Origin of the sequence: Klebsiella sp. 18074, assembly GCF_902705905.1 — a bacterium.
GTDB lineage: Bacteria > Pseudomonadota > Gammaproteobacteria > Enterobacterales > Enterobacteriaceae > Klebsiella > Klebsiella terrigena.
Genome location: NZ_CACSIS010000031.1, coordinates 1 through 57,083 on the forward strand (window position 1 = coordinate 1; position 57,083 = coordinate 57,083).

Genomic DNA, 57,083 nt, shown 5'->3' on the forward strand with positions numbered 1-57,083 from the left:
CACCCCCGCCCTCCCGACATCGTCTTCTATACTTACTGGTTTGAGACGCAACGGAGGTGCTCGTGCCGTGGATCCTGTTACTGCTTGCCGCACTCTTTACCGCCCCGCTGTCGGCTGCAGCCCTGCCCGGCGTCCCGACCGCCGCCCCGCAGCACTCCGCCAGCAATGAACCCGACCTTGAGAAGAAAAAGGCCGCCTACGCGGCGCTGGCCGACGTGCTGGATAACGACGCCGCTCGCCAGGAGCTCATCGACCAGCTGCGCACCGCCGCCGCCACGCCGCCGCCGGCCAGCGCGCCAACGCTGACGCCGCCGAAAGAGGAAGAGCAGCCGACGGTGCTGGAAAACGTCACCCACATCAGCCGCGAATACGGCGAGCGCTTCTCGTCGCGTTTCTCGCAGCTGTGGCGCAATATTACCGGCGCGCCGCATAAGCCTTTCCATGCCGATACCTTCCGCCACGCTGCGAGCACCTTCCTGATGCTGGCGGCGCTGGTCTTTGCCTTCTGGTGGCTGGTGCGGCTGGCCGCGCTGCCGCTGTATCGCAAAATGGGCCAGTGGGGGCGGCATAAAAACCACGATCGCAGCAACTGGCTGCAGCTGCCGGCCACGATTGCCGGCGCCTTTATCTTCGACCTGATCCTGCTGGCGCTCACGCTGTTCGTTGGCCAACTGCTCAGCGACAGGCTCAACGGTGGCAACCGCACCATCGCCTTCCAGCAAAGCCTGTTCCTCAACGCCTTCGCGCTGATCGAGTTCTTCAAAGCTATTCTGCGGCTGATTTTCTGCCCACGGGTGGCGGACCTGCGGCCGTTTAACCTCAGCGACGACAGTGCGAAATACTGGAACATGCGCCTGAGCGCGCTCAGCAGCCTGATTGGCTACGGCCTGATCGTCGCCGTGCCGATTATCTCCAACCAGGTCAACGTCCAGGTCGGCGCGCTAGCCAACGTGGCCATTATGCTGTGCATCACCCTGTGGGCGCTGTACCTGATTTTTCATAACAAGCACGTGATTACCGAAGGGTTGATTCATCTGGCGGACCGCTCGCTGGCCTTCTTCAGCCTGTTTATCCGCGCCTTTGCGCTGGTCTGGCACTGGCTGGCCTGCGCCTATTTCATCGTACTGTTTTTCTTTTCGCTTTTCGACCCGGGCAACAGCCTGAAGTTTATGATGGGCGCCACGGTGCGCAGCCTGGCGATCGTCGGCGCCGCGGCGCTGATCTCCGGCATTTTGTCGCGCTGGATAGCCAAAACCATCACCCTGTCGCCGCAAACCCAGCGCAGCTATCCTGAGCTGCAGAAGCGGCTCAACGGCTGGATCTCCGTGGCGCTGAAGGTGGCGCGCATTTTGGTGGTCGCCGTCGCCATTATGCTGCTGCTCAGCGCCTGGGGGCTGTTCGATTTCTGGAACTGGATGCATAACGGCGCCGGGCAGAAGGCGGTGGATGTGATGATCCGCATCGCGCTGATCCTCTTCTTCTCCGCCATCGGCTGGACGCTACTCGCCAGCCTGATAGAAAACCGCCTCGCCTCGGATATTCACGGCCGTCCGCTGCCCGGCGCCCGGGCGAGAACGCTGCTGACGCTGTTTCGCAACGCGCTGGCGGTGATCATCAGCACCATCACCGTGATGATCCTGCTCTCGGAAGTGGGGGTCAATATCGCCCCGCTGCTGGCAGGCGCGGGGGCGCTGGGGCTGGCAATCTCCTTCGGCGCGCAAACGCTGGTGAAAGATATTATCACCGGCATTTTTATTCAGTTTGAAAATGGGATGAACACCGGCGATCTGGTGACGATCGGGCCGCTAACCGGCACGGTGGAGCGGATGTCGATTCGCTCGGTCGGGGTGCGCCAGGATACCGGCGCCTACCACATTATTCCGTGGTCTTCGATCACCACCTTCGCCAACTTCGTGCGCGGGATCGGCTCGGTGGTGGCTAACTACGACGTCGACCGCCATGAGGACCTGGATAAGGCCTGCCGGGCGCTGAAGGATGCGGTGGCGGACGTGATGGCCCAGGAGGAGGTGCGTGGGCTGGTGATTGGCGAGCCGTCGTTTGCCGGGCTTGTCGGCCTGAGCAATACCGCCTTTACCCTACGGGTGACCTTTACCACGCTGCCGCTGAAGCAGTGGACTGTGCGTTTTGCGCTGGATACGCAGGTTAAAAGGCATTTCGATCTTGCCGGCGTGCGCGCGCCGGTGCAAACCTACCAGGTGCTGCCGATGACGCCCGCCGCCGTTGACGGGCCGCCGGCCCCGGCGGAGCCAACGCTATAGCGCCCCGGCTGCACGGAGCAGACCGGGGCGCTAACAACGCTAAGCTGAGCGAACGGCTTAAAACGCGCGTCGGCGCTTTGCTTCATCCATAAAGGTCCAGGCGATAAAGCGGCTCTGCTTCTGCCCCTGCGCCATCTCTTTTTTCACCACCTTCACCGCGCCGACTTCTGTCAGGGCGCGATACAGCGGCGGCAGGTTGTCACCGCGGGAGACCAGCGACGTAAACCATTTAACCTGACGGCCAAACTGCTGGCTCTCCTCAATCATCCTGGTGATGAAGGCCACTTCGCCGCCTTCGCACCACAGCTCCTGCTGCTGGCCGCCAAAGTTCATCACGCTATCGGCTCCCAGGCCCAGGTTGCGGCGTTTGCGCTCGCCGCCCGCCTGCGCGCTGGCGGCAGAATCGTGGAACGGCGGGTTGCAAAGCGTCGCGTCAAAGCATTCGTTTTTATGGATCACGCCGGTAAAGATCGCCGTGGCGTCTTTTTGACGACGCAGGCGAATCTGGCGACTCATGCCCGGGTTGCCGCTGATAATGGCCAGCGCGCTGGAGAGCGCCTCCTGGCTGGTTTCGCTGCCGGTAAAGCGCCAGCCGTATTCATGCGTGCCGATCAGCGGATAGATGCAGTTTGCGCCGGTACCGATATCCAGAATGCTCGCACTCTCGGGGATCGTGCCGGTATCCAGCGCCAGCAGGTCGGCGAGATGGTGGATATAATCCGCCCTTCCCGGTACCGGCGGACACAGGAAGCCATCCGGAATATCCCAGTGTTTCACCGCGTAAAAGTGCGCCAGCAGCGCCTTATTCAGCGCCTTCACCGCGAGTGGGTTGGCAAAGTCAACGGTCTGCTCGCCCGCCGGATTCAGGGTGATAAAACCCTCGAGCTCGGGGTGAGCCAGGCAGAGCTCGGGCAAATCATAACGTTGATGGTGACGGTTACGCGGGTGTAACCCCGGTTTCTGGGCTTTCATGGCAATCTCCTTTGAACAGCCGCGTAAGATACCCGTTGACGGCGGCGCGGTAAATAAGGGAGTCTGGATATCTCCTCTTCGGTTACGGGTATTCTATGTATTTCTATCAACCTTCGCAGGGACACGGTCTGCCGCACGACCCGCTTAACGCTATTATCGGGCCGCGTCCTATCGGCTGGATCGCCTCGCTGGATACGGCAGGACAGCGCAATCTCGCACCCTACAGTTTCTTTAACTGCTTTAACTATCGGCCACCGATTATCGGCTTTGCCAGCAGCGGTTGGAAGGATAGCGTACAGAATATTGTCGAAACGAAAGAATTTGTCTGGAATCTGGCAACCCGCCCGCTGGCCGAAGCCATGAACGAGACCTCTGCCAGCCTCCCGCGCCACGAAGATGAATTCACCCGCGCCGGGCTGACCGCCGCCGCCAGCCGGATCGTCGCCGCTCCGCGGGTTGCACAAAGCCCGGTGAACTTTGAGTGTCGCCTCTCGCAGTGCATCCGCCTGACCACTGCCGACGGCACCCCCGTTGACAGCTGGCTGGTGCTTGGCGAGGTTGTCGCGGTCCATATCGACAAGTCGCTGCTGGAAGAGGGCATCTATCAGACCGCCAAAGCCCAGCCGATCCTGCGCGCCGGTGGCCCGAGCGCCTACTACGGTATTGATGAAAGCCAGCGTTTTGACCTGATCCGCCCCGACGCCCGCTAGCGCCATCCCGGCGCCGACTCGCCGTCCGTCCGACGCGACCTCATTCGCACGGGCGGGCGAGCGGCATTAGCCAAAAAAAATCGTTGTTTAGCCTCAATTTTTTATCCTGATTATCCTGCGGCAAAGGCCTAAACTTAGAGTATGTCCCATGCCGTTAATGAGGATATGCTCATGAGAAGATCTTTGCTGTTACTCGCGACTGTCGCCCTTGCCGCCGCCTCTTTTACTGCCCAGCCCGCAGCTCCCCTCTCTGCTCCCGCCGACACCGGCCCGCTGCGGCCTTCAGGCACTGTCTCCGCTTCCGGCGCCAGCAATCTTGACGATCTGCAGGCACAGCTGGCGCAAAAAGCGCATCAGCAGGGGGCGATAGCCTGGCGTATCAACGCTGCTGGCGGCACAAACAGGATGGCAGGCACCGCCATCATCTATAAATAACGCCCCGACGGCCCGGTTGGAAGCGGACTTCCAGCAGCCTTCGCCCTCGTTTGCCCTGCTCTCTGCTGACAAAGTCGGTTTATGTAGAAAAAATGCAGTATATGTAAAGAAATGCATTTATTTTTTTATCAATGAGTGATAAAAATTTGCCCTTATTTGATAATGCTTATCAAAATCATTATCAAACGCATTGTTATTTTAACAAATCACCTGCAGTGGTCGGGGTACGGCATCGCCGCGCCTGCGGTCGTAATGGCTTAAATTAAAACTATAAGTTGCTCATTGAAAATGGATAAAAAACATAATTTACCGTTCAGCAGTTTTGGCTCGCTGACGATTTTTACCGGCCTGTGTCTGAGCCTGTCGCCGACAGGCCAGGTGCTGGCAGCGGATGGCACTGAAAAAAATGGCGGCGAAACGCTGGTGGTAGAGGCGCAGGCGCCCTCGCTGTATGCCCCAACCCAATCCGCCGATCCCAAGTTTTCCCGCCCGCTGGTCGATACGACCCGTACGGTAACCGTGGTTTCCGATCAGGTGATGAAAGATCAGGGCGTCACCAACCTCACCGATGCGTTGAAAAACGTCCCGGGCGTGGGGGCCTTTTATGCCGGTGAAAACGGCAGTTCATCGACCGGCGACTCCGTTTATATGCGCGGTGTCGATACGTCAAACAGCATCTATATCGACGGCGTTCGCGATATCGGCAGCGTGACCCGCGACACCTTTAACACCGAGCAGGTGGAAGTCATCAAGGGACCATCGGGTTCTGACTACGGCCGCAGCGCACCCAGCGGCTCGATCAATATGATCAGCAAGCAGCCGCGCCTGGACTCCGGCATTGATGCCTCCGCCAGCGTCGGCAGCGCCTGGTTCCGCCGCGGCACGCTCGACATCAACCAGGCTGTCGGCGAAACCAGCGCGGTGCGTCTGAACCTGATGGGGGAGAAGACCCACGACGCCGGTCGCGATAACGTTAAAAATGAACGCTACGGGATTGCGCCATCGGCCGCCTTCGGCCTCGGCACTGAGAACCGTCTCTATCTCAACTATCTGCACGTCACCCAGCACAACACGCCGGACGGCGGTATTCCGACCATCGGCCTGCCGGGATACTCCGCGCCGAGCGCGGGAACCGCGGCCCTGAACCACTCCGGTAAAGTCGCGACCAGCAACTTCTACGGCACCGAGTCGGATTACGACGATTCCACCACCGATACGGTGACCATGCGCTTTGAGCACGACCTGAGCGATACCACGACCATCCGCAACACCACCCGCTGGTCGCGCGTGAAGCAGGATTATTTGCTCACCGCGGTGATGGGCGGCGCATCGAACATTACCCAGCCGGACCCAAACGACGTCGGCACCTGGACCTGGTCGCGCCAGGCTAATACCAAGGACGTCAGCAACAAAATCCTGACCAACCAGACTAACCTGACCACAAAGTTCTATACCGGATCGATCGGTCATGACATCAGCACTGGCTTCGAGCTAACCCGGGAAACGCAGACCAACTACGGCGTCTATCCAATCGCGCCTCCGGCGGTGAATATTTACCACCCGAACAGCGCGATCTCCATCGGCGGCCTGGATCGCAGCGGCGCCAACGCCAACGGCCAGACCGACACCTTCGGGGTATACGCCTTTGATACCCTGCAGATTACCCGGGACTTTGAGATCAACGGCGGCATTCGTCTGGATAACTACCAGACTAAATACGATAGCGCGAGCCTGTGCGGCGGCACCGGTCGTGGCGCAGTGGCCTGCCCGGACGGCGTGGCGAAAAACTCGCCGGTAACCACCGTTGATACCTCAACCAGCGGCAACCTGGTTAACTGGAAAGCCGGCGCGCTGTATCACCTGACCGATAACGGCAACGTCTACGTCAACTACGCCATCTCTCAGCAGCCTCCGGGCGGCAACAACTTTGCCCTCGCGCAGAGCGGAACGGGAAATAGCGCTAACCGCACCGATTTCCAGCCGCAGAAAGCGAAAACCAGCGAAGTGGGCACCAAGTGGGAGCTGATGGACAAGCGCCTGCTGCTGACGGCGGCCCTGTTCCGTACCGATATTGAAAACGAAGTCGAGCAAAACGACGACGGCACCTACTCGCAGTACGGTAAAAAACGCGTCGAAGGCTACGAGCTGTCGCTGGCCGGCAACATCACGCCGGACTGGCAGGTTATCGGCGGATATACCCAGCAGCACGCCAGCATCAGAGAAGGCAACAACGTCGCCCAGGATGGCACCAGCGCGCTGCCGTACACGCCTGAGCACGCCTTTACCGTCTGGAGCCAGTACCAGGCCACCGATGCCCTTGCCCTTGGCGCCGGAGCGCGCTATATCGGCAGTATGCACCGCGGCAGCGATGGCGCCGTCGGTACGCCGTCCTACACCGAAGGCTACTGGGTGGCAGATGCGAAGGTCGGCTATCGCATTAACCGTAACCTCGATCTGCAGCTGAACGTCTATAACCTGTTTGATACCAACTATGTCGCCTCAATCAACAAGAGCGGCTACCGTTATCATCCGGGCGAGCCGCGTACGTTCCTGCTGACCGCCAATATGCACTTCTAATCCGCAGCGGGGCGCTTGCGCCCCGCTTGTTCAGGAGAAATAACCATGATGTACCATATTCCCGCCGTCCTCAGCCTACAGGAAGTTGACTATTTTAGCGGGCGGCTGCAGCAGGCCGAGTGGGTTGACGGACGCGCAACCACCGGCGATCAGGGCGCGCAGGTAAAAAATAATCAGCAGGTAGATACCCGCAGCGCGCTGTACGATGAGCTGCAGGGTAAAGTGCTGGCGGCGCTCAACCGCAGCTCGCTGTTTTTCGCCGCCGCGCTGCCAAAAACCCTCTCCAGCCCCCTTTTCAACCGCTACCAGCAGAGCGAAACCTACGGTTTTCACGTTGACGGCGCGGTCCGCAGTCAGGCCCAGGGCGGCTGGATGCGCACCGACCTTTCCGCCACCCTGTTTCTGAGCGCCCCGGAGGACTATACCGGCGGCGAGCTGGTCATCAACGATACCTACGGACAGCACGCGGTTAAGCTCCCGGCGGGCGATCTGGTGCTCTACCCTTCCAGCAGCCTGCACTGCGTGACCCCGGTGACCCAGGGCGCCCGCGTCGCCTCCTTCCTGTGGGTTCAGTCGATGATCCGCGATGATAAACGGCGCGCGATGCTGTTTGAGCTGGACGGCACTATCCAGGCGCTGAAGAGCCGCCACGGCGAGAGTGAAGAGGTCCTGTCGCTGCTCAACCTGTACCATAACCTGCTGCGGGAATGGTCAGAGATCTAAGCCTTGTCTGACCCTTTTCTGCCCCCATCTTATCTATACTCTTCTTATTTCCGGCGGCCTTCGCGCTGATAAAGCGCGCTCACGCCGCGCCGTTTTCCGCGTTCCGGGAAAGCGCGGCCCCCGCCGCCAGGCGGCAGAGTGAACGATTTTGACTCTCTGTTAATTGATACAGCATCAGATGGGAGGTACATCATGGCATCAGGCTGGGCAAATGATGACGCGGTGCAGCAGCAGATCGACAGCACGATTGACGATGCGGTTGCGCGGGCGCGAAGCGAGCTACCGGGCGGCGAGAGCCACAAATTTTGTGATGAATGCGGAGAGCCCATTCCTGAGGCCCGACGCAGGGCGATTGCTGGGGTCAGATACTGCGTGAAATGCCAACAGGATAAAGACTTACATAACAATACATTTTCAGGATATAATCGTCGTGGCTCCAAGGATAGCCAGCTACGCTGACCTTCCTTTACCGTTAATTACCACAGATCGCATTATCTTTTCGCGCACGTTTTTTGGCGAATAAAGTAGCAAAATGTGCCCTAAAAGCCCGCAGTACTTCTCTGCCGAAGCCAATGTCCCGTTTCTGATGAATAATTTATTAATAATCAATAAATTAATAATCATTCAAAAAATTCGATAGAGACTGTTAATTTCCTTCGATTTTATATCTCGCAAAAAAACGTGATACTTATCACATCGACGGAACATCGTCACCCTAACAGAACAACCTGCGAGAGATTAACTATGAAAACCATCAAATATGCTGCCGCTGCTATCGCCCTGTCCGCTCTGTCCTTTGGTGCTTTCGCCGCTCAGTCGGTCACCCCGGCTCAGGCAGAAAGCATGAACAAAATTGGCGTCGTTTCTGCTGAAGGCGCAACCACTCTGGATGGCCTGGAGGCCAAACTGGCTGCTAAAGCGGATGCCGCTGGCGCGACCGGTTACAACATTACCTCCGCTAACACCAACAACAAAGTTAGCGGTACCGCGGTTATCTATAAATAATCGCCGCCCGACCCTGTAGTGCCACTGTATTACCCCTGAAATACCCTTTAATACCCTTGTTTTGCCCGTCCGTGCCACCGGACGGGCTTTTTTTGTTTTTTTTCGGGCTCGAGTGATGCCTTCAGGCGGTGGTTTTGCAAAGCCTTATCGCGTGATTGACTTCTGTCTATGCTCGCACAGGGGGAATGTTCCGTTCACTATGACCCCGCGCTCCTTGATGATCCCACAGCGTTGAGCGACCGCGCGCTACCAGCGCTCCGCAACCTTAGCCAGCCCCTCCTCCAGGGACGCCACCTCTCCGGTCGCCAGCAGGCAGCACGCCAGCTGGATCCGCAGCGGCTGCGGCAGCGGCTCAAGCCCCGCCGCGCAGCGCTCGGTCCAGCGCGCGGTCACCGCAGGATCTTTTGACTCCGGCAGCGCTGGGGCCTGCGCCGGTGTATCATTCTGCCGCTCGTACAGCGCCCGCGTGCCGCTCCCGTCAATCAGGCTAATTTGCGGACAGCGCTGAGGGTTGGCATACACCTCGCCTTCGGTACCGTGCATCAGCAGCGCGCGACCGCCGGTTTCGCTAAAGAATTTTGCCACCTTGCCGATGTATTCCGGATGCGACACGCTCGACAATCGCAGGGCCGCGTCTTCGGCAAACGGCGTCGCCAGCTTAGCCAGCGTATGCGCGCTGTTGCGAACGCCCAGCCGCCAGCGCAGAGCCAGCTGCTTCTCCAGCGGCGGACAGAGGGCGCCAACCGGGATATAGACCGGCTCGTTGCCGTCCAGACGCGCCTGGGCCTGGCCGGCGTGCTGCGTAATCGGGATCCCCATCAGCTCAAAAATCGTCTCCGTCAGCACCCGGGTTGGATCGTGGCTGACGCCGTGCACCAGCACCGGGAAGCCGAGCTTATGCAGCAGGACGGCTAGCAGCGGCGTCAGGTTAGCCTGCTTACGCGCGCCGTTGTAGCTGGGGATCACAATCGGCATCGGCCGTGCTACCGGCGGCGTCAGGCGCAGCGTTTGCTGCTGCATCGCCTCATAGAAGCCCCTCATCTCCGCTTCGCCTTCACCCTTAATGCGCAGGGCAATCAGAATCGCACCCAGCTCCAGCTCGGCAACCTCGCCGTTGAGCATCCGCACGTACAGCGCGCGGGCGGTCTCCACATCCAGGTCGCGGGCGTGATTTTTCCCCCGCCCGACTTCTTTAACGATCTTGGTGTAATCCATCGAAGATTCCTCTTATCCGCCCTGCTTCACGCGATACACAGATTGCCGCAGTATCCTTGCGGCTGCCCTTTACCGATGTGCGAAGGAGGACGAGTCGTGCTGCTCACATTGCCGACCTGCGCCGCTAGCGACGTTTGCGACGCGTCTGTTTGGTTTTACTTTTTACTATAACCTCCGGGACGGCAGGTTGCTCTATCGGAAATACGGGTAATGCATTCAGTAAACGCTTGCCGTAATTTTTGGTCAACAAACGCTTATCGTAAATCACCACCTCCCCCCAGCAGCTGTGGCTGCGGATCAGACGGCCGACCTGCTGAATCAGGTTAAAGGAGGCGCTCGGCAGGCTTTGTACCTCGAAGGGATAGCGGTTCAGGCTCTTAAGCCACTCGCCTTCGGTGATCACCACCGGGCTGTCTATCGGCGGGAAGGCTATTTTGTGGATATGGACCTGGCTCAGCAGCTCGCCCTTGAGGTCCAGCCCCTCGGCAAACGACTGCAGCCCGACCAGCACGCTACGCTCGCCGCTCTCGACCTTTTTACGGTGCAGCTCCACCAGTCGGTAGCGGGGCTTATCGCCCTGCACCAGCAGCATCAGGCGCAGATCGGTGACGTGCTCGAGAAAACGCTGCATCGCCCGCCCGCTGGCAAACAGCACCAGCATCCCGAGGTGCTTTTTACTCTCGACGTGCTCGCGAAAGCAGGCCGCCATTTCGGCAATATGCTGCTCTTCGTTGTCGATGACCGGCTCATAGTGCATCTGCGGGATGATAATTTTTCCCTGCTCGACGTGGTTGAAGGGCGAATCCAGGGCGACGAAGCGATCCCCGGCCTTCTCCTTAAGGCCGCTCATCTCCTGCAGGCGAGAAAAGCTGTTCAGCGAACGCAGGGTGGCGGAAGTGACGACAATATGCGGCACGCTGCGCCACAGCAGACGTTCCAGCTGATCGCTAACGCGAATCCCGACGCAGTGGAACCAGATATGCGCCTGGCCGTCGCGCAGATCGCGGGAGGCCCACTTAGTGACCGGCGCGCCGGATGACTGCGCCAGCGATGCCAGCCGCCACAGCTTGCTTTGGCTTTCAAACATGCCCAGCGCGCGGTTCATTTGCAGCAGCACCCGGTGCAGGCGGACCACGTCATGGCTGCCGGTTTTTTCGCTGAGATCGTTAAGAAACAGCTCCGCCAGGCCGCGCAGCGTCTCGGTCAGCTTGGCCAGCCGCTGGCAGATATCCATCACCTCCTGCGGCAGCTCCCCCATCGGGAAGCGGTGCTCGGCTTCCTGAGCGGCAGGCATATACAGATTCAAAATGTTATTCAGCGAGGAGATGAGCTCGGACAGCTCCTCGCAGTGGGCGTTCAGCCGCTCGGGGTTCGCCAGCGGCGGCGTCGTTTTGGGCCGAAACTGCTCCATGCAGGTCGCCACCAGGCGGGTGAAAAGATCGAGCTGTAGCCGATACCAGGGGGCGGTAATTTCAGCGCTCATCTCCAGCGCATCCCGGGCGACATCAGGCAAATGGTGGCCCTCATCGAGTACCAGCAGCAGGTTTTTCGGCTCCGGCAGCACCGCTTCGCTCTCCATCGCCGCCATCACCAGCGCATGGTTTGCCACCACCACTTCGGCTTCCTGAATCTCACGCCGGGCGACGAAGAACGGGCATTCGCGATAGTAGTGGCAGTTGCGGTTCAGGCAGCTTGCCTTATCGGTGCTCAGACGGCCCCATAGCGCGTCATCGATGGCCTTGTCGCTGTGATCGCGCAGGCCGTCCCATTTATAGCTATCAAGATCGCTCTTCAGCGTGGCGCACAGCTTCTGCTCCGCCTGATTGTTCGGCGTGAGGTCGTCGTCAAGAAACGCCAGCAGATCCTGCTGCGTTGGATCGGTACTGGCCATCGCGTTGAGGTTCCGCGGGCAAACGTAGCGCCCGCGGCCAAAGGCGGCGGTGAAGCGCAGATCGGGGATGATTTTACGCAGCAGCGGCAGGTCTTTGCTGAAGATCTGGTCCTGCAGGGCAACGTTGGCGGTGCTGACCACCAGCGTTTTTTGCTCTTCGCGGGCGATGGCAATACCGGGGATCAGGTACGACAGGGTTTTCCCGACGCCGGTCGGCGCCTCAATCGCCAGATGCCTTCCCTCTTCCCCGGCGAGCGTTTTCGCGACGTCAGCAATCATCTGCCGCTGCGGGGTGCGGGGAATAAAGTCCGGAATTTGTTCCTGGAGCGCCTTATACCAGGCGGCGATTTGCGTTTTTAGCGCAGTGGTCAAAGCCATGAGAAAACCTGAATACTGTATAAACAGCCACTATTGTGACACTTTTTGCCTGGCTGGAGGAATTTCTTTCTGAGCAAACGGGGATCGTGCTCGAGGTTTAGCATCAGGCGGGGGTGTTCCGGGCAGGGAGACCCGCCCGGAGAATCAAACCTGTACCCTCGGGCAGCGCCGGGCTGCCGCGGGGATAGCAGGTTTGCAGAAGTGCGTTTACTCAGCGGCCGCTGGCTTGCGCGAGCGACGACGCTGCGGTTTGCCGTCCTGAGTACGCGCTTTCGGCGCATCACCGTCGCTGCGGCGCGGTGAAGACTGCTGACCACGACCCTGGCTCTGACCAGCGCGACCCTGACTCTGGCCGCCGCGTCCCTGGCCCTGACCGCGACCACCGCCGCCGCTGCGCTGCTGACGACCGTTTTGAATCGGCTCCGCTCTGATGGACGGATCCGGCTCATAGCCGGCAACGCTAATGCGTGGGATCTCTTTTTTCAGCAGACGCTCGATGTCGTGCAGCAGCTTATGCTCATCAACGCAGACCAGCGACAGCGCTTCGCCGGTAGCGGCGGCGCGGCCGGTACGGCCAATACGGTGGACATAATCTTCCGGCACGTTCGGCAGCTCGTAGTTCACCACGTGCGGCAGCTCTTCGATATCCAGGCCGCGAGCGGCAATGTCGGTCGCCACCAGCACGCGAATGCCGCCGGATTTAAAATCAGCTAATGCGCGGGTACGCGCGCCCTGGCTTTTGTTGCCGTGGATAGCGGCGCTGCGAATGCCGTCTTTGTTCAGCTGCTCCGCCAGGTGGTTGGCGCCATGCTTGGTACGGGTAAAGACCAGCACCTGCTGCCAGTTGCCTTCGCCGATCATCTGCGACAGCAGCTCGCGCTTGCGCTTCTTATCAACGAAATGCACGTACTGGCTGACTTGCTCGGAGGCCGTGTTGCGACGAGCGACTTCGATTTCCAGCGGGTTATGCAGCAGCTTTTCCGCCAGCGATTTAATCTCGTCGGAGAAGGTTGCCGAGAACAGCAGGTTCTGGCGCTTCGCCGGCAGCTTCGACAGCACGCGGCGAATATCATGGATAAAGCCCATGTCCAGCATCCGGTCGGCTTCATCCAGCACCAGCACTTCGACCTTATCCAGGCTGACGGCGTTCTGGTGTTCCAGATCCAGCAGGCGACCCGGCGTTGCCACCAGGATATCGACGCCGCTGCGCAGTTTCATCATCTGCGGGTTAATGCTCACGCCGCCGAATACCACCAGCGAGCGAACGTTCAGATACTTGCTGTAATCACGAACGTTTTCGCCAATCTGAGCGGCCAGCTCACGCGTGGGGGTGAGGATCAGCGCGCGCACCGGGCGACGGCCCTTCGCGTGCGGCTCTTGCTGGATCAGATGCTGAAGCAGCGGCAGGGTAAAGCCCGCCGTTTTGCCGGTGCCGGTCTGGGCGCTGGCCATCAGATCGCGCCCCTGCAACACCGCAGGGATAGCCTGTTGCTGAATGGGGGTTGGCTCAACATAACCCTGTTCGGCTACGGCACGCAGGATTTCAGGATTAAGGCCAAGGGAATCAAAAGACATAACAACTCCAAACCGCCCCGGCCTTTTACAGGCGTAGTTTTCGGGGAGATTATTGCGTAAGAGATGGCAAAAACCACAATGCCATGAAGGGGCGCAGTCTAGCAGGTTTTGTGACGTATCGCATAAAAATCCCCTCGGGGTTTTCTGCGAAATCAAGCTCCTCTATTTGTTGGCGATAAATAGAGTATTCACCATTGTGGACAGTTCCGCGAATTGGTCATACTCTTAATCAATCGATTGATTAATTTCTCAGGTGCGATGAATACTACTCCCGCGACCAGCAAAGGTGAACAGGCAAAAAGCCAGTTGATTAGCGCAGCTATCGCCCAGTTTGGCGAATATGGCCTGCATGCCACCACCCGCGATATTGCCGCCCAGGCCGGGCAAAACATCGCCGCAATCCCCTACTACTTCGGCTCAAAGGACGATCTCTATCTCGCCTGCGCGCAGTGGATAGCCGACTTTATTGGCCACAATTTTCGCCCTCACGCCGAAGCGGCGGAGCGGCTGCTTGCCGAATCGCACCCGGATAAAGAGGCCATGCGGACGCTGATCCTCGGCGCCTGCCGGAACATGATCCTGCTGCTCACCCAGGATGACACGGTCAACCTGAGCAAATTTATCTCCCGGGAGCAGCTGTCGCCCACCCCGGCGTACCAGTTAATCCATGACCAGGTGATCGCTCCGCTACACTGCTACCTGACGCGATTAATCGCCGCCTTTACCGGGCTTGAGGCGGACGACACGCGGATGGTCCTGCATACCCACGCGCTGCTGGGGGAGATCCTCGCCTTTCGCCTTGGCCGAGAAACCATTTTGCTGCGCACCGGATGGGCGCAGTTTGATGCCGAAAAAACCGAGCAAATTTATCAGGTTATTACCTGCCATATCGATTTCGTTCTGCAAGGATTATCGCAAAGGAGTTTGGGATCATGAAAAAACCGCTCATCGTCGTCCTGGTGGTGCTGCTGCTGATCGTTGCTACGGGCGGCGGCTGGTGGTGGTATCAAAGCAGCCAGCAGAAGGGGCTGACCCTGTATGGCAACGTCGATATTCGTACCGTTAACATGAGCTTCCGCGTCGGCGGGCGGCTGGCTTCGCTGAGCGTGGACGAGGGCGACGCTATCAAGGCCGGGCAAACCCTGGGCCAGCTCGACCGCGCCCCTTATGAAAATGCGCTGCAGCAGGCGCAGGCCAACGTCTCAACCGCCCAGGCGCAGTATGACCTGATGATGGCCGGCTACCGGGCGGAAGAGATTGCCCAGGCCGCGGCGGCGGTTAACCAGGCGCAGGCGGCCTATGAATACGCGCAGAACTTCTACCAGCGTCAGCTGGGGCTGCGCAAAAGCAGCGCCATTTCCGTTAACGATCTCGACAACGCGCGATCCGCGCGCGACCAGGCTCAGGCAACGCTGAAATCGGCGCAGGATAAGCTGCGCCAGTATCGCGCGGGCAACCGTCCGCAGGAGATAGCCCAGGCCAAAGCCAACCTTGAACAGGCGCAGGCCGCCCTGGCGCAGGCGAAACTCGATCTGCACGATACCACGCTGGCCGCACCTTCCGACGGCACGCTGATGACCCGCGCCGTTGAGCCGGGCAGCATGCTCAGCGCAGGAGCTACCGTCATGACGCTGTCGTTAACCCGCCCGGTATGGGTTCGTGCCTACATTGATGAAAAAAATCTCGGCAACGCGCAGCCAGGACGCGAGGTGCTGCTGTACACCGATAGCCGCCCCAGTCAGCCCTATCGCGGCAGGATTGGCTTCGTTTCGCCGACGGCTGAATTTACGCCGAAGACCGTAGAGACGCCGGACCTGCGAACCGACCTGGTCTACCGCCTGCGTATCGTGGTGACCGACCCCGACGACGCGCTGCGCCAGGGGATGCCGGTCACCGTCACCTTCAGCAGCGGAAACGGACATGAGTGAAGAGCTCATCACCCTTGACGGGCTGACCCGCAGCTTCGCCGGCATGACGCGGCCCGCCGTTGCCCCGCTGAGCTGCACCGTTCGCTCGGGCTACGTCACTGGACTGGTCGGGCCCGACGGCGCGGGGAAAACCACCCTGATGCGCATGCTCGCCGGGCTGCTCAAGGCGGATAGCGGCAGCGCCAGCGTCATCGGCTTCGATCCGATTCACGACGATAGCGCCCTGCACGCGGTGCTCGGCTATATGCCGCAAAAGTTCGGCCTGTACGAAGACCTGACGGTGATGGAGAACCTGACGCTGTATGCCGATCTGCGCAGCGTGACCGGCGAAGCGCGGCGGAAAATTTTCGACCGCCTGCTCGAGTTTACCTCCCTCGGCCCCTTCACCGACCGGCTGGCCGGTAAGCTCTCCGGCGGCATGAAGCAGAAGCTGGGGCTGGCCTGTACGCTGGTGGGCGAGCCGAAGGTGCTGCTGCTTGACGAACCGGGCGTCGGCGTTGACCCCATCTCGCGCCGCGAGCTGTGGCAAATGGTCCATGAGCTGGCGGGGGACGGAATGCTGATCCTCTGGAGCACATCGTACCTTGATGAAGCGGAGCAGTGCCGCGAGGTACTGCTGATGAACGAAGGCCAGCTGCTGTATCAGGGGGAGCCCCGTTCCCTGACCCAAACGATGGCCGGACGCAGCTTTTTGGTCTCCAGCCGGGAAGAGAACAACCGCCGCCTCCTGCAGCGGGCGCTGAAGCTGCCGCAAATCAGCGACGGCGTCATTCAGGGCAAATCGGTGCGCCTGATCCTCAAGAAGGAGGCCAGCATAAACGAGGTGCGCAACCACCCCAGCCTGCCGCCGCTGGAGATCGCCGAAACCTCGCCGCGCTTTGAGGATGCGTTTATTGACCTGCTGGGCGGCGCCGGCACCGCAGAGTCGCCGCTGGGGGCGATTATTCACAGCGTCGAAGGCTCCCATGATGAAACGGTTATCGAAGCGCAAACCTTAACCAAAAAATTCGGCGATTTCGCCGCCACCGACCACGTTGATTTCAAGGTTAAGCGCGGCGAAATTTTCGGTCTCCTCGGCCCCAACGGCGCGGGTAAATCAACCACCTTTAAAATGATGTGCGGCCTGCTGGTGCCCACCTCCGGTAAGGCGCTGGTGCTGGGCATGGATCTGAAGGTCAGCTCCGGCAAGGCCCGTCAGCATCTCGGCTATATGGCGCAGAAGTTTTCGCTCTACGGCAACCTGAGCGTTGAGCAGAACCTGCGCTTCTTCTCCGGCGTTTACGGCCTGCGCGGCCGGGTGCAGAACGAAAAAATTGAGCGCATGAGCGAAGCCTTCGGCCTGAAGGAGATAGCCAACCACGCCGCCGACGAGCTGCCGCTGGGCTACAAGCAGCGGCTGGCCCTGGCCTGCTCGCTGATGCACGAGCCGGATATCCTGTTTCTCGATGAGCCGACCTCCGGCGTCGACCCCCTCACCCGCCGAGAATTCTGGCTGCATATCAATAGCATGGTCGATAAAGGCGTGACGGTGATGGTCACCACCCACTTTATGGACGAAGCCGAATACTGCGACCGAATCGGCCTGGTCTATCGCGGCAAGCTTATCGCCAGCGGCACCCCGGATGCGCTAAAAGCGCTGGCGGCCAGCGATGAGCAGCCGGACCCCACCATGGAGCAGGCGTTTATCACCCTGATTCACGACTGGGATAAGGAGAATAGCAGTGAGCGCTAAAATGCTGTCATGGCGGCGCGTGCGCGCCCTGTGCGTCAAGGAGACGCGGCAGATCGTACGCGATCCCAGCAGCTGGTTGATTGCGGTGGTGATCCCGCTGATGCTGCTGTTTATCTTTGGCTACGGCATCAACCTCGACTCTAGCCGGCTGCGGGTCGGCGTGCTGCTGGAGCAGCAGAGCGAAGAGGCGCTGGATTTCGTCCACACCATGACCGGCTCGCCCTACATTGACGCCACCATCAGCGATAATCGCCAGCAGCTGATTCAGCTTATGCAGGCCGGGCGGATCCGCGCGCTGGTGACCATTCCGGTGGATTTTGACCAGAAGATGGCCCGCCCCGGCGACGATGCCCCTATTCAGCTCATTACCGACGGCAGCGAGCCCAATACCGCCAACTTTGCCCAGGGCTATATCGAAGGTATCTGGCAGATCTGGCAGCAGCAGCGGGCGGAGGATCGCGGTGAAACCTTTGAACCGTTGATCGACGTGCAAACCCGCTACTGGTTTAACCCGGCGGCGATCAGCCAGCATTTTATTATTCCCGGCGCGATCACCATCATTATGACGGTCATTGGGGCGATCCTCACCTCGCTGGTTATCGCCCGCGAATGGGAGCGCGGCACCATGGAGGCGCTGCTCTCCACCGAAATTACCCGCGTCGAGCTGCTGCTGTGTAAGCTTATCCCCTACTATTTTCTCGGCATGCTGGCGATGCTGCTGTGCATGCTGGTGGCGGTATTTATTCTCGATGTGCCCTATCGCGGCTCGCTGGTGATTCTGTTTTTCATCACCAGCCTGTTTTTGCTCAGCACCCTGGGGATGGGGCTGCTGATTTCGACCATCACCCGCAACCAGTTTAACGCCGCCCAGGTGGCGCTCAACGCCGCCTTTCTGCCGTCGATTATGCTGTCAGGGTTTATTTTCCAGATAGACAGCATGCCCGCGATCATCCGCGCGGTGACCTACGTTATCCCGGCCCGCTATTTTGTCAGTACCCTGCAAAGCCTGTTCCTGGCAGGCAATATTCCGGTGGTGCTGCTGGTAAACGTGATGTTTCTGATCGCCTCGGCGGTGATGTTTATCGGCCTGACGTGGCTGAAAACCAAACGACGCCTGGATTAGGGCATTAGCTATTTGCCCCTGCGGTCGCTATCCGGGGGCAGCGTAAAGAGAGAGCTGACGATGTTTCATCGCTTATGGACGTTGATTCGCAAAGAACTACAGTCGCTGCTGCGCGAGCCGCAGACGCGGGCGATTTTGATTATGCCGGTGCTGATTCAGGTGCTGCTGTTCCCCTTCGCCGCGACGCTGGAGGTGACCAATGCCACCATTGCTATCTATAACGAAGACAATGGCAGCCACGCGGTTGAGCTGACGCAGCGCTTTGCCCGCGCCAGGGCCTTCACCCATATTCTGATCCTCAAAAGCCCGCAGGAGATCCAGCCCACTATTGATGAGCAGAAGGCGCTGCTGCTGATCCGCTTCCCGGCTGATTTCTCGCGCAACCTCGATAGCTATCAGACCGCCCCGCTCCAGCTGCTGCTGGACGGTCGCAACTCAAACAGCGCGCAAATCGCCGCCAACTACCTGCAGCAAATCGTCAAAGAGTATCAGCAGGAGTTGCTGGAGGGGAAAGCCAGGCCTAACAACAGCGAGCTGGTCGTACGCAACTGGTATAACCCCAACCTCGACTATAAGTGGTTCGTGGTCCCGTCGCTGATCGCCATGATCACCACTATCGGCGTGATGATCGTCACCTCGCTATCGGTTGCGCGCGAGCGTGAACAGGGAACCCTCGATCAGCTGCTGGTCTCGCCGCTGGCGACCTGGCAAATTTTCGTCGGTAAAGCGATACCGGCGCTGATCGTTGCCACCCTGCAGGCCAGCATCGTGCTGGGGGTCGGGATCTGGGCCTATCAGATCCCCTTCGCCGGCTCGCTGCTGCTGTTTTACTTTACGATGCTGATTTACGGGCTTTCGCTGGTGGGATTTGGCCTGCTGATTTCATCGCTGTGCTCGACTCAGCAGCAGGCGTTTATTGGCGTATTTGTCTTTATGATGCCGGCAATCCTGCTCTCCGGCTACGTTTCACCGGTCGAAAACATGCCGCAATGGCTGCAGGACGTGACGTGGATAAATCCCATTCGTCACTTTACCGATATTACCAAGCAGATTTATTTGAAGGACGCGAGTCTGGAGATTGTGTGGGGAAGTTTGTGGCCGCTACTGGTCATAGCGGCCACCACGGGGTCAGCGGCGTATGCAATGTTCCGCAGAAAAATCGCCTGATCCCCGTCATCGTTCAGGCTGCCTCGGCGTTGGCTTCCTTACTCACCCCGGTCACATAGCTATCTATGCTCCCGGGGATTCGTCGCGTCGCCGCCTTGATGCAACCCGAACGCTTTAGGGGATCCTTGCTATCGTTCAGGCTGCCTCGGCGTTGACTTGATTACTCACCGCAATCACACAGCTATCTATGATCACGAGGATTCGCTGCGCTGCCGCCCTGATGCAGTCCGAACGCTTTAGGGGATCCTTGCTATCGTTCAGGCTGCCTCGGCGTTGACTTGATTACTCACCGCAATCACACAGCTATCTATGATCCCGGGGATTCGCTGCGCTGCCGCCTTGATGCAGTCCGAACGCTTTAGGGTAGCGGTTTTTATCTTTCGCCAGCAGCGATACCACCGCCGGACCGGCCAGAATAACCAGCCCGGCGAGCGCCAGCAGCAGATTATTGTGCAGCACCCGTGACAGCAGCCACAGCACGATAACCGCGGCGCCAAAGTACCAGGTGGTGGTGAGCTCCTCAAGGAAATCACCGACATCGCGCCAGCGCTCTTCGTGGTGACGCTGTAAAAACAGCATCGACAGCAGCGTAACGCCGTACAGCACGCACAGCCCTAATCCGACACGAACCAGCGCGCCGCCCATCCAACCCATCACCAGTACTGCCACGACCAGTAGATGCAACATAATCTGCCAGCAACTGAGGCCAGTTGCGACGCGTACACGTTGTTGCCACTTCATGGCTTCTCTCCTGAAGGATCTTTATCTGTAACTCAGAGTACCGCACTTTACGGAAAATTCCGTATCACCGCATCTTTTTGTGACAGCTACTACACTATTTCATTCAGGAAAGAGATGTTAACCGGGGAAATATGGCCGAGAAAAACCCTTTATTCTCAGTAAACGTGCTGACAATTAACACCCATAAAGGCTTTACGACGTTTAACCGACGCTTCATTCTGCCCGAACTCCGCGACGCGGTACGCAGCATCGACGCCGACATTGTTTGCCTCCAGGAGGTGATGGGCGCGCATGAGATTCACCCCCTGCATATCGAAAACTGGCCGGATACCACCCACTATGAGTTTCTTGCCGATGCGATGTGGAGCGATTACGCCTACGGGCGCAACGCGGTATACCCGCAGGGACATCACGGCAACGCCGTGCTCTCCCGATTCCCTATCGAACACTATGAGAATCTCGACATTTCAGTCGGCCAGAGCGAAAAACGCGGCCTGCTCTACTGTCGGATCGTGGTGCCGGAAAGCGGCGTGCATCTGCATCTGATTTGCGTTCATTTAGGGCTCAGCGCGGGACAGCGGCGGGCCCAGTTGGCGATGCTGGCCGAGCGGGTTAACAGCCTGCCGGAGGGAGAGCCGGTGGTGGTCGCGGGTGATTTTAATGACTGGCGCCAGCAGGCTAACCGTCCGCTCAAGACGCTGGCCGGGCTGGAGGAGATCTTCACCCGTGCCCGCGGTCGCCCGGCGCGCACGTTCCCGGCGCGCTTTCCGCTGCTGCGCCTTGACCGCATCTATGTCAAAAACGTCCACGCCGGTCAGCCACGGGCGTTGGATCTTCAGCAATGGCGTCATCTTTCCGATCACGCCCCGCTCAGCGTGGAGCTTCATCTGTGAAATGCAGCTGGCAGAATGGAAACCGGATCCAGCTTCTGGAGAACGGCGATAGCTACTATCCGGCGCTGTTTCGCGCCGTTGACCGCGCAAAGCGCAAGGTGACCCTTGAAACCTTCATCTGGTTCGAGGATGACGTGGGCTGGCAGCTCCATGCGGTACTGCTGAAGGCCGCGCGCCGCGGCGTCGAGGTGGAGGTGCTGCTCGACGGCTACGGCTCCCCTGACCTGAGCGATGGCTTCGTTAACGAACTCATCTCGGCGGGGGTGATATTTCGCTACTACGACCCGCGCCCGCGCCTGCTGGGGATGCGCACCAACCTGTTTCGCCGCATGCACCGTAAAATTGTCGTCGTGGATGACACCACGGCGTTTGTCGGCGGGATTAACTACTCCGCGGAGCATATGACCGACTACGGCCCGGAGGCTAAGCAGGACTATGCCGTCCAGGTGGAGGGGGCGGTGGTGCTGGATATTGCGCAGTTTGTGCAGCAAAACCTGCCCGCCAACGAAGGCGGGCTCCGTCGCTGGCGTCGGCGTCGCCACCAGCCGGAGGTTAACCAGCATCCCGGCGAAGCCCAGGCGCTGTTCGTCTGGCGGGACAATCTCGAACATCGGGACGATATCGAACGTCACTACCTGAAAATGCTCACCAACGCACGCCGGGAGGTGATTATCGCCAACGCCTATTTCTTCCCCGGCTACCGGCTGCTGCACGCGATGCGCAGCGCCGCCCGGCGCGGCGTGCGGGTGAAGCTTATCGTGCAGGGTGAACCCGATATTCCCATCGTCAAGGTTGGCGCGCGGCTGCTGTACAACTATCTGGTGAAGGGCGGCGTGCAGGTTTTTGAGTATCGCCGCCGCCCGCTACACGGCAAGGTCGCCCTCGCGGACGACCACTGGGCTACCGTCGGCTCCAGCAACCTCGACCCGCTCAGCCTCTCATTAAACCTCGAGGCCAACCTGATCGTTCACGACCGGGAGTTCAACCAAACCCTGCGCGATAATCTGAATACGCTTATCCAGCAGGACTGCAAGCAGGTAGACCGCTCCATGCTGCCCAAACGCAGCTGGTGGAATCTGGGCCGCAGCGTGCTGGCCTTCCACTTCCTGCGTCACTTCCCGGCGTGGGTAGGCTGGCTGCCCGCCCATACGCCGAAGATGGCGCAGGTCAAACCGCCGGCGCAGCCGGAAATGGAAACTCAGGATCGGACGCAGGCGCAGAGCCCGGAGGTAAAATCCTGATGGCCAAATCACACCCTCGCTGGCGGCTGGCCAAACGCATCCTCAGCGGACTCTTTTTTATCGCCGTTGCCGTACTGCTGGTGGTCTATGCGCAAAAAATAGACTGGCCAGAGGTATGGAAAGTGATTCGCGGCTATAACCGCGTGGCGCTGCTCGGCGCCTTTGGCCTGGTTATCGTCAGCTATCTGATCTACGGCTGCTATGACCTGCTCGGGCGCGCCTACTGCGGGCACCGGCTGGCTAAGCGCCAGGTGATGCTGGTGTCGTTTATCTGCTACGCCTTTAACCTGACCCTCAGCACCTGGATCGGCGGAATCGGGATGCGCTATCGCCTTTATTCCCGCCTCGGCCTGCGCGGCGCAACCATTACCCGCATCTTTTCGCTGAGCATTACCACCAACTGGCTGGGCTACGTGGTGCTCGGCGGGGTAGTTTTTAGCGCCGGTTTGGTGCCGCTTCCCGCGCGCTGGTACATCAGCCAGGAGACGCTGCGCATCATCGGCATCGCGATGCTGCTGATTTCAACCCTCTATCTGTGGGCCTGCGCGTTCGCCAAACGCCGCCATCTGACGATAAAGGGGCAGCGGCTGGTGCTTCCCTCCTGGCGCTTCGCGCTGCTGCAGGCCGCGCTTTCCTGCGCCAACTGGCTGGTGATGGGGGTCATTATCTGGCTGCTGCTGGGTCAGGAGGTGAGCTACTTCCTCGTGCTGGGAGCGCTGCTGGTGAGTAGCATCGTCGGGGTGGTGGTGCATATCCCCGCCGGTATTGGCGTGCTGGAGGCGGTGTTTATCGCGATGCTCTCAGCGGAGTCGATTTCCCGGGGAGCGGTGATTGCCGCCCTGCTCGCGTACCGCCTGCTCTATTACTTCCTGCCGCTGGCGATCGCCACGATGGGCTATCTGATTCTGGAAAGCCAGGCCAAAAAGCTGCGGGAGAAAAATCAGCACAAGCTGGCGGGCGGATGAAAAGAGAGAAGAGATAAGAGATAAGAGATAAGAGATAAGAAGAAAACCCCGGCGGCGTAGGGCCTGTCGGGGTTTTAAGATCTTAACGGCGGTTGCCGAAAATACGCAGCAGCATCAGGAACAGGTTGATAAAGTCCAGATACAGCGTCAACGCGCCGAGGATCGAGTATTTGCGCAACGTCGAAGTATCGCGGGTATCGATCTGCTCACCGATATTTTTCAGCTTCTGGGTGTCATAGGCGGTGAGGCCCACGAACACAATCACCCCGATATAGGTCACCGCCCACATCAGCGCCTCGCTCTTCAGCCAGAAGTTCACCAGCGAGGCCAGTACGATACCAATCAGCGCCATAAACAGCATGTTACCAAAGCCGCTGAGATCGCGTTTAGTGGTGTAGCCGTAGAGGCTCATGGCGCCAAACATCCCGCCGCTGACCACAAAGGTGCTGGCAATCGACGAATAGGTGTAGACGATGAAAATGCTGGATAGCGTGAGCCCTGTCAGCGCCGAATAGAGCATAAATAGCGTCGTCGCCATGCCCGCGCTCAGGCGCTGCACCATCCCGGAGAGCACGAAAACCAGCGCCAGCTGGGCGATAATCAGCCCGAAGAAGGTAATTTTGCTGGAAAAAACAAACATCATCACCGCCGGCGTGTTGGCGGCAAACCAGGCGATAAACGCCGTTAGCAGCAGGCCGACCGTCATCCAGCCGTACACCTGGGCCATATAGGTTTGCAGGCCGCTGCGCGCCTGGACGATGGAATCGGAACGGGGGAATCTGTCCATGACTATCTCCTGATTAACGAAATTAACCCTTTAAGCGTATCATACTACCAGCGCTCTGCCGCCTGACGATCGCTGTCGCGCGCGTCAACCCAGCGTTCGCCTTCCGGCGTGGCTTCACGCTTCCAGAACGGCGCGCGGGTTTTCAGATAATCCATAATGAATTCGCCGGCGGCAAAGGCGCTGCTGCGGTGCGCGCTAGTGACGCCAACAAACACAATCTCTTCGCCCGGCCACATTTCACCGATGCGGTGAATCACCGTGACCCGCCCCAGCGGCCAGCGCTCGCGCGCCAGTTCGACAATCTCCGCCAGCGATTTTTCGGTCATGCCCGGATAGTGTTCGAGGGTCAGCGCCTTGACGCTCTCGCCAAGATTGTGGTTACGCACTTTGCCGGTGAAGGTGACGACGGCGCCGTCCTCATCGCGCTCGGCAAGCCACGGATACTCGTCGCCAACGCGAAAGCGCGCCGGGCTGACAATAATGCGGGTTTGCGTCATCTCAGCCTCCCGTGACCGGCGGGAAAAACGCCACTTCGTCACCGGCGGTGACCGGATGGTCAAAGGTGGTCAGCGTCTGGTTCACCGCCGCCAGCAGCTTGCCCTCTTCCAGCGCCAGCGCCCAGCGGTCGCCGCGGGCAATGAGCTGACGGCGAACCGCCTCCACCGTCGAGGCCTCGCTCGCGTCGAGGGTTAACGCATCGGTGCCCACCAGCTCGCGCACCTGGGCAAAAAACAGAACCTTAATCATGAGCGTCGTCCGCCTTAAAGTCGCCGGATTTACCGCCGCTTTTCGCCAGCAGGCGCAGCGGGCCGATCACCATATCTTTTTGCACGGCTTTGCACATATCGTAAATCGTCAGCGCCGCCACGGAGGCCGCGGTCAGCGCCTCCATCTCCACGCCGGTTTTCCCGGTCAGCCGGCAGAGGGATTCGATCCGCACCCGGCTATGTTCAGGCTGCGCCTGCAGGTTAACCTCCACTTTGCTTAGCATCAGCGGATGGCACAGCGGGATCAGCTCCCAGGTCCGCTTCGCCGCCTGGATCCCGGCAATGCGGGCGGTGGCGAAAACGTCACCCTTGTGGTGGCTGCCGTCGATAATCATCGCCAGCGTGGTCGCCTGCATGTCGACAAATACTTCAGCCCGCGCCTCGCGAACCGTTTCGGCCTTCGCCGAGACGTCGACCATGTGCGCCTCGCCGGCGGCGTTAATATGGGTCAGTTGTGACATAAATTATTTCTTCAAATGAGGGATAAAGTTACACGGGCGGGTACGGGCATCGAGCTGGGGCGCAATGATATTTTCCCACGCGGTGCGGCAGGCTTTGGTCGAACCGGGCATCGCAAAAATAAACGTGCCGTTGGCCACGCCGGCAACGGCGCGGGACTGCAGCGTCGAGGTACCGATCTCTTCAAAAGAGAGCATGCGGAACACCTCGCCAAAGCCTTCAACTTCCCGGTCAAACAGCGGCAGCAGCGCTTCCGGGGCTTGATCGCCTTCGGTAAAGCCGGTCCCGCCGGTAATGAGCACCACCTGAACGTCGCCGCTGGCGATCCACGCCGAAACCCGGGCGCGAATGGCGTAGCGGTTCTCTTTCACAATCGCCTTATCCACAACCGCATGCCCCGCTTCCTGCGCCGCGTCGCGCAGCCAGTGGCCAGAGGTATCGTCCTCTTCGCCACGGCGGCTGGAAACGGTGAGAATAGCAATACGGGTCGGGATAAACTCAGCGCTGGCCTGACTCATCTGTTCACTCCTTTAGAATCAATTATCCGCCAATATACGACAGGTTTTGCGTAATACCGGTGTTGCCCTGATGCAGGAAATGGGTTTGTTTTTTATGGGTTAACGCTTCGGAGATGCGCGCTTCCAGCACCGCCTGCTGGCAGTCCTCGGCCAGCAGATCGCGTAAATCTACGCCCCCGTCGCCGAACAGGCACAGATGCAGCTTGCCCACGGAGGAAACGCGCAGGCGGTTGCAGGTGGCGCAGAAATCTTTTTCATAGGGCATGATCAGGCCGATCTCTCCGGCGTAGTCCGGATGACAGAAGACCTGCGCCGGGCCGTCGCTGCGCTGGCTAATCTGGTGGATCCAGCCGCGTCTGAGCAGCTCGTCGCGCAGCACCATGCCGGAGATATGGTGCCGGCGAAACAGGTCGCTGCCCTCTCCGGTTTCCATCAGTTCAATAAAGCGCAGCTGAATACGGCGCGGCTGGATCCAGGCGAGGAAGGTGTCGAGCTGGTGGTGGTTCACATCGCGCATCAGCACGGTGTTGACCTTCACTTTCTCAAAGCCGGCGGCGAAGGCGGCATCGATGCCGTCCATCACCTGCTGAAATTTATCCTGCCCGGTGATGGCGTGAAACTGGCGGGCGTCGAGGCTGTCCACGCTGACGTTGATTGCCGTCAGCCCGGCGTCGCGCCAGCGTTCGACGTCCCGCGCCAGGCGATAGCCGTTGGTGGTAACCGCAATCTGCCGAATGGCGCTGTTTTCATGTACGGCGGCGATAACGTCGGCGAAATCGCGGCGCAGCGAGGGTTCACCGCCGGTCAGGCGCACCTTTTCGGTGCCGAGGGCGGAAAAGGCGCGCGTCACGCGGCGCACTTCATCTACGCTGAGAAAGCCTTTATTGGTCACCGAGCCGGGCTTGTAGCCGTCCGGGAGACAGTAGGTGCAACGGAAGTTACACACGTCGGTAATCGACAGGCGCAAGTAGTAAAACTTACGCGCAAATGCATCGGTAAGCTGTGAAGCCATATACACCTTTCCAAATACGGGAGACGCGGTCATTTCTTCCCACGCCCTGGTGACAAGCTGAGCCGTCACGGCCAAAGCACCATATCTTGCGACACAGGCACAGAGGCTGGAGTGTTAACTGGTTTATGCCGATAGTAGCGCGGAAACGGCTATTTCGCCATTTTCGATTTCGCTATATAATTATGTATATATCGCTACGATCGTGCATTTTCGTTACAGAATAGCCAAAATTCACAATTTTGCATTGATGTCGGTCAGTTTGTCAGGATGCGGGCATCGTCTTTTAGGGGTAGATCGGTTACTGTGAGCCCGTTCATTTGAGATAAGGAATTTGTATGCGCAATCGGACTTTCGCCGACCTCGATCGGGTAGTGGCACTTGGCGGAGGGCATGGTCTGGGCAGGGTGATGTCGTCACTCTCATCGCTCGGATCGCGCCTGACCGGCATCGTCACCACCACCGATAACGGCGGATCCACGGGGCGTATTCGCCGTGCTGAAGGCGGCATTGCCTGGGGGGATATGCGCAACTGTATTAACCAGCTGATCGCCGAACCCAGCGTAGCATCCGCCATGTTTGAGTACCGTTTTGCCGGGAACGGTGAACTTTCCGGGCATAACCTCGGAAATCTGATGTTAAAGGCCCTCGATCACCTCAGCGTCAGGCCCTTAGAGGCGATTAATTTAATCAGAAACCTGCTAAAAGTTGACGCGTTACTGATACCGATGTCTGAACAACCGGTGGATTTGATGGCGATTGACGACGAAGGTCACGAAGTTTATGGCGAAGTCAATATCGACCAGCTTCCCCGGGTGCCGCGTGAGCTGATGCTGACCCCGCCGGTTCCCGCCACTCGCGAAGCGGTTGCGGCGATCGCCGAAGCCGATCTGATCCTGATCGGGCCCGGCAGCTTTTACACCAGCCTGCTGCCTATTTTACTGCTCGACGAGATGGCGCAGGCGCTGCGCCGCACGCCGGCGCCGATGGTTTTTATCGACAACCTCGGCAAAGAGCACAGCCCGGCAGCCAGCCTGACGCTGGCAGACCGCATCGCGATCATGGAACACTACGTGGGCAAGCGGGTGATTGACGCCGTGGTCATTGGGCCGAAAGCCGATACCCGCGGCCTTGAGAAGCGGATGGTGATCCAGACGCCGCTGGACGCCAGCGACGTGCCCTATCGCCACGATCGCCAGCTGCTGCGCAACGCGCTGGAAAAGGCAATTCAGATACCGGGCTAACTCCACACCGGTTGATACCGTGGGGAGCCTCCGCTCCCCACATTAAAATCTTAAGGTTGTCTTAAAATAGAAGTGGCAGCATAGCGAGCATGTTTTCACCAGGACTTTTGCTATGTCGTTATTTCCACTGCGTCGACCGGTAGTGAGCCGCACGGTTTACCTGATTATCTTTGCCGCCTACGTCGGTCTGTTCCTCAATATTGCCTTCTACCGCCAGGTTTTCACCCTGCTGCCGGTCAATAACCTGCATAGCTGGCTGGTGTTCCTCAGCATGCCGCTGGTCGCCTTCAGCGTGATGAATATCCTCACCACCCTGGCCTCTTTCCTCAAGCTCGACCGCGTCGTTATCACCCTGTTTATTCTGCTTAGCGCCTCGGCGCAGTATTTTATCTGGACCTTCGGGGTCATTATCGACCGGGCGATGATCACCAACATTCTGGATACCACGCCGGCGGAGAGCTTCGCCCTGATGTCGGGTAGCATGGTGCTGACGCTCGGGCTTTCCGGGGTGCTGGCGGTGGCGCTAGCCTGGTGGATTAAGGTGCGTAAGCCGAAAACCTTCGCCCGCGGCGTCGCCGTGCGGCTGCTCAACGTGGCGCTCTCGGCGATCCTTATCATGCTGATTGCCGCCCTGTTTTATAAAGATTACGCCTCGGTGTTCCGCAATAATAAAGAGCTGGTGAAGTCGCTGAGCCCGTCAAACAGCATCGTGGCGATCAATTCGTGGTATGCACACAATAAGATGGACAATCTGCCGCTGGTCAAAATTGGCGAAGATGCGCAGCAGAAGCCGCAAATGCGCGACGGACCGAGAAAAAACCTGACCATTCTGGTACTGGGTGAGACCTCGCGGGCGGAAAATTTCTCCCTGGGCGGCTACCCCCGCGAAACCAACCCGCGCCTGCAGCAGGATAACGTTATCTATTTCCCCAACACCACCTCCTGCGGTACCGCCACCGCCGTTTCCGTGCCGTGCATGTTCTCCAACATGCCGCGCGAGCGCTATGATGAAGAGCTGGCCCATCACCAGGAGGGCGTGCTGGACATTCTGCAGCGCGCCGGTATTCAGGTATTGTGGAACGACAACGACGGCGGCTGTAAAGGCGCCTGCGATCGCGTCCCGCATCAGAACGTCACCGATCTCAAGCTGACGGGTCAGTGCATCGACGGCGAGTGCTACGATGAGGTCTTATTCCATAATCTGGAAAGCTACATCGACGGTTTGCAACAGGACGGCATTATCGTTCTGCACACTATCGGCAGCCACGGCCCGACGTACTATAATCGCTACCCGGCTGAATTCAAAAAATTCACCCCAACCTGCGATACCAATGAAATTCAGGGCTGCACGCAGCAGCAGCTGACCAACACCTACGACAACACCATTTTGTACGTCGATTACGTGGTGGATAAGGCCATCAAGCTGCTGCAGTCGAAGCAGGATAAATTTACCACCAGCCTGGTCTATCTTTCCGACCACGGCGAGTCTCTGGGGGAAGATGGCGTGTACCTGCACGGGCTGCCGTGGTCCATCGCGCCGGATACGCAAAAGCACGTCCCAATGCTGATGTGGCTGTCGCAGGATTACCAGCAGCGCTACGGCGTTTCCAGCCGCTGCCTGCAGCAGAAGGCAAAAACGGCGCCCTATTCGCAGGATAACTTGTTCTCCACCCTGCTCGGCCTGTTCGGGGTCAATACCCGCGAATACCGGCCGACAGATGATATTTTAACGCCATGCATAAGCGAGGCCGGCAGATGAAAATCTTAGTCATTGAAGACGACGCGCTCCTGTTACAGGGACTCATTCTGGCCATGCAGAGCGAGGGCTACGCCTGCGACGGCGTCGCCAGCGCGCATGAGGCCGCGCTGTCGCTGGCCAGCAACCACTACAGCCTGGTGGTCCTCGATCTCGGGCTGCCGGATGAGGACGGCCTGCACTTCCTCGCGCGGATGCGGCGGGAGAAATTCAGCCAGCCGGTGCTGATCCTCACCGCCCGCGATACCGTCGAAGACCGCATCGATGGTCTCGATACCGGCGCCGACGACTATCTGGTGAAGCCTTTTGCGCTGGAGGAGCTTAACGCCCGCATCCGCGCGCTGCTCCGGCGCCACAATAACCAGGGCGATAGCGAAATGGTGGTCGGCAACCTGCGCCTCAATATCACCCGCCGTCAGGTGTGGCTGGGCGGGGATTCGCTGGAGCTAACGCCAAAAGAGTACTCCCTGCTGTCGCGCCTGATGATGAAGGCGGGCAGTCCGGTACATCGGGAAATTCTCTACAACGATATCTACAGCTGGGATAACGAGCCGGCAACCAATACCCTGGAGGTGCATATCCACAACCTGCGCGATAAGGTCGGTAAAGCGCGGATCCGTACCGTCAGGGGCTTTGGCTATATGCTGGTGAACAATACCGAATCGGAGTCATAAAGAGATGCCGCTGTTAGCCACCGAAAAATGGACCATGCGCTTTCGCCTGCTGCTGACCATCGGCACGATTCTGGCGGTCTGCCAGATTATCAGCGTGTTCTGGCTGTGGCATGAAAGCAAAGAGCAGATTCAGCTGCTGGTGGCCAGCGCCATCGAGGGGCACAACAACCAGAAGCACGTTGACCACGAGGTGCGGGAAGCGGTCGCCAGCCTGCTGATCCCAAGCCTGCTGATTATCGGCCTCGCGCTCTATATCAGCCTGCTGGCGGTGAAAAAGATAACCCGCCCGCTCTCTCACCTGCAGAGCGAGCTGGAGAACCGCACCCCGGATAATCTCCAGCCTATCGAGCTCAGCGAGTCGGTGCCGGAAGTGACCGCCGTGACCACCGCGCTGAATCAGCTGGTATCGCGCCTGAACCTGACGCTCGACCGAGAACGCCTGTTTACCGCCGACGTGGCCCACGAGCTGCGCACGCCGCTGGCCGGGCTGCGTCTGCACCTCGAGCTGCTGGCCAAAGTGCACGGGATCGGGGTCGATCCGCTTATTCAGCGCCTCGATCAGATGACCAACAGCATCTCCCAGCTCCTGCAGCTGGCCCGAGTAGGGCAGTCGTTTTCTGCCGGCAGCTACCAGCAGGTGCAGTTGATGGCGGATGTCGTTGAACCGCTCGAGGAGGAGCTGGAAACGATGCTGGCACCGCGCCGGCAAAAGCTAGAGATCGCGGGTCCAGACGAAGAGGTCATGGTGTCCGGCGACGCCACGCTGCTGCGCGTGGTGCTGCGCAATCTGGTGGAGAATGCGCACCGCTATAGCCCGACGGACTCAACGATCCGCGTCTCGATTCAGGCGGGGTCAACGCCGATTCTGGCGGTGGAGGATGAAGGACCGGGAATTGATGAAGCGAAAAGCGGCGAGCTGAGCAAAGCATTTGTCCGCATGGACAGCCGCTACGGCGGCATTGGTCTGGGATTAAGTATTGTCACCCGTATCGCCCAGCTGCACGATACCCAGTTCTTTTTGCATAACCGCCAGCCGGGCCCCGGCGTTCGCGCCTGGGTGCTCTTCCCGAGGCCTTCGCGTCAGAAGGTCAGCACCCACTGATGGAAGAAGGCGACGACGATAATAAAGGCGCAGGTAATGGCCAGATATTGGCGAAAGTGTAGTTTTTGCATGACGCTATCCTCATTAGAATGAAGATAGTGTCCCTGAACAAGATTAAGCAGATATTAAGAGCCGGCCCCACCGGGCTATTTTATTTGCCATTGTGACGCCGGGCAGCCCTCGCATCCGCAGGTGCTGCCCGTACGTTCTGCGCGGCCAGAGCCCAGTCTGGCCGCGGCATAGACGCCCGGCGCGAAGGGCGCCGGCCTACGATGCGGCGATAAACAGATCCCGCAGCTTGTGCAGCTGGTCGCGGATCTGAGCCGCCTCTTCGAACTCCAGGTTCTGCGCGTGCTGCATCATCTGCCCTTCCAGCTCGTGAATTCTCTGCTGCAGCGCTTTTGGCGTCAGCACCGGCGTATCCGCCTCGACCGGTGAACGCGACTTGCCGCGCCCTTTGGCCTTGGTCTTCGCCAGGCCGCTGCCCAGCGCCAGGATATCGACCACCTTCTTATTCAGGCCCTGCGGGGTGATGCCGTGCTCTTCGTTATAGCGCTGCTGCTTCTCGCGACGGCGTTCGGTTTCGCTGATGGCCTTCGCCATCGAGGCGGTGATCCTGTCGCCGTAGAGAATCGCCTTACCGTTGATGTTACGCGCCGCGCGGCCGATGGTCTGGATCAGCGAGCGCTCGGAGCGCAGGAAGCCCTCTTTGTCGGCATCAAGGATCGCCACCAACGAGACCTCCGGCATATCCAGCCCTTCACGCAGCAGGTTGATCCCGACCAGCACGTCAAACTCGCCAAGGCGCAGATCGCGGATAATCTCCATACGCTCGACGGTATCGATATCCGAATGCAGGTAGCGCACGCGCTCGCCGTGCTCTTCGAGGTACTCGGTGAGGTCCTCGGCCATCCGCTTGGTCAGGGTCGTCACCAGCACGCGCTCGTTGATGGCGGCGCGTAGGCGAATCTCCGAAAGCAGGTCGTCGACCTGGGTCCCCACCGGACGCACTTCAATAACCGGGTCAAGCAGGCCGGTTGGTCGGACCACCTGATCGACCACCTCATCGCCGGATTTATCCAGCTCGTAGGCGCCGGGCGTCGCCGAAACGTAGATAGTCTGCGGCGCCAGCGCCTCAAACTCTTCAAACTTCATCGGGCGGTTATCCAGCGCCGACGGCAGGCGGAAACCGTACTCCACCAGCGTCTCTTTACGCGCCCGGTCGCCGCGATACATCCCGCCGATTTGCGGAATGGTCACGTGGGACTCATCGATAACCAGCAGGCCATCCGCCGGCAGATAGTCGAACAGCGTCGGCGGCGGCTCGCCCGGCCCGCGACCGGAAAGATAGCGCGAGTAGTTTTCAATCCCCGAGCAGTAGCCCAGCTCGTTCATCATTTCGAGGTCGAACTGGGTACGCTGGCTCAGGCGCTGCTCTTCCAGCAGCTTGTTGTTTTCCAGCAGCACTTTACGCCGCTCCGCCAGCTCGACTTTTATCTCTTCCATCGCCTGAACGATTCGCTCACGCGGGGTAACATAGTGCGTTTTCGGGTAGATGGTGTAGCGCGGGATGGACGATTCAACCTGCCCGGTAAGCGGGTCAAAGAGCGACAGGCGCTCAACTTCTTCGTCAAACAGCTCAATACGCAGGGCAATATCGTCCGATTCCGCCGGGAAGACGTCAATGACCTCGCCGCGAACGCGGAAGGTCCCGCGCTGGAAAGCCTGATCGTTACGGGTGTACTGCAGCTCCGCGAGTCGGCGCAGAATCGCCCGCTGGTCAATCAGCATGCCGGTGGTCAGGTGCAGCATCATCTTCAGGTACAGGTCAGGATCGCCGAGGCCATAAATAGCCGAGACCGAGGCCACCACGATGACGTCGCGGCGCTCCAGCAGCGCCTTGGTTGCCGACAGGCGCATCTGCTCAATATGTTCGTTGACCGAGGCGTCCTTCTCGATGAAGGTGTCCGAGCTCGGCACGTAGGCTTCAGGCTGGTAGTAGTCGTAGTAGGAGACGAAATACTCGACGGCATTCTCCGGGAAAAACTCCTTCATTTCGCCATACAGCTGCGCCGCCAGCGTCTTGTTGGGCGCGAGGACCATCGTTGGACGCTGCAGATCGGCAATGACGTTAGCGATGGTGAAGGTTTTACCCGACCCGGTTACCCCCAGCAGCGTTTGGTGCGCCAGGCCATCTTCCAGCCCCTCTTCAAGGCGCCGAATGGCTTCTGGCTGATCGCCAGAGGGACGGAAAGAGGAATGCAGCGTGAACGTTTTACTCATATGTCTGACCCTGAAGGAGGATGAAGCGCCCGGCGCGAAACGGCAGGTGTTTAATTCTACCCGTCGCCGGCGCTTTTGCCAATAAATAACACTGGATATAAAACCAGTAGCGTATTACTGTTCGCTCTGTAAACCTTGCCCTGGGCGGCCGCATTTGGGCAAAAAAAGCGCGCCATGCGGAATAATCCGCCACCGTGTAAGGTTATCCCCAGAAAATTTTGTCATTTAACATTTGTCAAGCAAGGCGATGAATCTTTTATGGCAGCAGGTGACACTTTCCTTACAGCCATTGATTTTATACAACCAATTGATATTAAATGGAATTTAATAAAAGACGGGTTTCGCGCCAATTTAGCCGCAGGCCGCGTAATCTCTAGCTTACCGCAAGTTCTCTAACTCTAATACACAAGGTTATCCACAGGAATAGTGGATAACTCGCTGCAGGCCATGACCTCTGCCACCCGGCCGAAATTGCCCGCCGGCTAAAATCACGCGGCTAAAAAATATTATTGAATTATTTTTGATATTTATCAGCTAAGGACGCCCGCCTTTTTGCTGCTTTCTGCACCACGTTTTACGCCGTTTAGCACCGGGAAAGTGCAGCCGCTTCGCTGTGCCCTGCCGGCTGCGGCCGCCGCGACCTGCGCTGGCGAAAAAATGCCGTCACTTCTTTTTCCTGGCAAGAGATTTGCAGAATGTTTGTCTCGCTCGCCGTCGTCAAAAAGGAGAAAACGTCTATGTTGAGTCTACGCGCCGTCAATCAGTACTATGGAAGCCAGCACACGCTGTGGAACGTCGATCTTGAGCTCCGGTCAGGAGAGTGCACCTGCGTGATGGGAAGTCAGGGAATGGGAAAAACCACGCTGGTCAACTGCATTACCGGGAATCTCCCGGTCGCCAGCGGCAGCATCACCTGGCAGGAGCGCGGAGCGCCACCCTGCGACCTGATGCCGCTCTCCGCCCATTCACGCAGCGTCATCGGGATCGGCTACGTGCCGCAGGACCGGCGCATCTTTTCGCAGCTCAGCGTAGAGGAGAATCTGCATATCGCGCTGGCGGCCGGAGGCACGCCCGGCGCCGTGGTGAATAGCGAGATTTACGATCTCTTTCCGCAGCTCTACACTCTGCGCCAGAGCAAAGGCGCCGCGCTCTCGGAAGACGACAGGTACCAGCTGGCGCTGGCGAGGGCGCTGATCGTCCGACCGCGCCTGCTGATACTCGATGAGCCGTCGCGCGGCAGCGGACAGCACTTTATGCATAAGCTGGGGGATCTGCTGGTTCGCCTGAACCGGGATATCGGTTTAACGGTGCTCCTCGCCGAGCAGCACCTGCCGTTCATTCGCCGGGTGGCCGACCGCTTCTGCCTGCTGCACCGCGGGCGCAGCGTGGCGCAGGGCGACGTTATACAGCTGGATGAGCCGCTGCTGGCGCAGTGGATGACGCCCGATCCAGCGCGCTAAGATCGAGATACTGGCCGAGGTCTTCCCGCCGGGATGCTTCCTCCAGCCACGGGATCTCGCCCAGCATGGGCGCGGGCAGCAGCCGTTTGAGGGTCGCGAGGTATTCGCTATGCCGCTTCCCCGGCGGCTGGACGTCGTTGGCAATCCAGCCCACCAGCGGCAGCCCTGCCTGGCGTACCGCCTGAGCCGTCAGCAGGGCATGATTAATGCAGCCCAGCTTTATTCCCACAACCAGAATCACCGGCAGCCGCTCTTCCTGCACCCAGTCGGCAAAGCTCAGGGTTGCGGACAGCGGCGTAAACCAGCCCCCAGCCCCTTCCACCAGCAGCCAGTCGGCCAGCGGCTCCAGCTCGCGCAGCCCGGCGGAGAGCGCGGCGGCGGTAATGGGCCGCCCCTCATCGGCGCTGATGATATGCGGCGAAGTGGGTTCAGCGAAGGTTAACGGGTTAACCTGCTCGTAGCTCAGCGCCACGCGGCTGTTGCGCTGCAGGGCCAGGGCGTCGTCGTTGCGCAGGCCCTGCGCCGTATACTCGCTGCCGGAGGCCACCGGCTTATAGCCGGCGCTGTTCCGACCCCGCAGGTTCGCCGCCTGCAGCAGGGCGCAGCTGCTCACCGTTTTGCCGACTTCAGTATCGGTTCCGGTGACGAAATAACGCTCAATCACGTTCAATTACTCCTGTAAAAAGATGGTAGGTCAGCGGGCACTGCCCGTGCCGTTTCGGCCACGCCAGCTGCAGCTGCTGCAGCTTTCCACGGCTCAGCGGTGCCGCGCTGCGCCCCTGGTGTAAATGGGTGGCGCCGATACCCTTTAGCGAACGCATTGCGCACAGGGCGTCGGGGAACGGCAGCGTTACGGCATGCAGCTGCGCCTCGCCCCGCCAGCCGCTCATCACGCTGCGTACCGTCTGCTCGCTGAGGAAACGATTGGCGTGTGGATGCCGATCAATCGTCGCCCAGGCCTGGTTGAGTTCGGGGAGCGAACCGGCCAGCAGGGTGGTGAAAGCAACCCGCCCGCCGGGACGCACGACCCGATGCAGCTCAGCAAGCGCGGCGCCGAGGTCGTCGCACCACTGCACCGCCAGATTACTCCACGCCAGGTCTACGCACGCCGCCGGCAGCGGCAGGGATTCAATATCGCCCTCGACGTAGCCGTGCGCGACCTGCTGGCGTCGGGCCTCCGCCAGCATATCAACGGAGATATCCAGCGCGGTGACGCGACTGCCCGCATCGCGCCAGTAGCGACTCATGCTGCCGGGGCCGCAGCCCGCGTCCAGAACCTCGGCAAAGCGCCGGTCGCCAAGCTGACGCAGCAGCAGCTCGGCGCTGCGGCGCTGCAGCTCATCGTGCTGCGTATAGCGGCTCGCCGCCCGACCGAAGGCGGCAGCCACCGCGCGTTTATTCACCGCCGTCATACAGGACCTCCAGCAGACGCTCGATATCCGCAGATTCATGGGCCGCGCTCAGGGTCAGCCGCAGCCGGGCGCTGCCGACAGGCACCGTCGGCGGGCGGATTGCCGTCGCCCAGCAGCCCTGCTCGCGCAGGCGCGCTGCCAGGCGCAGGGCCCGGGCGTTGTCTCCGACGATCAGCGGCTGAATGGCGCTGGTCGATTCGGTAAGCTGCCCCGGATAGTCGCGCATACCGTGACGGAACTGGGTAATCCGGCAGGCCAGCGCCTCCCGCCGCTGCTGGCCCTCATCGCCGCGAATCGCACGCAGCGCGGCGCTGAGCGCAACGGCCTGCGCCGGCGGCATGGCGGTGCTGTAAATCAGGTGGCGGGCAAACTGCAGCAGGTAATCCGCCAGCGCGTCGCTGCACAGTACCGCCGCGCCGCTGACGCCAAAGGCCTTGCCAAAGGTCACCACCAGCAGCTCAGGATGGACGTTTTGCGCGGCGCAGCTGCCCCGCCCCTCATCGCCCAGCACGCCAATGCCGTGGGCATCATCGACCAGCAGCCAGCCGCCGGCTTCGGTGGTCACCTGCTGGATCGGGCCGAGGGGCGCGCTATCGCCGTCCATGCTGAAGACGCCTTCGGTGATCGCCAGCTGCTGGCCCGCCAGCGGTTTCTCCAGCAGCGCTTTCAGCTGCTGAACGTCGTTGTGCTGAAAGCGCCGCAGCTGCGCCGGGCTGAAGCTGGCCGCTTCCAGCAGCGAGGCGTGGCTCAGACGGTCCGCTACCGCGCGATCGTCCTTGCCGAGCAGGGCGGCAATTAGCGCCTGGTTAGCGGCAAAGCCGGAGATAAACAGCAGCGCGCGCGGATAGCCCAGCCAGTCGGCCAGCGCCTCCTCCAGCTGGCGATGCGCATCGCTGTAGCCGCTAACGTGGCCAGAGCCGCCGCTGCCGACGCCGTAGCGCTCGGCGCCCTGCTGCCAGGCGGCAACGATCTGCGGATGCTGGCTCAAGCCGAGGTAATCGTTGCTGGAAAAGTTGAGCCAGCGCTGCCCCTCGCGGGTCAGCCAACGCCCGGCACCCTGTGCCACCGGCTGGCGAGAGCGGAAAGCATCCGCCTGACGCCGTTCACTCAGCGCCTGCTCGATGCGTTGCTGCCAGCTCATAGCACCGCCGCGTTGTAATATTCCTCGGTATCGGGGTTGTTCAGCGCCTGCTCCAGACGCTGCTGCTGCTCGTTATCCCCTTCCAGCACCGCCGTCTGCTGCGGGTTAAGCCCCAGCTTGCGGAACAGCTGCAGGTCCTTATCCTCTTCCGGATTCGGCGTCGTCAGCAGCTTGCAGCCGTAGAAAATGGAGTTTGCCCCGGCCATAAAGCACATCGCCTGGGTCTGTTCGTTCATCTGCTCGCGGCCAGCGGAGAGGCGCACGTAGGAGGTTGGCATCATGATGCGCGCCACCGCAATGGTGCGGATAAAGTCGAACGCGTCGACGTCATCGTTTTCAGCCAGCGGTGTGCCCTTCACCTTCACCAGCATGTTGATGGGCACGCTTTCCGGCGGCGTCGGCAGGTTGGCCAGCTGCAGCAGCAGTCCGGCGCGATCTTTTTCCGTTTCGCCCAGCCCGACGATGCCACCGGAGCACACCTTAATGCCCGCCCCGCGCACCTTGCCGAGGGTATCGAGGCGCTCCTGGTAGGTGCGGGTGGTAATGATATTGCCGTAGAACTCCGGCGAGGTATCGAGGTTGTGGTTGTAGTAGTCGAGACCGGCGCCGGCAAGGCGCTGCGCCTGGCTATCGGTTAGGGTGCCGAGGGTCATACAGGACTCCAACCCCATCGCCTTCACCCCTTTGACCATCTGCTCAAGATAGGGCATGTCGCGGTCGTTCGGGTTCTTCCACGCCGCGCCCATGCAGAAACGGGTCGAACCGGCATTTTTGGCCTGCCGCGCCGACTCCAGCACCTGTTCAACCTCCATCAGGCGCTCGGACTCAAGGCCGGTTTTATAGCGCGCGCTCTGCGGGCAGTATTTACAGTCTTCCGGGCAGGCGCCGGTCTTAATCGACAGCAGCGTGCTGACCTGCACCTGGCGCGGGTCAAAGTGCTGGCGATGGATCTGCTGGGCTTCGAACAGCAGATCCAGCAGTGGTTTATTAAATAACTCGGTGACTTGCGACATTGTCCAGCGTGCGTGGTGAGCCATTGGCTTCTCCAAAGGGTTTTGTTAACTGTCGGTTCGGTTTATACTTGTAAACCTAAATGTTTTCAAAATGGTTTACAAGTCGCTTATGACAATGGACGATCTCGCCTTCGATCGGCGCCACATCTGGCACCCCTACACTTCCATGACCTCTCCCCTGCCGGTTTACCCGGTGGAATCCGCCCACGGCTGCGAGCTTTCACTGGCCGGCGGCGAACGGCTGATTGACGGCATGTCGTCATGGTGGGCGGCGATCCACGGCTACAACCATCCGCGGCTGAATGCGGCGATGAAAGCGCAGATCGACCAGATGTCGCATGTGATGTTTGGCGGCATAACCCACCCCTCGGCGGTCGCGCTCTGCCGCCAGCTGGTGGCGATGACGCCGCCATCACTGGAGTGCGTGTTCCTTGCCGACTCCGGCTCCGTGGCGGTCGAAGTGGCGATGAAAATGGCTCTGCAGTACTGGCAGGCAAAGGGCGAACCGCGCCGGCGTTTTCTCACCTTCCGCAACGGCTATCACGGCGACACCTTCGGCGCGATGTCGGTGTGCGATCCGGACAACTCCATGCACAGCCTGTGGCAGGGCTATCTGCCGGACAACCTGTTCGCGCCGGCGCCGCAAAGCCGCTTTGACGGCGAGTGGGACGAACTCGACATGGTGCCCTTTGCCCGCCTGATGGCCGCCCATCGCCATGAAATTGCCGCGGTGATCCTCGAACCCATCGTGCAGGGCGCTGGCGGAATGCGGATGTACCATCCGGAGTGGTTAAGGCGCATCCGTAAGATGTGCGATCGCGAAAGTATCCTGCTGATTGCCGATGAGATTGCCACCGGCTTTGGCCGTACCGGTAAGCTGTTTGCCTGCGAACATGCGGGCATCGCACCGGATATACTGTGCCTCGGCAAAGCGCTGACCGGTGGGACCATGACGCTCTCCGCGACGCTGGCCACCCGTACGGTCGCGGAAACCATCAGCAACGGCGAGGCCGGCTGCTTTATGCACGGCCCGACCTTTATGGGCAACCCGCTGGCCTGCGCGGTGGCCGCAGAGAGCCTGAGCCTGCTGGCAAGCGGCGAGTGGCAGACCCAGGTCGCCGCCATCGAAGCGCAGCTTAAGGCCGAGCTGGCGCCGGCGCGCGACTCCGGGCTGGTGGCCGACGTGCGCGTGCTCGGCGCGATTGGGGTAGTGGAAACCCACCGTCCAGTGAACATGGCCGCCCTGCAGCGCTTCTTCGTGGAGCAGGGCGTGTGGGTGCGCCCGTTCGGCAAGCTTATCTACCTGATGCCGCCGTATATCATTAGCGCCGAACAGCTGACGCGCCTGACCCGGGCGGTTAACGCCGCGGTGCTGGAAGAAACATTTTTTAGCGATTAAGAGACGGTAATGCTGCGCCCCGCGCGCTACACTTCTTTGCCAATCAGGCGATTAACTTGAGGAGAGACGATGAAACTCATCAGTCATGATTTGCAGGATGGCGAGAAGATGCCCAACCGCCATGTATTCAACGGTATGGGCTACGCGGGGGACAATATTTCACCGCATCTGACGTGGGATGATGTGCCGGCGGGCTGCAAAAGCTTTGTGGTGACCTGCTACGACCCCGACGCGCCGACCGGCTCCGGCTGGTGGCACTGGATTGTGGCGAATCTCCCTGCAGATACGCGCGTGCTGCCCCAGGGTGTCGGTTCCGGCCTGGCGCCGCTGCCCGAAGAGGCGGTTCAGACCCGCACCGATTTCGGCCAGACGGGCTACGGCGGCGCGGCGCCGCCGAAGGGTGAAAGCCATCGCTACATCTTTACGGTGCACGCGCTGGACGTTGATAAAATTGAGGTCGATGAAGGCGCAAGCGGCGCGATGGTCGGTTTTAACGTCCATTTCCACAGCCTCGGCAGCGCCTCAATAACCGCCCTGTTTAGCTAAAACTCGGCGCTTCCCCGGGTCAGCGCTCACGCCTGACCCGGGCCTATCTGATTACTGCTCCGTCACCGCGACGACCGCGTTTTTACGCGCTCGCGTATACCATACCACCGTCAGCAGCCCCAGCCAGACCAGGCCGGCGATCAGCGCAATCCGCGTCTCTTCCACCATTCCCAGCACCGCAATCACCAGCCCCATGAACAGCAGGGTCAGCAGCGGCGCAACCGGCCAGAACGGCACCGGGAACGCGATATTACGCCGCTCCTCCGCCGACAGGCCGCGGCGCATCGCAAAGTGGGCCAGCAGGATCATCAGCCAGACCCACACCGTGGCAAACGCCGCCAGCGAGGCGATGAGCACGAAGATCTGCTCCGGCATCAGGTAGTTCAGCACCACCGCCGCCAGCAGCGCCACGCCCATCACCACCACCGTCATCCACGGCACGCCGTTGCTGGCGATGCGCTGGAAGCTTTTCGGCGCCATGCCCTCTTTCGCCATGCCGTACATCATGCGGCCCGCGCCAAATATATCGCTGTTGATGGCCGAAATACTGGCGCTAATGACGATAATATTGAGGATTGTCGCCGCCGCCGGAATACCCAGGCCGCTGAAGATCAGCACGAACGGGCTGCCCTGCTCGCCAAAGCTGTTCCACGGGAAAATAGCCATCAGGATCGCCAGCGTGCAGACGTAGAACAGCACTATACGCAGCGGGATGGTATTGATTGCCTGCGGAATAACCTTTTTCGGGTCCTGCGCCTCTGCGGCGGTGACGCCAATGATTTCGACCCCGCCGAAGGCAAACATCACAATCCCCAGTGAAGCGATAATCCCCTGCCAGCCGTTCGGCGCAAAGCCGCCGTGGCTCCACAGATTCTCCAGCCCCGTCGCCGGAAACGCGTTGCCAAAGCCAAAGAAGATGATGGCACCGCCCGCCACGATCATCGCAATAATGGCCACCACCTTAACCAGCGAGAGCCAAAACTCCATCTCGCCAAAAATTCGCACGTGACACAGGTTCATCGCGCCGATGAAAAAGATAATGCTCAGCACCCAGATCCAGCGCGGGACGTCGGGATACCACAGCCCCATATAGATCCCAAACGCGGTCACGTCGGCGAGGGCCACAATGACCATTTCGAAGGTGTAGGTCCAGCCGGTGATAAACCCGGCCAGCGGGCCAAGATACTGGCGCGCGTAGCTGCCGAAGGATCCGGAGACGGGGTTGCGCACCGCCATTTCCCCCAGCGCACGCATGACGATAAAGACCGCCGCACCGCCGATAAGATAGGCCAGCAGCACCGCCGGACCGGCGGCCTTGATGGCGGCGGCCGACCCGTAGAACAGCCCGGTGCCGATGGCGGAACCGAGCGCGATAAAGCGAATATGGCGAGCGTTCAGCCCGCGCAGCAGATGTGGCTTTTGTTGCGATTGTTGTTGCATATGCAAGTGTCCTGATAATTTTTATACGACGACAAATATGCGTGTAGGACGGTCGGGGGGAAGGCATCCCCCCGACGCGGGTACAGAGAACAGCGAATGGTTAGTGGTGTTCGGGCAGTACGGCAGGCAGCAGTCGCGTCAGGTGACGCGCGGCCAATAGCTCAATAGCGTGTTCAATATCCGGCGCGAAGAAGCGGTCTTCGGTGTAGTGCGGCACGCGTTCGCGCAGCAGATGACGCGCCTTTTCCAGCAGCGGGCTGCTGGTAAGACCCTCGCGCATATCCAGCCCCTGAACGGAGGCCAGCCACTCGACGGCCAGCACGCCGCGGGTGTTTTCCGCCATCGCCCACAGGCGACGACCGGCGGCAGGCGCCATCGAAACGTGATCCTCCTGGTTCGCGGAGGTCGGCAGGCTATCAACGCTATGCGGGTGCGAAAGCGCTTTGTTTTCGCTGGCTAACGCCGCTGCGGTCACCTGGGCAATCATAAAGCCGGAGTTGACGCCGCCGTTTTTCACGAGGAACGGCGGCAGCTGCGACATATGGCTGTCCATCATCAGCGCGATGCGGCGCTCGGACAGCGAGCCGATTTCGGCAATTGCCAGGGCGATATTGTCCGCCGCCATCGCCACCGGTTCGGCGTGGAAGTTGCCGCCGGAAATCACCTCATTCTCGCTGGCGAACACCAGCGGGTTGTCGGAGACCGCGTTGGCTTCAACCAACAGCACTTCCGCCGCCTGACGGATCTGCGTCAGGCAGGCGCCCATCACCTGCGGCTGACAGCGCAGAGAGTACGGGTCCTGCACCTTGGTGCAGCCGTGGTGCGACTGAGAAATCGCGCTGTCGTCGGTCAGTACGTGGCGATAGAGCGCGGCGGCATCAATCTGCCCGCGCTGGCCGCGAGCCTCGTGGATACGCGAGTCAAACGGACGACGCGAGCCCAGCGCCGCTTCGGTGGTTAGCGCGCCGCACACCACCGCGGAGGTAAACAGGTCTTCGGCTTCAAACAGGCCGCGCAGCGCGAACGCCGTCGAAGCCTGGGTGCCGTTAAGCAGCGCCAGCCCCTCTTTCGCCGCCAGGGTAATCGGCCTGAGTCCGGCTTTTTCCAGCGCCTGCGCGGCCGGCATCCACTCACCCTGCCAGCGGGCTTTCCCTTCCCCAAGTAGCGTCAGCGACATATGCGCCAGCGGCGCCAGGTCGCCGGATGCCCCCACCGAGCCTTTCGCCGGGATCCACGGCGTAACGCCTTTGTTCACCAGCTCCGCCAGCGCCTGGATCACGCTCAGACGAATGCCGGAAAAGCCGCGGGAGAGGCTGTTAATCTTCAGCACCATGATCAGGCGCGCCATCGCCTCATCCAGCGGCTCGCCGATACCGGCGGCGTGGGAGAGCACCAGCGAGCGCTGGAGGTTTTCGAGATCTTCGGTCGAGATTCGGGTTTGCGCCAGCAGGCCAAAACCGGTATTGATGCCGTAAGCGGTGCGCCCTTCCGCGAGGATCGCGTTGACGCAGGCCACGCTCTCGTCAATCGCCGCAAAGGCGCGCTCGTCGAGCACGACGTTCAGCGGGTGGCTATAGATATCGCGCAGTTGCGTCAGGCTCAGCTGGCCGGGAATAAGAGTTAAAGTTTTCATTTCAGCGTTGCCCCTGCGTTGCTGACACCATAGGAAGATTCAGTCCTTGTTCCGCTGCGCATTCAATCGCAATCTCATAGCCCGCATCCGCGTGACGCATCACGCCGGTTGCCGGGTCGTTATGCAGAACGCGAGCAATTCGCGCGGCCGCTTCGTCGGTTCCGTCGCAGACGATAACCATTCCGGAGTGCTGAGAGAAGCCCATTCCAACGCCGCCGCCGTGGTGCAGAGAGACCCAGGTCGCGCCGCTGGCCGTATTCAGCAAGGCGTTAAGCAGCGGCCAGTCGGACACCGCGTCGGAGCCATCGCGCATCGATTCGGTTTCACGGTTCGGGCTGGCAACCGATCCGGAATCCAGGTGGTCGCGACCGATAACGATCGGCGCGGAAACTTCGCCGCTGCGGACCATTTCGTTAAAGGCCAGGCCCAGCTTCTGCCGCCACTCGAGGCCAACCCAGCAGATACGCGCCGGCAGGCCCTGGAAGCTGATGCGCTCGCGCGCCATATCCAGCCAGTGGTGCAGATGCTTGTCGTCTTTGACGATCTCTTTCACTTTGGCATCGGTCTTATAAATATCCTGCGGGTCGCCGGAGAGCGCCACCCAGCGGAACGGGCCGATACCGCGGCAGAACAGCGGGCGAATATAGGCGGGAACGAAGCCAGGGAAGTCGAAGGCCTTGTCGACGCCCATTTCCTGGGCCATCTGGCGAATATTGTTGCCGTAGTCGAAGGTCGGAATGCCCATCTCATGGAAGGCCAGCATGGCCTGAACGTGGTCGGCCATCGAGCGTTTGGCGGCCTGAATGGTGCCCTGCGGGTCGGAGACCGCTTTTTCCTGATACTCTTCCCAGCTCCAGCCTTTCGGCAGATAGCCGTGCAGCGGGTCGTGGGCGCTGGTCTGGTCGGTGACCATGTCCGGGCGCACGCCGCGTTTTACCATTTCCGGCACGATGTCGGCGGCGTTGCCGCACAGCGCGATAGAGACGGCGCGGCCTTCGGCGGTATATTTCTTGATGCGGGCCAGCGCATCATCCAGCGACGTCGCCTGTTCGTCAACGTAGCGGGTACGCAGACGGAAATCGATACGGCTCTGCTGGCACTCAATGTTCAGCGAGCAGGCGCCCGCCAGGGTCGCGGCCAGCGGCTGCGCGCCGCCCATGCCGCCCAAACCGGCAGTGAGCACCCAGCGGCCTTTCAGGCTGCCCTCATAGTGCTGGCGGCCGGCTTCGACGAAGGTTTCGTAGGTGCCCTGCACGATGCCCTGGCTGCCGATATAAATCCAGCTTCCGGCGGTCATCTGGCCGTACATGGCCAGACCTTTGGCGTCGAGTTCGTTGAAGTGTTCCCAGGTCGCCCAGTGCGGGACCAGGTTAGAGTTGGCGATCAGCACGCGGGGTGAGTTTTCATGGGTTTTAAATACGCCCACCGGCTTGCCGGACTGCACCAGCAGGGTCTCATCGTTTTCCAGGTTTTTCAGCGCCTTCACGATAGCGTCATAGCATTCCCAGTTACGCGCCGCGCGTCCAATGCCGCCGTAAACCACCAGCTCGTGCGGGTTTTCGGCGACGTCCGGATCGAGGTTATTCATTAACATACGCAGCGGTGCTTCGGTCAGCCAGCTCTTCGCACTCAGCGTCGTGCCTCGCGGTGCACGTACGTCCAACTGGCGGTATTTGCTTTGCGACATCGGGGTTTCTCCTGACTATTAACGTTGTTTACGTAGATACATATACTTGTCTATACAACCCTACGCAAGCCAGGATTTAACAGAAATGATACAATTTTGTTATATTGCGTCAGCAATCACGCTTTTGCCGACGCGCTGAGGATCAGGAGCCGAAGCGCCCCTGCAGGCGATAGCGGCTGCCGGGAAACAGCAGGCGGGCGTGGGAAACAATATGCGTCGTCGACCAGGTGCGGCGGCGAATCATCAGGCAGGGATCCTGGGCATGAATGTGTAGCAGCTCGCACTCCTTCGCGCTCGCCTGCACCGCTTCGACAATATGCTCCCCCTCGGTTAGCGGGGCAATCAGCGACAGGTAGTCGTGCGGCGTGGTGGCGGTGTAGTCCTGGCGCAAATAGTCCGGCACCACGGTGGCGTTGACGCAGCGGTCCTCAATTTGTACCGGTACGTCGTTTTCGAAATGCACCATCAGGGAGTGAAATATCCGCGTGCCTTCGGCGACGTTGAGCGCCGCCGCCTGGATAAGGTCGGCCCGGGTCTCCTCCAGCAGCAGCACCTCACAGCGGTGGTGGTGGTGGCGGGAGACGATTTCATCGGCGATGCTGCGGACTTCAAACAGCGCCGACTGTCCTTTCGGCTCCGCCACGAAGGTCCCCACGCCCTGCAGGCGCACCAGCAGGCCTTCGTCGGTAAGCTCGCGAAGCGCGCGATTGATGGTCATACGGCTAAAACCAAACTGCGCCACCAGCTCTGCTTCCGAAGGGATGCGATCGTGCGGGCGCCAGACGCCGCTTTGGATCTTTTCGCTGATCGCCTGCTTCACCTTTTCATAGAACGGTGCCGGCGCGGAGCGAGATTGCTGTGAAAACATAGCCTGGCTTTCCTTATTCTCAATGGGCGGCGAAACGATCAGAATATACTGAATCGTCAGCGCCACCAATGGGCGATTTGCCATGCCAGCCGGGCCGCCGTGCGGGCACCCTGGCTATCGATGTCAAATTGCGGATTAAACTCCACCAGATCCACTGCCTGTAGCTTGCCGCTGCGGCACAGCGGCTCAACGATGCGCAGCAACGTGGTCAGCGGCACGCCCAGCGCCGCGGGCGCCGAGACCGCCGGCATTTCGCGGGCCGGCATAACGTCAAGGTCGATGGTCAGGTAGAGGCGATCGTAGAGGGCGATTTGGCGCACGATTTCCGGCGCAACTCGTTCCTCATAGGCCTGCAGAACGTCCAGATCCTCAATGACCCGCACCTCGCGACGCGCCGCTTCATCCCACAGGGCCTGGGTATTCGCCGCGCGGCTGGCGCCGATGCAGGCGTAGTGAAAGCCGCGCCCCTGCGCCTCGCACTCCAGCGCCAGCTGGCGGAACGGCGTCCCCGAGCTGGCCCGTTCGGCAAAGCGTAAATCGAGATGCGCGTCGAGGTTGATAATACCGACCTTTTGGCCGGGGAACGCGTCCAGCACGCCGGCGCCGTGGCCAAAGGCCGTTTCGTGACCCCCGCCCAGCACCAGGGTGCGTTTGCCGGCACGCTGGCAGGCGGCCACCGCCTCGCGCAGCGCCTGCTGAGCCTCCTCCAGCGCCTCGCCCATCACGCTAACGGTGCCCATATCCACGCAGCGCTCGTGGCCGCCGTGGCTGGCCATATTCGCCAGCGCCCGCCGCAGCGTTTCGGGCCCCTTTTCCGCTCCGGTGCGCCCGAGGTTGCGCCGTACGCCCTCATCGCAGGCAAAGCCCAGCAGCGCAATCTCGCCCGGCTGCTCGTCGGGGGCGAAACGCTCCACCCGCGCTATCGTTTGAAACAGGCGCAGCGCGTTGGCGGCTTCGCCGCTGTCGTCGCGCCCTTGCCACAGCCCGGCGGGCGTCGGTTGCCACAGCTTCATTGCATCTCTCCTCGTACCACGCGATGCCAGAGTGGACTGCGCCCCGGTTCATACACCATCTCTACCGGATGTTCGGCGTCCCAGATGGCAAAATCGGCGACGAATCCCGCCGCCAGCTGGCCGTGGCTCGCCTGACGCCCCAGCGCCCTCGCCGCGTGGCGGGTCACGCCGGCCCACGCCTCCTCCGGCGTCAGGCCAAACTTGACGCAGGCCATATTCATCGCCAGATGCAGGCTGGCAAAGGGGCTGGTGCCCGGGTTGTAGTCCGTCGCCACCGCCATCGGGACCTGATACTGTCGCAGCAGCTCTACCGGCGGTCGGCGGGTCTCGTTGAGGAAATAGAACGCGCCGGGCAGCAGCACTGCGACCGTCCCGCTGCGGCTCATCGCCGCCACGCCCTCTTCCGTCAGATATTCGATATGGTCGGCAGAGAGCCCGCGATAGCAGCTCACCAGCTGGGCACCGCCGAGGGAGGAGAGCTGTTCGACGTGGCCCTTAACCGGAATTCCACGCGCCTGCGCCGCCTGGAACACCCGCTCGGTCTGCTGCGGGCTGAAGCCGACGTTTTCACAGAACACGTCGACGCTTTCAAACAGCCCCTCTTCCCACAGCGTCGGCAGCAGGGTTTCGCAGACCAGGGTGATATAGCCGTCGGGGTCACCTTTATACTCCGGAGGCGTCGCGTGGGCGGAGAGCAGCGTGGCCGACAGCTCAAACGCATTGCTTTCGCTCAGCCGTCGCGCCACGCGCAGCATCTTGCGTTCGCTTTCCAGATCCAGCCCGTAGCCGGACTTAATTTCAACCGTCGTGACCCCTTCACGCAGCAGGCGATCGAGGCGCTGCTGCGCCAGCGCCAGCAGCTGCGCTTCGCTGCTCTCGCGGGTGGCGCGCACCGTCGAATTAATGCCGCCGCCGTTAGCGCTGATGGTCTGGTAAGAGACGCCGTTGAGCCGCTGCTCCCACTCCTGCGCCCGGCTGCCGCCGAAGATCAGGTGGGTATGGCAATCAATCAGCCCCGGCGTCACCAGCCTGCCGCCAAGGTCAACGCTGCGCCCGGCCGGGGCGTCGCTTTCGGGGATCACGGCCTCAATCCGCCCGTTGCGCACCAGCAGCGCGTGGCGATCCAGCAGGCCATAAGGCCGCGAGTCCTGTGGGTTCAACGTGGCGAGGCGGGCGTTTCGCCAGATAACGAGATCGGAAGTGGCTTCAGTCATAGCGGTCAACTTGTCATGGGTTGTATAGACATTTATTTTCATTCCACCGAGAATGTCAATAAAAGCAGGGATAATTGTTATTTTTTTGTGACTACGAACGGCCCCGCCTGCGGGTGCAAAACAGCATAACGCTAACTTTTTAGCCCAGCGTCTTCCCGTTTTGCTCAACTTAGTATAAAAAAGCAGGTTTTAAAGAGCTTATCTATTCACACACCCCAAATAATTCGGCCCGTATCGAGGTGGCAGGCGTACGTTGCCAGCAAAGAAGCGGCTTGAAGTATGGCGGGTATAGCTAATTGATTCTTGCCCGGAGCAACATGAACACATTTTCAGTTTCCCGACTGACGCTGGCGCTGGCCTTCGGCGTGACGTTATCCGCCTGCAGCTCAACCCCTGCGGATCAGCAACCCTCGACCCAGGCAGCGCCAGGCACCGCCTCTCGCCCCGTTTTAAGCGCCGATGAAGCGAAGAATTTCCTGCCGGTGAGCTATTTCCAGTCGCTCAATCCGAACGCCGCGGCGTGGACGCCGGCGGCCATTGCCGCGCCGGCCCAGCCTGACTTCGTCGTCGGGCCTGCGGGGACTCAGGGCGTAACCCACACCACGATCCAGGCCGCCGTCGATGCGGCAATTGCCCGTCACTCCGACCGCCGTCAGTTCATTGCGATTATGCCGGGTGAATATACCGGTACCGTGTATGTCCCGGCCGCCCCCGGTGCGCTGACCCTCTACGGTACCGGCGAGAAGCCGCTGGATGTGAAAATTAGCCAGGCGATCGATTCGGAAATGGACGTCACCAGCTGGCGTCATCTGGTCAATCCGGCCGGAAAATATATGCCAGGCAAACCGGCGTGGTATATGTTCGACAGCTGCCAGAGCAAGCGTACTGCCACCGTCGGCGTGATGTGCTCTGCGGTCTTCTGGTCGCAGAATAACGGCCTGCAGCTGCAGAACCTGACCATCGCTAACAACCTCGGCGATAGCGTTGATGCCGGCACCCACCAGGCCGTCGCGCTGCGCAGCGATGGCGACCAGGTGCAGATTAACAACGTCAATATTCTCGGCCGCCAGAACACCTTCTTCGTGACCAACAGCGGCGTGCAGAACCGTCTGCAGAACGATCGTCAGACCCGCACGCTGGTCAGCAACAGCTATATTGAAGGCGATGTCGATATCGTTGCCGGCCGCGGCGCGGTTGTCTTTGATAACACTGATTTCCGCGTCGTGAATTCCCGCACGCAGAAAGAGGGCTACGTCTTCGCCCCGGCGACGCTGAAAAGCGTCACCTACGGCTTCCTCGCCATCAACAGCCGCTTCACCGCTTCCGGCGATGGCGTCGCGCAGCTGGGCCGCTCTCTGGACGTTGATAGCAACACCAACGGTCAGGTGGTTATCCGCGATAGCGTGATTAACGAAGGCTTTAATATTGCTAAGCCGTGGGCCGATGCAGCAGCCTCTAACCGCGCCTTCAGCGGTAATACCGGCGCGGTAGACGCCAAAGGCGTTGCGCAGCGTAACCTCAACGACGACGGCTTCAACCGCATGTGGGAGTACAACAACCGCGGCGTGGGAAGTTTTGTTGTCGCTGAGCCGAAGCAATAATCGTCCTGCCTAAAGGGGGGAGCCGCTCCCCCCTTTGCTCCCCCCTCGTCCTGCCCGGCCTCCACTGCGCAAAAAAAAGACGTTTTTTAGGCGAATAAAAACGCCCGCTGGCGCGTTTACACGATGAAAGACAACGATGGCGCTTATCCCCTGCGGTTCGGCTCTACGCCCAGGCGCCGCGCCCGGTTGCGCATACGCCCATTCTGGAGACTAAAATGAACGTACTTTCATCCATATTATGCCCCGCCTCGCGCCGCATGGCCGTTCCGGCACTGCTATTTTTCCTGTCCGTGCCGCCGGTTTTTGCTATGGCCGATAATAGTACCGAGAGTAAAACGCCTGACTGCCCGAGCGGGCAAGTTTATGACAGCGCCACCAAACAGTGCGTGCCGGAGAAAACCAGCAGCCTCAGCGACCAGGATAAAACTAACTACGCCTACCATCTGGCGAAAAAAGGCGAATACCAGACGGCGCTGAACCTGCTGGATTCGTTAAAAAACAGCAATACGGCCGAGTCCTGGAACTACCGCGGCTATGCGACCCGCAAGCTCGGACGCACGGACGAAGGCATCGGTTACTATCAGCGCTCGCTGGCGTTGGCGCCGAACTATGCCAAAGCCCGGGAATATCTGGGGGAAGCATGGATGATAAAAGGTCGTCCGGATCTCGCGAAGGAGCAGCTGAAGGTGATTGCCGGGATCTGCGGCCAGCGCTGCGAGGAGTATCGCGATCTGCAGGCGGCCATTAACGGGCATCCTGAATCCTGATTATCGTCACGAGGGAAAGAAAATCACAACCAGTGAAGTTTGCTCACAGCTCGCCGCACATCTCTCCCGCCTTTGGCGCTACGGGCTGGTCCTGTCGCGCAGCCGCGATGTCGCCGAGGAGCTGGCACAGTCCACCTGCGTACGCGCGCTCGAAAGGAGCGCGCAGTATACGCCGGGCACGCGTATCGACAGATGGCTGTTTTCTATTCTCCACTCAATCTGGATTTCAGAGCTGCGCGCGCGCCACGTGCGGATGGGGCAGGGATTCGTCGACAGCGAAGAGCTGGTTGCGCCTGATTCCCGTGAAATGGCGGAAGATAGCCTGCAGTACCGGCAAATTATGCGTCGCGTGGGCGCACTGGAGGAAGCCCAGCGCAATGCCGTATTTTTGGTGTATGTCGAAGGCTTTACCTATCAGGAGGCGGCTGACACCCTGTCGGTGCCGGTCGGTACCATTATGAGCCGGCTGGCGGCGGCAAGGCTGACGCTGGCAAAATCGATAGCTACCCCGCCCTCAGCGAAGGAGAAACGCTCTTGAAATCGTTAATTTTTACGCCTCCCTATAACGATGAAGCCATCGTTGCCTGGCTGGACGGTGAGATGAGCGACGCCGACGCCCGTAGCTTCGAGGCGGCGTTCAAGAGCGATGGGCAGCTTGCCGCCCGCACCGCCGAGCTGATGAGCAGCAATGAGAACTATCGCCAGGCCTTTGCGCCCTTGCTCGATGAGGCGCCGCTGGAGCGCATGCAGGCAAGGCTCGACGCGCAGCTGGCAGAGGCCGAGGATAGCCGCACGCCCGCGCCGCGCCCGTCGTTTAGCCGCCGCGCAATGATTGCCGCTTCGATCGGCTTTTTGCTGATAGGTAGCGGAGTCGGCTATCTGGCGCGCCCGGCAGCGGACGAGCAGGATGAGAGCGAAAACATTCGCGATCTTGAGGCCCGCTATATGTCGCTCTACAGCGCCGAAACGCTGCTCGATCTCGACAGCTCGCCGAAGCTTCTGCAGCGCGGGCTGACGCGCGCCGCCGAGGATCTTGGCCTGCATCTCAATGAGCATCAGCTCAGGCTGCAGGGCGCGGAGCTTAAAATGGTCCGCATGCTGCGCTACGACAGCACCTCCATCGCGCAGATTGCCTGGATGCATGCCGAGTATGGCCCCATGGCGCTGTGCATCTCTGCGCAACGCCAGTCGGGCAGCGCGGAGATTAGCAGCGAGCAGCGCCACGGAATGAATCTCGCCTGGTGGCACGATCGGGGATATCAGTTCGTATTAATTGGCCGCAACCCCGGCGTAGAGCTGCAAAGCAGCGCCCGGACGCTGCAGGCAGCGCTGTCATAAGCGCAGCGCCGCCCGCTCGGAGGCCGACTTAAGTCTGCTCGGCGCATAAAAAAACCTCGCCGCTGCGAGGTTTTATCGGCCACTTTGGCTTAGTGAGCGTTAACAACGACCCACATCGGCCCCTGACCGACGGCATAGCGCCCTTTCTCCTGCAGCAGGCCCTGCTCGCCGCTGATTTCATACACCGCGACGTGGTGGGATTTCTGCCCGGCGGCAATCAGGTATTTGCCGCTGTGATCGAGGTTAAAGCCGCGCGGCTGGGCCTCGGTCGGCTGGTAGCCTTCAATCGCCAGCACGCTGCCGTCTTCGGAGACGCTGAAGATGGTGATAATGCTGGCGGTACGATCGCAGGCGTAGAGATGACGTCCGTCGGCGGTCAGGTGGATATCCGCCGCCCAGCGCACGCCGGTAAAGTCGGCAGGCATCATATCCAGCGTCTGCACGCACTCAATTTTGCCGTGCGGATCCTTCAGATCCCAGACGTCAACGGAGCTGTTCAGCTCGTTCACGCAGTAGCCGTACTGCTGGTTCGGATGGAACACCATATGACGCGGGCCAGCGCCTTCAACGGTGGTGACTTCCGCCGGATCCTGTGCGGCCAGGAAACCGTCATCGCTGAGGGTAAACAGACAGATGCGGTCCTGCTTGAGCGCCGGTACCCACAGCGTACGGTTATCCGGAGAGATATTGGCAGAGTGGCAGCCTTCCAGGCCTTCAACGACCGCCACCGTTTCACCCGGCAGACCGTCGGTCAGCGGAGTGACGCTTACGCAGCCCGAATTATACGAGGCGCTGAACACAAAGCGGCCCAGCCGGTCGGTGGAGATATGCGTCGGGCTTCCCGGCAGCGCGGCTTCACCGGCGAAGGTCAGCGCCCCGTTATCTGGCGCAATGCGGTAGGCCAGTACGCGAAACTCCGGACGCACGCCGACGTAGAGATACTCTTTATTCGGGCTCACCACCATCGGCTGCACCTGGCCCGGGGCGTCGACAACCTGCACCAGGGTCAGATTTCCCTCAAGATCCAGGCTCCAGACGTGGATCTGCTGGCTTTCCGGGCTGGCGGTATAAACGGTTTGTTTCATGACTGCTCCTTTCCTCACTGCACGTGGAAAACTTATACATTTCATTCATCAAACTGCTGGTTCGATGCAATGTATAGACTCTTTTAACGGTAGATGCTGAAAAATTTGCCCCTGAGGCACAGCGGTGTACCATCATGGCCTGCTCACTTTTCACCATTAACCGGAAACAACACATGACCTCACGCGTGATTGCCCTGGATTTAGACGGCACCCTACTGACCTCCAGCAAGACCATCCTGCCCGCCTCGCTTGAGGCGCTGGCTCGTGCCCGCGCGGCCGGTTATCAGGTGATCGTCGTCACGGGTCGACATCACGTCGCGATCCATCCTTTTTATCAGGCACTGGCTTTGGATACACCTGCAATTTGTTGTAATGGCACTTATTTGTATGATTATCAGGCAAAAAAGGTTCTGCAGGCCGATCCGATGGCAGTCGATAAGGCGCTGAGCCTCACCAGGATGCTCGCCGACCACGACGTTCACGGCCTGATGTACGTCGACGACGCCATGCTCTACGAACATCCGACCGGGCACGTCATCCGTACCGCCCGCTGGGCAGAGTCGCTGCCCCAGGAGCAGCGCCCGGTCTTCACCCAGGTTGACTCACTGGCGCAGGCGGCGCGCGAGGTGAAGGCGGTGTGGAAGTTCGCCCTCACCGACGAAAACATTCCTAAACTGCAGCAGTTCGCGCAGCACGTCGGCCAGACGCTGGGTCTGGAGTGCGAGTGGTCGTGGCACGATCAGGTCGATATCGCCCGCGCCGGCAACAGCAAGGGCAAGCGCCTGACGCAGTGGGTTGAAGCACAGGGGCTATCAATGCAGGACGTAGTGGCCTTCGGCGACAACTATAACGACCTCAGCATGCTGGAAGCTGCTGGTACCGGCGTGGCGATGGGTAACGCGGTCGACGAAGTCAAAGCGCGTGCGAACGTGGTGATTGGCGAGAATGAAAGCAACAGCATTGCCGACTTTATCAACCGCAACCTGCTGTAATCAGGCGCTAATCGACACGCTCTTGATTTGCGCATACAGCCACTGACCTGGCTTCACCCCCAGGTCATCTCTGGCCCACGGGCTGATGCGCGCCCACAGCGTGCGGCCGCTGACCTCCAGCTGCACCTCAATCTGTCCGTTGGTTTCAATACACTGCACGACCTGCGCGCGTAAAATATTGCGAATGCTGGTCCGCTGCGGTTGCTCCAGCACCAGCGATACGTCGGAGGCCTGAACGCGAATGCGCGCCGATTCGCCCGCAGGCCGCTCAAGCTGATTAACCCACAGCCGCTGCTCGCCGAGGGCCAGGGCGGTCATCGCATACTGCGGATGCTGGGCGACAACCGAAACGGTGAGTATCGTGCTCTGCTGGTCCTGCGGCAGCCACGGGTGCATCACGCTGCTGCTCCACACCTCTTCAAGATCGCCAAACGCCTTCACGCTGCCGTTTTCCAGCACCAGCACCTTATCCGCCAGATGCTGGATCTCATCCAGCGAATGGCTGACGTACAGCATCGGGATGTTGATTTCGCGCGCCAGCCGCTGCAGGTAGGGCAGCAGCTCGCGCTTGCGCGGAATATCCAGCGAGGCCAGCGGCTCATCGAGCAGCAGCAGCTCGGGGGCGGTCAGCAGCGCCCGACCGATGGCCACCCTCTGCTTCTCGCCGCCGGAGAGCCCGCCCGGCAGACGATCGAGCAGCGGCTCAATCCCCAGCAGCGCTACCAGCTTATCGAACTGGCCGGCCATACTCTTCGCCATGCCGTACTGCAAATTGCCGCGCACTTTGTAGTGCGGGAACAGGCGGGCGTCCTGGAAAACATAGCCAATGCGCCGTTTTTCCGGCGCCAGGCAGATCCGCTTTTCAACATCGTTCAGCACCCTGCCGTTGAGCACAATGCGCCCTTTCTGCGGCCGAGTCAGGCCGCTGATGGCGTTGATAAGCGAGGTTTTACCGGCTCCGGATACGCCAAACACCGCGGTAATACCGCTGGCGGGCAGCGTCTCCTGAATGTTCAGGCAGTGGGTTCCCAGCGTCTGGGTAAAATCGAGTTCAAGCATCGTTATTTGCCCATCCGCGCGCGGCTGAGGCGCGCCAGCCATTCGGAAACCAGCAGCGAGATCAGCGCCAGCACGATGGAAATTAAGCATAAGCGCGCGGCGGCGCCCTCCCCGCCCGGGGTTTGGATCAGGGTATACATTGCCGAGGGGATGGTGCGCGTTTCGCCGGGAATATTGGAAACGAAGGTAATGGTCGCGCCAAACTCGCCCAGCGAGCGGGCGAAGGCCAGCACGGTGCCGACGATAATGCCCGGCAGCGTCAGCGGCAGCGTGATGGTAAAGAACACCCGCCAGCGCCCGGCGCCCAGGGTGCGCGCCGCCTGCTCAAGCTTGATATCGACCCCTTCAAGCGCCAGGCGAATCGCCCGCACCATTAAGGGAAACGACATCACCGCCGCCGCCAACACCGCGCCGCGCCAGCTGAAGGCAAACGTCAGGCCAAACCAGTCATACAGCCAGCTGCCGATAAAACCGCGCCTGCCCATTGCAATCAACAGCAGGTAGCCGACCACCACCGGCGGCAGCACCAGCGGCAGGTGGAGAAGGCTGTCGAGCAGCGCTTTTCCGGGGAAGCTGCGCCTGACCAGCAGCCAGGAAAAAAAGATCCCAAAGGGTAAGCTAAACACCACCGCCAGGGATGATACTTTGAGGCTCAGCAGCACCGCCTGCCATTCGGGATCGCTTAAAATCATTGGCGGGTAGTAAATCCGTATTGTTTGAAGATGGCTGACGCCTCGGGCCCTTTCAGGTAGTCATAGAATGCGGTAACGGTCGCATTTTTATGACCGTCAACGATGGCCAGCGGATACTCAACCTTCTTATGCGAATCTTCCGGGAAGGTCCCCACAACTTTAACCCCTTTGCTGGCAACCGCATCCGAGCCGTAAACAATGCCCAGCGGCGCTTCGTCACGTTCAACCAGCGCCAGCGCCCCGCGCACGTCTTCCGCCGGAGCCAGTTTTGCTGACAAGGTATCCCACGCGCCCAGCTTTTGCAGCGCTTCTTTAGCATAAATCCCGGCCGGCACGTGCTCCGGATCGCCCACCGCCAGACGGCCGCCCTTCAGCAGGCTGGTCCAGTCGGTCTTGCTGCTAATGGTAATATCACTTTGCGTGCTAGCCTTAGGCGCAACGACGACCAGGCTGTTACCCAGCAGCGTTGCGCGCGTGGCGGTATCAATCGCTTTTTTCTCGACCGCATAATCCATCCACTTCTGGTCGGCGGAAATAAACAGGTCAGCAGGGGCCCCCGCTTCAATTTGCCGTG

53 protein-coding genes and 1 riboswitch (1 of these 54 running past the window's edge) are annotated in these 57,083 nt (G+C 60.2%); of the genes, 27 read left to right on the forward strand and 26 right to left on the reverse strand.

Annotated features, from left to right (window positions below; all coding sequences use genetic code 11):
- Positions 1-62: 62 nt before the first annotated feature.
- Positions 63-2,279 (forward strand): mechanosensitive channel protein, encoded by a 2,217-nt coding sequence (ybiO, locus tag GVK32_RS23675; RefSeq protein ID WP_159870592.1) that lies wholly within the window; start codon positions 63-65, stop codon positions 2,277-2,279.
- 57 nt (positions 2,280-2,336) lie between these two features.
- Here ybiO and rlmF read toward each other — a convergent pair whose 3' ends face one another.
- Complete coding sequence (gene rlmF, locus GVK32_RS23680) at positions 2,337-3,251, reverse strand: 23S rRNA (adenine(1618)-N(6))-methyltransferase RlmF (RefSeq protein ID WP_159870595.1); 915 nt, start codon at positions 3,249-3,251, stop codon at positions 2,337-2,339.
- 95 nt (positions 3,252-3,346) lie between these two features.
- On the opposite strand from rlmF, the gene GVK32_RS23685 reads away from it, so the two are divergent.
- The 6 genes from GVK32_RS23685 to ybiJ all read left to right on the forward strand — a co-directional run bounded on the left by GVK32_RS23685 (position 3,347) and on the right by ybiJ (position 8,701).
- Positions 3,347-3,961, forward strand: coding sequence for a flavin reductase family protein (locus GVK32_RS23685; RefSeq protein ID WP_159870598.1), 615 nt, complete (start codon positions 3,347-3,349; stop codon positions 3,959-3,961).
- A 171-nt stretch (positions 3,962-4,132) separates the two neighbouring features.
- Positions 4,133-4,396, forward strand: coding sequence for a DUF1471 domain-containing protein (locus GVK32_RS23690; protein ID WP_159870601.1), 264 nt, complete (start codon positions 4,133-4,135; stop codon positions 4,394-4,396).
- Between the two features lie 288 nt (positions 4,397-4,684).
- On the forward strand, positions 4,685-6,973 hold the full coding sequence (locus tag GVK32_RS23695; RefSeq protein ID WP_159870604.1) for a catecholate siderophore receptor Fiu: 2,289 nt from the start codon (positions 4,685-4,687) through the stop codon (positions 6,971-6,973).
- A 45-nt stretch (positions 6,974-7,018) separates the two neighbouring features.
- The gene (ybiX, locus tag GVK32_RS23700) at positions 7,019-7,696 is read left to right on the forward strand and encodes a PKHD-type hydroxylase YbiX (protein ID WP_159870607.1); all 678 of its coding nucleotides are present in this window, start codon (positions 7,019-7,021) and stop codon (positions 7,694-7,696) included.
- Between the two features lie 192 nt (positions 7,697-7,888).
- The gene (locus GVK32_RS23705) at positions 7,889-8,155 is read left to right on the forward strand and encodes a DksA/TraR family C4-type zinc finger protein (protein ID WP_041147552.1); all 267 of its coding nucleotides are present in this window, start codon (positions 7,889-7,891) and stop codon (positions 8,153-8,155) included.
- A 285-nt stretch (positions 8,156-8,440) separates the two neighbouring features.
- The gene (gene ybiJ, locus GVK32_RS23710) at positions 8,441-8,701 is read left to right on the forward strand and encodes a DUF1471 family protein YbiJ (RefSeq protein WP_159870610.1); all 261 of its coding nucleotides are present in this window, start codon (positions 8,441-8,443) and stop codon (positions 8,699-8,701) included.
- Positions 8,702-8,947: 246 nt separating this feature from the next.
- Here the strand turns inward: ybiJ and ybiB are convergent, their stop codons facing one another.
- From ybiB to rhlE, 3 genes are all read right to left on the reverse strand, one after another.
- Positions 8,948-9,916, reverse strand: a complete 969-nt coding sequence (gene ybiB, locus GVK32_RS23715; RefSeq protein ID WP_159870613.1) for a DNA-binding protein YbiB — start codon at positions 9,914-9,916, stop codon at positions 8,948-8,950.
- Between the two features lie 124 nt (positions 9,917-10,040).
- On the reverse strand, positions 10,041-12,185 hold the full coding sequence (gene dinG / locus GVK32_RS23720; RefSeq protein ID WP_159870615.1) for an ATP-dependent DNA helicase DinG: 2,145 nt from the start codon (positions 12,183-12,185) through the stop codon (positions 10,041-10,043).
- A 207-nt stretch (positions 12,186-12,392) separates the two neighbouring features.
- Positions 12,393-13,760, reverse strand: coding sequence for an ATP-dependent RNA helicase RhlE (gene rhlE / locus GVK32_RS23725; protein WP_041144699.1), 1,368 nt, complete (start codon positions 13,758-13,760; stop codon positions 12,393-12,395).
- A gap of 258 nt (positions 13,761-14,018) precedes the next feature.
- Between rhlE and cecR the strand changes: the two genes are divergently transcribed.
- From cecR to GVK32_RS23750, 5 genes are read left to right on the forward strand one after another with little or no spacing between them, the layout of a single operon-like run.
- On the forward strand, positions 14,019-14,696 hold the full coding sequence (cecR, locus tag GVK32_RS23730) for a transcriptional regulator CecR (RefSeq protein WP_159870617.1): 678 nt from the start codon (positions 14,019-14,021) through the stop codon (positions 14,694-14,696).
- Positions 14,693-15,688: a secretion protein HlyD gene (gene hlyD, locus GVK32_RS23735; protein WP_115193277.1), complete on the forward strand. Its 996-nt coding sequence runs from the start codon at positions 14,693-14,695 to the stop codon at positions 15,686-15,688. The genes cecR and hlyD overlap by 4 nt, the downstream gene beginning before the upstream one ends.
- The gene (locus GVK32_RS23740; RefSeq protein WP_159870619.1) at positions 15,681-17,420 is read left to right on the forward strand and encodes an ATP-binding cassette domain-containing protein; all 1,740 of its coding nucleotides are present in this window, start codon (positions 15,681-15,683) and stop codon (positions 17,418-17,420) included. The genes hlyD and GVK32_RS23740 overlap by 8 nt, the downstream gene beginning before the upstream one ends.
- Position 17,421: 1 nt before the next feature.
- Positions 17,422-18,543, forward strand: a complete 1,122-nt coding sequence (locus GVK32_RS23745) for an ABC transporter permease (RefSeq protein ID WP_159870736.1) — start codon at positions 17,422-17,424, stop codon at positions 18,541-18,543.
- Positions 18,544-18,603: 60 nt separating this feature from the next.
- Entirely contained in the window at positions 18,604-19,710 is a 1,107-nt protein-coding gene (locus tag GVK32_RS23750; RefSeq protein ID WP_159870621.1) for an ABC transporter permease, read from the forward strand.
- A gap of 303 nt (positions 19,711-20,013) precedes the next feature.
- Here the strand turns inward: GVK32_RS23750 and GVK32_RS23755 are convergent, their stop codons facing one another.
- Positions 20,014-20,451, reverse strand: a complete 438-nt coding sequence (locus GVK32_RS23755) for a YbhQ family protein (RefSeq protein WP_045854551.1) — start codon at positions 20,449-20,451, stop codon at positions 20,014-20,016.
- 131 nt (positions 20,452-20,582) lie between these two features.
- On the opposite strand from GVK32_RS23755, the gene GVK32_RS23760 reads away from it, so the two are divergent.
- From GVK32_RS23760 to GVK32_RS23770, 3 genes are read left to right on the forward strand one after another with little or no spacing between them, the layout of a single operon-like run.
- Positions 20,583-21,344 carry an endonuclease/exonuclease/phosphatase family protein gene (locus GVK32_RS23760; RefSeq protein WP_159870623.1) on the forward strand — a complete coding sequence of 254 codons (762 nt, stop codon included), beginning with the start codon at positions 20,583-20,585 and terminating at the stop codon, positions 21,342-21,344.
- The gene (gene clsB, locus GVK32_RS23765) at positions 21,341-22,585 is read left to right on the forward strand and encodes a cardiolipin synthase ClsB (RefSeq protein ID WP_159870625.1); all 1,245 of its coding nucleotides are present in this window, start codon (positions 21,341-21,343) and stop codon (positions 22,583-22,585) included. Before GVK32_RS23760 ends, clsB begins: the two co-directional genes overlap by 4 nt.
- Complete coding sequence (locus GVK32_RS23770; protein WP_159870627.1) at positions 22,585-23,550, forward strand: lysylphosphatidylglycerol synthase domain-containing protein; 966 nt, start codon at positions 22,585-22,587, stop codon at positions 23,548-23,550. Before clsB ends, GVK32_RS23770 begins: the two co-directional genes overlap by 1 nt.
- Positions 23,551-23,632: 82 nt before the next feature.
- Here the strand turns inward: GVK32_RS23770 and GVK32_RS23775 are convergent, their stop codons facing one another.
- From GVK32_RS23775 to moaA, 6 genes are all read right to left on the reverse strand, one after another.
- Positions 23,633-24,337: a Bax inhibitor-1/YccA family protein gene (locus tag GVK32_RS23775; protein ID WP_095095297.1), complete on the reverse strand. Its 705-nt coding sequence runs from the start codon at positions 24,335-24,337 to the stop codon at positions 23,633-23,635.
- Between the two features lie 44 nt (positions 24,338-24,381).
- On the reverse strand, positions 24,382-24,834 hold the full coding sequence (moaE, locus tag GVK32_RS23780) for a molybdopterin synthase catalytic subunit MoaE (RefSeq protein WP_041144688.1): 453 nt from the start codon (positions 24,832-24,834) through the stop codon (positions 24,382-24,384).
- A gap of 1 nt (position 24,835) precedes the next feature.
- A complete protein-coding gene (gene moaD / locus GVK32_RS23785; RefSeq protein WP_045854546.1) occupies positions 24,836-25,084 on the reverse strand; it encodes a molybdopterin synthase sulfur carrier subunit in 249 nt (82 codons plus the stop codon).
- Entirely contained in the window at positions 25,077-25,565 is a 489-nt protein-coding gene (gene moaC / locus GVK32_RS23790; protein WP_159870629.1) for a cyclic pyranopterin monophosphate synthase MoaC, read from the reverse strand. Before moaC ends, moaD begins: the two co-directional genes overlap by 8 nt.
- Before the next feature lie 3 nt (positions 25,566-25,568).
- Positions 25,569-26,081 carry a molybdenum cofactor biosynthesis protein B gene (moaB, locus tag GVK32_RS23795; RefSeq protein ID WP_159870631.1) on the reverse strand — a complete coding sequence of 171 codons (513 nt, stop codon included), beginning with the start codon at positions 26,079-26,081 and terminating at the stop codon, positions 25,569-25,571.
- A gap of 22 nt (positions 26,082-26,103) precedes the next feature.
- Positions 26,104-27,093, reverse strand: a complete 990-nt coding sequence (gene moaA, locus GVK32_RS23800) for a GTP 3',8-cyclase MoaA (protein ID WP_159870634.1) — start codon at positions 27,091-27,093, stop codon at positions 26,104-26,106.
- A riboswitch (molybdenum cofactor riboswitch) is annotated at positions 27,081-27,219 on the reverse strand. (Overlaps the previous gene by 13 nt.)
- 209 nt (positions 27,220-27,428) lie before the next feature.
- Here moaA and yvcK point away from each other — a divergent pair.
- The 4 genes from yvcK to pmrB all read left to right on the forward strand — a co-directional run bounded on the left by yvcK (position 27,429) and on the right by pmrB (position 31,866).
- Positions 27,429-28,334 carry a uridine diphosphate-N-acetylglucosamine-binding protein YvcK gene (gene yvcK / locus GVK32_RS23805; RefSeq protein WP_095095277.1) on the forward strand — a complete coding sequence of 302 codons (906 nt, stop codon included), beginning with the start codon at positions 27,429-27,431 and terminating at the stop codon, positions 28,332-28,334.
- 112 nt (positions 28,335-28,446) lie between these two features.
- Entirely contained in the window at positions 28,447-30,093 is a 1,647-nt protein-coding gene (gene eptA / locus GVK32_RS23810) for a phosphoethanolamine transferase EptA (protein ID WP_159870637.1), read from the forward strand.
- Positions 30,090-30,764, forward strand: a complete 675-nt coding sequence (gene pmrA, locus GVK32_RS23815) for a two-component system response regulator PmrA (protein ID WP_045854540.1) — start codon at positions 30,090-30,092, stop codon at positions 30,762-30,764. The genes eptA and pmrA overlap by 4 nt, the downstream gene beginning before the upstream one ends.
- Before the next feature lie 4 nt (positions 30,765-30,768).
- Positions 30,769-31,866, forward strand: a complete 1,098-nt coding sequence (gene pmrB / locus GVK32_RS23820) for a two-component system sensor histidine kinase PmrB (protein WP_159870640.1) — start codon at positions 30,769-30,771, stop codon at positions 31,864-31,866.
- A gap of 267 nt (positions 31,867-32,133) precedes the next feature.
- Here pmrB and uvrB read toward each other — a convergent pair whose 3' ends face one another.
- A complete protein-coding gene (uvrB, locus tag GVK32_RS23830) occupies positions 32,134-34,149 on the reverse strand; it encodes an excinuclease ABC subunit UvrB (protein WP_159870643.1) in 2,016 nt (671 codons plus the stop codon).
- Between the two features lie 737 nt (positions 34,150-34,886).
- Here uvrB and GVK32_RS23835 point away from each other — a divergent pair.
- Positions 34,887-35,609 (forward strand): ABC transporter ATP-binding protein, encoded by a 723-nt coding sequence (locus tag GVK32_RS23835; RefSeq protein WP_159870646.1) that lies wholly within the window; start codon positions 34,887-34,889, stop codon positions 35,607-35,609.
- Here GVK32_RS23835 and bioD read toward each other — a convergent pair.
- The 4 genes from bioD to bioB are packed head-to-tail and all read right to left on the reverse strand — an operon-like array spanning position 35,551 to position 39,199.
- Positions 35,551-36,273, reverse strand: a complete 723-nt coding sequence (bioD, locus tag GVK32_RS23840; RefSeq protein ID WP_159870649.1) for a dethiobiotin synthase — start codon at positions 36,271-36,273, stop codon at positions 35,551-35,553. The two genes, GVK32_RS23835 and bioD, sit on opposite strands and share 59 nt — an antisense overlap.
- Positions 36,266-37,021, reverse strand: coding sequence for a malonyl-ACP O-methyltransferase BioC (gene bioC / locus GVK32_RS23845; protein WP_159870652.1), 756 nt, complete (start codon positions 37,019-37,021; stop codon positions 36,266-36,268). Before bioC ends, bioD begins: the two co-directional genes overlap by 8 nt.
- Positions 37,005-38,162 (reverse strand): 8-amino-7-oxononanoate synthase, encoded by a 1,158-nt coding sequence (gene bioF, locus GVK32_RS23850; RefSeq protein ID WP_159870655.1) that lies wholly within the window; start codon positions 38,160-38,162, stop codon positions 37,005-37,007. The genes bioC and bioF overlap by 17 nt, the downstream gene beginning before the upstream one ends.
- The gene (bioB, locus tag GVK32_RS23855) at positions 38,159-39,199 is read right to left on the reverse strand and encodes a biotin synthase BioB (protein WP_159870658.1); all 1,041 of its coding nucleotides are present in this window, start codon (positions 39,197-39,199) and stop codon (positions 38,159-38,161) included. The genes bioF and bioB overlap by 4 nt, the downstream gene beginning before the upstream one ends.
- A gap of 85 nt (positions 39,200-39,284) precedes the next feature.
- Here bioB and bioA point away from each other — a divergent pair, with 85 nt between their 5' ends.
- Together bioA and GVK32_RS23865 are read left to right on the forward strand one after the other, a co-directional pair.
- Positions 39,285-40,574, forward strand: a complete 1,290-nt coding sequence (gene bioA / locus GVK32_RS23860) for an adenosylmethionine--8-amino-7-oxononanoate transaminase (RefSeq protein WP_159870661.1) — start codon at positions 39,285-39,287, stop codon at positions 40,572-40,574.
- Between the two features lie 69 nt (positions 40,575-40,643).
- Positions 40,644-41,120 carry a kinase inhibitor gene (locus tag GVK32_RS23865; protein WP_159870664.1) on the forward strand — a complete coding sequence of 159 codons (477 nt, stop codon included), beginning with the start codon at positions 40,644-40,646 and terminating at the stop codon, positions 41,118-41,120.
- A gap of 51 nt (positions 41,121-41,171) precedes the next feature.
- Here the strand turns inward: GVK32_RS23865 and GVK32_RS23870 are convergent, their stop codons facing one another.
- From GVK32_RS23870 to hutI, 6 genes are all read right to left on the reverse strand, one after another.
- Positions 41,172-42,560, reverse strand: a complete 1,389-nt coding sequence (locus GVK32_RS23870; RefSeq protein ID WP_159870667.1) for an amino acid permease — start codon at positions 42,558-42,560, stop codon at positions 41,172-41,174.
- A gap of 100 nt (positions 42,561-42,660) precedes the next feature.
- Positions 42,661-44,193, reverse strand: a complete 1,533-nt coding sequence (gene hutH, locus GVK32_RS23875) for a histidine ammonia-lyase (RefSeq protein WP_159870670.1) — start codon at positions 44,191-44,193, stop codon at positions 42,661-42,663.
- Position 44,194: 1 nt separating this feature from the next.
- Entirely contained in the window at positions 44,195-45,880 is a 1,686-nt protein-coding gene (gene hutU / locus GVK32_RS23880; protein ID WP_045854530.1) for a urocanate hydratase, read from the reverse strand.
- Between the two features lie 142 nt (positions 45,881-46,022).
- On the reverse strand, positions 46,023-46,748 hold the full coding sequence (locus GVK32_RS23885; RefSeq protein WP_045855426.1) for a histidine utilization repressor: 726 nt from the start codon (positions 46,746-46,748) through the stop codon (positions 46,023-46,025).
- Between the two features lie 56 nt (positions 46,749-46,804).
- Positions 46,805-47,761: a formimidoylglutamase gene (gene hutG, locus GVK32_RS23890; protein ID WP_159870673.1), complete on the reverse strand. Its 957-nt coding sequence runs from the start codon at positions 47,759-47,761 to the stop codon at positions 46,805-46,807.
- Complete coding sequence (hutI, locus tag GVK32_RS23895) at positions 47,758-49,017, reverse strand: imidazolonepropionase (RefSeq protein WP_200842932.1); 1,260 nt, start codon at positions 49,015-49,017, stop codon at positions 47,758-47,760. Before hutI ends, hutG begins: the two co-directional genes overlap by 4 nt.
- 275 nt (positions 49,018-49,292) lie before the next feature.
- On the opposite strand from hutI, the gene GVK32_RS23900 reads away from it, so the two are divergent.
- The 4 genes from GVK32_RS23900 (at position 49,293) to GVK32_RS23915 (ending at position 52,681) form a co-directional block, all read left to right on the forward strand.
- On the forward strand, positions 49,293-50,576 hold the full coding sequence (locus GVK32_RS23900) for a putative acyl-CoA thioester hydrolase (protein ID WP_159870679.1): 1,284 nt from the start codon (positions 49,293-49,295) through the stop codon (positions 50,574-50,576).
- A gap of 215 nt (positions 50,577-50,791) precedes the next feature.
- Complete coding sequence (locus GVK32_RS23905) at positions 50,792-51,343, forward strand: tetratricopeptide repeat protein (RefSeq protein WP_159870682.1); 552 nt, start codon at positions 50,792-50,794, stop codon at positions 51,341-51,343.
- Positions 51,330-51,881 carry an RNA polymerase sigma factor gene (locus GVK32_RS23910; RefSeq protein WP_159870739.1) on the forward strand — a complete coding sequence of 184 codons (552 nt, stop codon included), beginning with the start codon at positions 51,330-51,332 and terminating at the stop codon, positions 51,879-51,881. Before GVK32_RS23905 ends, GVK32_RS23910 begins: the two co-directional genes overlap by 14 nt.
- The gene (locus tag GVK32_RS23915) at positions 51,878-52,681 is read left to right on the forward strand and encodes an anti-sigma factor (RefSeq protein ID WP_159870685.1); all 804 of its coding nucleotides are present in this window, start codon (positions 51,878-51,880) and stop codon (positions 52,679-52,681) included. The genes GVK32_RS23910 and GVK32_RS23915 overlap by 4 nt, the downstream gene beginning before the upstream one ends.
- A gap of 89 nt (positions 52,682-52,770) precedes the next feature.
- Here GVK32_RS23915 and pgl read toward each other — a convergent pair whose 3' ends face one another.
- The gene (gene pgl / locus GVK32_RS23920) at positions 52,771-53,766 is read right to left on the reverse strand and encodes a 6-phosphogluconolactonase (protein WP_159870688.1); all 996 of its coding nucleotides are present in this window, start codon (positions 53,764-53,766) and stop codon (positions 52,771-52,773) included.
- A 173-nt stretch (positions 53,767-53,939) separates the two neighbouring features.
- Between pgl and GVK32_RS23925 the strand changes: the two genes are divergently transcribed.
- Entirely contained in the window at positions 53,940-54,758 is an 819-nt protein-coding gene (locus tag GVK32_RS23925; protein ID WP_159870691.1) for a pyridoxal phosphatase, read from the forward strand.
- Here GVK32_RS23925 and modC read toward each other — a convergent pair whose 3' ends face one another.
- The 3 genes in view from modC to modA are tightly spaced (at most 2 nt apart) and all read right to left on the reverse strand, a layout consistent with a single transcriptional unit that may run on beyond the window.
- Complete coding sequence (gene modC / locus GVK32_RS23930; protein ID WP_159870694.1) at positions 54,759-55,817, reverse strand: molybdenum ABC transporter ATP-binding protein ModC; 1,059 nt, start codon at positions 55,815-55,817, stop codon at positions 54,759-54,761.
- 2 nt (positions 55,818-55,819) lie between these two features.
- Entirely contained in the window at positions 55,820-56,509 is a 690-nt protein-coding gene (modB, locus tag GVK32_RS23935; RefSeq protein ID WP_041144661.1) for a molybdate ABC transporter permease subunit, read from the reverse strand.
- A protein-coding gene (gene modA, locus GVK32_RS23940) for a molybdate ABC transporter substrate-binding protein (RefSeq protein WP_159870697.1) crosses the window boundary here: on the reverse strand, positions 56,506-57,083 show its 3' portion. The gene runs 199 nt beyond the window's last position; only the last 578 of its 777 coding nucleotides appear in the window; its start codon lies beyond the right edge, outside the window — the gene reads right to left on this strand; its stop codon occupies positions 56,506-56,508. Before modA ends, modB begins: the two co-directional genes overlap by 4 nt.

Coding starts and splice junctions, on each gene's coding strand:
- ybiX (WP_159870607.1), top strand. CDS start 7,019: ATGATGTACCATATTCCCGCCGTCCTCAGCCTACAGGAAGTTGACTAT.
- moaD (WP_045854546.1), bottom strand. CDS start 25,084: ATGATTAAGGTTCTGTTTTTTGCCCAGGTGCGCGAGCTGGTGGGCACC.
- moaA (WP_159870634.1), bottom strand. CDS start 27,093: ATGGCTTCACAGCTTACCGATGCATTTGCGCGTAAGTTTTACTACTTG.
- GVK32_RS23905 (WP_159870682.1), top strand. CDS start 50,792: ATGAACGTACTTTCATCCATATTATGCCCCGCCTCGCGCCGCATGGCC.
- GVK32_RS23760 (WP_159870623.1), top strand. CDS start 20,583: ATGGCCGAGAAAAACCCTTTATTCTCAGTAAACGTGCTGACAATTAAC.
- GVK32_RS23695 (WP_159870604.1), top strand. CDS start 4,685: ATGGATAAAAAACATAATTTACCGTTCAGCAGTTTTGGCTCGCTGACG.
- moaE (WP_041144688.1), bottom strand. CDS start 24,834: ATGACGCAAACCCGCATTATTGTCAGCCCGGCGCGCTTTCGCGTTGGC.
- GVK32_RS23745 (WP_159870736.1), top strand. CDS start 17,422: ATGCTGTCATGGCGGCGCGTGCGCGCCCTGTGCGTCAAGGAGACGCGG.
- hutG (WP_159870673.1), bottom strand. CDS start 47,761: ATGAAGCTGTGGCAACCGACGCCCGCCGGGCTGTGGCAAGGGCGCGAC.
- bioB (WP_159870658.1), bottom strand. CDS start 39,199: ATGGCTCACCACGCACGCTGGACAATGTCGCAAGTCACCGAGTTATTT.
- GVK32_RS23885 (WP_045855426.1), bottom strand. CDS start 46,748: ATGTTTTCACAGCAATCTCGCTCCGCGCCGGCACCGTTCTATGAAAAG.
- ybiB (WP_159870613.1), bottom strand. CDS start 9,916: ATGGATTACACCAAGATCGTTAAAGAAGTCGGGCGGGGGAAAAATCAC.
- rhlE (WP_041144699.1), bottom strand. CDS start 13,760: ATGTCTTTTGATTCCCTTGGCCTTAATCCTGAAATCCTGCGTGCCGTA.
- dinG (WP_159870615.1), bottom strand. CDS start 12,185: ATGGCTTTGACCACTGCGCTAAAAACGCAAATCGCCGCCTGGTATAAG.
- bioC (WP_159870652.1), bottom strand. CDS start 37,021: ATGACGGCGGTGAATAAACGCGCGGTGGCTGCCGCCTTCGGTCGGGCG.
- GVK32_RS23770 (WP_159870627.1), top strand. CDS start 22,585: ATGGCCAAATCACACCCTCGCTGGCGGCTGGCCAAACGCATCCTCAGC.
- hutH (WP_159870670.1), bottom strand. CDS start 44,193: ATGAAAACTTTAACTCTTATTCCCGGCCAGCTGAGCCTGACGCAACTG.
- GVK32_RS23750 (WP_159870621.1), top strand. CDS start 18,604: ATGTTTCATCGCTTATGGACGTTGATTCGCAAAGAACTACAGTCGCTG.
- GVK32_RS23775 (WP_095095297.1), bottom strand. CDS start 24,337: ATGGACAGATTCCCCCGTTCCGATTCCATCGTCCAGGCGCGCAGCGGC.
- yvcK (WP_095095277.1), top strand. CDS start 27,429: ATGCGCAATCGGACTTTCGCCGACCTCGATCGGGTAGTGGCACTTGGC.
- bioF (WP_159870655.1), bottom strand. CDS start 38,162: ATGAGCTGGCAGCAACGCATCGAGCAGGCGCTGAGTGAACGGCGTCAG.
- GVK32_RS23870 (WP_159870667.1), bottom strand. CDS start 42,560: ATGCAACAACAATCGCAACAAAAGCCACATCTGCTGCGCGGGCTGAAC.
- modC (WP_159870694.1), bottom strand. CDS start 55,817: ATGCTTGAACTCGATTTTACCCAGACGCTGGGAACCCACTGCCTGAAC.
- GVK32_RS23925 (WP_159870691.1), top strand. CDS start 53,940: ATGACCTCACGCGTGATTGCCCTGGATTTAGACGGCACCCTACTGACC.
- GVK32_RS23900 (WP_159870679.1), top strand. CDS start 49,293: ATGAACACATTTTCAGTTTCCCGACTGACGCTGGCGCTGGCCTTCGGC.
- ybiJ (WP_159870610.1), top strand. CDS start 8,441: ATGAAAACCATCAAATATGCTGCCGCTGCTATCGCCCTGTCCGCTCTG.
- GVK32_RS23690 (WP_159870601.1), top strand. CDS start 4,133: ATGAGAAGATCTTTGCTGTTACTCGCGACTGTCGCCCTTGCCGCCGCC.
- cecR (WP_159870617.1), top strand. CDS start 14,019: ATGAATACTACTCCCGCGACCAGCAAAGGTGAACAGGCAAAAAGCCAG.
- GVK32_RS23740 (WP_159870619.1), top strand. CDS start 15,681: ATGAGTGAAGAGCTCATCACCCTTGACGGGCTGACCCGCAGCTTCGCC.
- GVK32_RS23865 (WP_159870664.1), top strand. CDS start 40,644: ATGAAACTCATCAGTCATGATTTGCAGGATGGCGAGAAGATGCCCAAC.
- modB (WP_041144661.1), bottom strand. CDS start 56,509: ATGATTTTAAGCGATCCCGAATGGCAGGCGGTGCTGCTGAGCCTCAAA.
- moaC (WP_159870629.1), bottom strand. CDS start 25,565: ATGTCACAACTGACCCATATTAACGCCGCCGGCGAGGCGCACATGGTC.
- moaB (WP_159870631.1), bottom strand. CDS start 26,081: ATGAGTCAGGCCAGCGCTGAGTTTATCCCGACCCGTATTGCTATTCTC.
- uvrB (WP_159870643.1), bottom strand. CDS start 34,149: ATGAGTAAAACGTTCACGCTGCATTCCTCTTTCCGTCCCTCTGGCGAT.
- pgl (WP_159870688.1), bottom strand. CDS start 53,766: ATGAAACAAACCGTTTATACCGCCAGCCCGGAAAGCCAGCAGATCCAC.
- GVK32_RS23755 (WP_045854551.1), bottom strand. CDS start 20,451: ATGAAGTGGCAACAACGTGTACGCGTCGCAACTGGCCTCAGTTGCTGG.
- GVK32_RS23705 (WP_041147552.1), top strand. CDS start 7,889: ATGGCATCAGGCTGGGCAAATGATGACGCGGTGCAGCAGCAGATCGAC.
- hutI (WP_200842932.1), bottom strand. CDS start 49,017: ATGAAAATAAATGTCTATACAACCCATGACAAGTTGACCGCTATGACT.
- hlyD (WP_115193277.1), top strand. CDS start 14,693: ATGAAAAAACCGCTCATCGTCGTCCTGGTGGTGCTGCTGCTGATCGTT.
- eptA (WP_159870637.1), top strand. CDS start 28,447: ATGTCGTTATTTCCACTGCGTCGACCGGTAGTGAGCCGCACGGTTTAC.
- rlmF (WP_159870595.1), bottom strand. CDS start 3,251: ATGAAAGCCCAGAAACCGGGGTTACACCCGCGTAACCGTCACCATCAA.
- bioA (WP_159870661.1), top strand. CDS start 39,285: ATGACAATGGACGATCTCGCCTTCGATCGGCGCCACATCTGGCACCCC.
- pmrA (WP_045854540.1), top strand. CDS start 30,090: ATGAAAATCTTAGTCATTGAAGACGACGCGCTCCTGTTACAGGGACTC.
- hutU (WP_045854530.1), bottom strand. CDS start 45,880: ATGTCGCAAAGCAAATACCGCCAGTTGGACGTACGTGCACCGCGAGGC.
- GVK32_RS23685 (WP_159870598.1), top strand. CDS start 3,347: ATGTATTTCTATCAACCTTCGCAGGGACACGGTCTGCCGCACGACCCG.
- GVK32_RS23835 (WP_159870646.1), top strand. CDS start 34,887: ATGTTGAGTCTACGCGCCGTCAATCAGTACTATGGAAGCCAGCACACG.
- pmrB (WP_159870640.1), top strand. CDS start 30,769: ATGCCGCTGTTAGCCACCGAAAAATGGACCATGCGCTTTCGCCTGCTG.